The sequence below is a fragment of the Streptomyces sp. CC224B genome (genome assembly GCF_030010595.1).
Taxonomy (GTDB): domain Bacteria; phylum Actinomycetota; class Actinomycetes; order Streptomycetales; family Streptomycetaceae; genus Streptomyces; species Streptomyces longispororuber.
Genome location: NZ_JASCXL010000065.1, coordinates 1 through 54,905 on the forward strand (window position 1 = coordinate 1; position 54,905 = coordinate 54,905).

Below are 54,905 nucleotides of genomic sequence, written 5' to 3' on the forward strand. Positions count from 1 at the left end.
CCCCCCCCCCCCCCCCCCCCCCCCCCCCCCCCCCCCCCCCCCCCCCCCCCCCCCCCCCCCCGCCCCCCCCCCCCCGCGCCCCCCCCCCCCCCCCCCCCCCGGGGCCGGCGGGGGCGGCGCCCCCGGGGGCCCCCCCGGCGCCGGGGCGGCGGGCCGGGCGGACGGAGGTGCCCCACTCCCCTGCCCGCCGCCCGCCCCGCTCCTGTCCGAGGCCCGTGCCGCCGCGGTCCCAGAGAAGAGGAAGATCCCGTGTCCAGCCCGCTCCCGGTCCCCGCGGCCTCCCTTCCGGTCCCCGGGGCCTCCGCACCGACGGCGCACCGGGTGCGGGTGACCGTCACCGCCCCCGATCCGCTCAGCCGCGAGGGAGCCGTCAGCCTGTTGCGCCGGCGCCCGGAGGTCGAGCTGTACGAGGGCCCCGGGCCCGCCACGGTCGCCCTGCTCATCGAGGACGCGCTCGACGAGTCCGCGCTCGCCCGGCTCCGGCGCACCGTGCGCGGCGGGGACACACGGGTGGTGCTGGTCGTGGGCGCGGTCCGCGAGCACGAGCTCCTGGACGTCATCGAGTGCGGCGTCGGCGCCATCGTCTGGCGCCGCGAGGCCACCACGCACCGCCTGGTGCGGGCCGTCCTGACCGCCGCCGGGGGCGGCGGCGACCTGCCCGCCGACCTGCTGGGCCGGCTCCTCGGCCAGGTGGGCCGCCTGCACCGCGGCGGCGCCGGCCGCCCGGGGTTCCTGCCGGGGCTCACGCCGCGCGAGGTGGACGTGGTGCGGCTGGTGGCCGACGGGCTCGACACGTCGGAGATCGCCTGCAAGCTGTCGTACTCCGAACGCACCGTCAAGAACGTGATGCACGGCCTCACCACGCGTCTGCACCTGCGCAACCGGTCGCACGCGGTGGCCTACGCCCTGCGCGAGGGCTACATCTGACCGGCCGGAGTTCCGCGACGGCCCCTGGGCGCACAGCACGGAAGCTGCCTCCGCCCCGCTCCCGGTCCCCGTACGCCCTCGCCCAGCAGCCCAGAAGGACGGCGAACCCATGAGTCCCAGGCAAGGCCGATCCCTGGCCGCGCACAACTTCGGCCTCCAGATCGACGGCGTGCTGGTCGAGTACCTCTCCGAGGTCAGCGGCCTCACCATCGAGCAGGACGTCGTCGTCAGCCCGCGGAACACCGCCCAGGGCCGGATGGATCTCACCGTCCTGCCGGGTGTGCAGAGGAACGGGCAGTGCACCGTGGTACGCGGCGTGACGCAGTCGGCCTCGTTCACGCGGTGGATCAACGACTCCGTCAACGGCCGCACGGGCACGGCCCGCAAGCACGCCTCCATCGTCCTGATGGACCACGAGGACAACCCCGTGCGGTGGTACCACCTGCGCAACGCCTGGTGCAGCAGGATCGACGTCGGCACCCCGCAGGCCGGTGAGGGCGCCGTGCTCACCGAGACCGTGACCATCGTCTTCGAGGAACTCGTCATCGAGTGAGGCGCCGCGCGACCGCCCCGCGCGACCGCGTCCGGCGACCGCGTCGGGCGACCGCAGGCGCGTGCACGTCGACAGCCGCGGCCGCGTTCACGTCGGCGGCACCGGCCGTGTTCCCGGCGGCCACCACACCCTCGTCGACGGCCTCTACTGTGTTCCCGGCGGTGTCGGCCGCGGCTGTGCCCGCGCCGCCGGAAACACCTCGATCGGGTACGCCTGGTGACGCGAACGACCCCGACAGCTCCCGCCGGTTCGTGGGGGGCCGCGGGGCTTCGGGGCCGGGCGGAGCCACCGGGCGTACCTCGGCCGCGGGTCCCGGCAACCGGCCGGGCCCCGCGGCCTCCACGACCGTCGCGCGCACTCCCCCGGGCCCCGGCGCGGGCGTCCCCGAGCGGGCCCGTGCCGACCTCCGGCGGGTGTGCCGCCCCGGCGTCCGCCTCGCGGTGACCGAGCCGTGCATCGCGGCCGCGGGCCTCTTCGCCGGGGGTCCGCGGGCTGTTCGAGCCGGTGCCCGGGTGCGGGAACAAGCCGCGCCGGGCGGAGGACACGCGCGCCCTGGGTCAGCTCCGGGGCGCCCTCCCCGGCGCCGCGGTGCCCCTCCGCTTCGGCGTCCGCCGCGGAAGCCGAAGCGGAGGGGCACCGCACCGGCCAGGCCACTTCGGCCGGGAAGCCGGGCCGGGCGCGGCGCCGTGCCGAGGTCCGGGTTCGGGCACACGCGCGTCCCGGGGCGTGGCCGAGGACGGGAATCCGCTTTTCGGCAAAGGGAAAAACCGGCCACGCTCACAGCCGAGGCGTGGTTGACGTATCGTGATCGTTCCGTTGTCATGTCGACGGGACTTTGTCACTCGGGCGCCCCATCGCACGACTCGTCCGGAACACGGGCCGAACGCCGCGCTCTCGATGCCGCGGCAGTCGCACCGACGACAGCACCTCTTTCTCCGCTCCCTGAACCTGTGCCAAAGTCCTGTGCGGCACCACTCCGGAGTCGACCGCGAACCGGCGGGGTAATCAAATCCATTGCCGGTACAGGCGAGTTGTCGCTCTTTCTTTCCCGGAGCAGGCGAAAGCACGGGCACGTTGCAGCAATTCGCGCGTCAGCAGCGGGGCGGATCCGATCCATCCACGGCGGGTCCGCGCATGCGACGAACAGGAGCAGACGCAGGTGATCCCTCTTTTTTCGGTGCGGCGTGGTGCGTGGTTCACGGAATGGCGCGCGGACGACGGTGCCCGGTCCGGGCGGACGCTGGAGCTGCGCCTGGGCGGTGCGCCGGAGGCGGAGGCGCTGGCCTCGGCGGTCCGGGACGTCACGGGCGCCGAGGACGGCGACGGTGTTGGGGCGGTGCGCCGCGCGGCGGACGGCCACGCGGTGCGGCTCGCCGTCCCGCAGCCCGGCCACGGGCGCCTCGCCCCGCTGGTACGGGACCTGGAGGCCGCCTACGCCGGGCGGCTGCGGGGCGGGCGGACGCCGGGACACCCCGACGCGACCGAGCCGACGGGCCTCGCCGACGCGGCCGAGCCGACGCGCCTGCCCCACGCGGCCCTCGGCACGGTGGAGTTCGTCCTGGACCACGGCCTGCTGCGCGCGGTCGAGGAGGCCGCCCGGGCGTCCGACGTCACGGCTCCCGTGGTCCTGCGGGCGGCGTTCGCGGTGCTGTCGCGACGGCTCGGCGGCGGTGCGGGCCTGGCGCTGGGGCTGCCGGTCGCGGGGTGCCCCGCCGGGGCCAGGGAGTCCGGCGCGTCCGGGAAGCCCAGTGCGTCCGAGGAGCCCGGCGCGTCCCTCGTGCACCTGCTCTCCGGGGCCCCGGCGGTCCCGGCGGACCTGTGGCGGGGCGACCCGTCGTTCGCCGCCCTGGCGCGGTGGCTGTACGACCGGGAGGCGGACGCGGACGGCGGCGCCCTGCCGTTCGCGCTGTACGAGGCACGGGACGGGCTGGGCGGCGGCGGGGCCGTCGCGGTACTCCAGTACGACGGGACCGTGGGCGGGCACGGGGCGGCGACGTCCCTGGCGCGGCGGTTCGTGCGGGTGGTGCGCCAGGTCGCGGCCGAACCCGGGCGCCGGGTCGGCACGGTGGACGTGCCCCTGACGCCGGTGGAGCCGCACGACCTGGCGGCGTGGGAGCGGCGGTATCCGGGCCTCGCGGAGGTCTGGCCGCTCACGCCCCTGCAGGCGGGGCTGCTGTTCCACGCGCGGCTCGGCGATTCCTCGCGGGACGCCTATCTCATGCAGTTCGTCATTCATCTGCGCGGCCGCGTCGAAAGCGAACGCATGCGGGCGGCCGGCCAGGCCCTGCTCGACCGGTACGCGAATCTACGCGTGGCTTTCGCGGCGCGTTCCGACGGAGATCCGGCACAAGTCGTGGTGGCGGGCGCGAAGCTGCCCTGGCGCTCCGTCGACCTGGTGACGGAAAGCGCCGGAATGCCTGCCGACGAAGGTTTCCGGGCGCTGGCGGCCGCCGAATTGAGCACGCCTTTCGACGTGGAAGTCCCGCCGTTGCTGCGGATGCTGCTCGTACGGACGGAAAAAGAGCGGTACGAGCTGGTCGTGACGGCTCATCACGTCCTTTTCGACGGGCTTTCGCTGCCGTTTCTGGTCAAGGATCTCCAACGGTTCTACGGGGCGCGCGGTGACGGTTCCGCGGTGCCGAGGAGGCCCGCGTACCGGGATTTCCTGGTGTGGCTGGTGGGGCAGGACCGCGACGCCGCCGCCCGGCGGTGGGCCGAGGAACTGGCGGGGGTCACGGGGCCGACGCTCTTGGCCCCGGCCCTCGACACGGGGCCCGGAGCCCAGGCCCTCGACACGGAGCCCGAGGCCCCGTCAGGCCCCGGAACCCCCGCACCCGATCCCCCCGCCCCCGACCGCCCCGCCGCCCCGGTCGCGGACACCGGCGAAGCCGACGTCGCCCTGTCCGCCGCGACCGCGCGGGCCCTGGCCCGGCGGGCCGAGGAGCTCGGCGTCACCCTGGACACCGTGGTGCGGGGCGCCTGGGCGCTGCTCCTGGGCGGCCTGACCGGGCGACGCGACGTGGTCTTCGGCACGACCGTGCCCGGACGGCCCGAGGCGGTGCCCGGCGCGGCCGCTATGGCCGGGCTCTTCGTCAACACGCTCCCGGTACGGGTGCGCCTGGCGCCCACGGACACCGTGGGGGACGTGCTGCGCGGCCTGGAGGAGCGGCAGCGCGCCCTCCCCGGCCACGCCTGCGGCCTCGCCGACATCCAGCGGGCCACGGGTACGGGCCCGCTGTTCGACACCCTGGTGACGTCCGAGACGTACACCGTGGAGCCGGGGGGCGAGGGTGACGACGGTGTCGAGGTCACCGGGGTGCGGGCCGGTGCCGGGACGCACTACCCGCTGACGGTGGCCGTCACCCCCGGGCCGCGCCCGCGCGTGGTGCTCCAGTACCGGCGCCCTTACGTCGGCCGCCGCGCCGCCCGGGCCGTCGCCGACCGCCTCGCGCGCGTGCTCCGGCAGGTCGCCGACGACCCCGCGGCGACCGTCGCCCGCCTCGACCTGCTCACGCCCACCGAGCGGGCGGACCTCCTGACCGGGCACGACGACACCGATCCGGTCACACCGGACACCCTGCCCGGGCTCTTCGCGCGGCACGCCGCCGCGGCTCCCGACGCGGTGACACTCGAGTACGGCACCGAGTCCTGGACGTACGCGCGGGTGGAGGCGCGCGCCAACCGGATGGCGCGCGAGCTGCTCCGGCGCGGCGTGACGGCCGAGACGGTGGTGGCGGTGTCGCTGCGGCGCTCGCCCGACCTGGTGGTGACGCTGCTCGCCGTGATGAAGGCGGGCGGCACCTACCTGCCCGTCGACGCCACCTATCCCCCGGACCGGATCGCCTACCTGCTGGCGGACTCCGGCGCCCTGCTCGTGGTGGCGGACGAGGCGACGGCAGCGCGCCTGCCCGACGCGGGCGTGCCCGTGCTGCGGTGGGACGATCCGCGGACCGCCGCGGCGGTGGGGCGCCTCGACGACCGGCCGGTCACCGACGACGAGCGCGGCGGGCCGCTGTCCGTCGCGCACACCGCGTACGTCATCTACACCTCGGGATCGACCGGCCGGCCGAAGGGGGTGGCCGTCACGCACTCCGGCGTGGCCGCGCTCGTCGCCTCGCAGCGGCGGCGGCTCGGCCTCTCGGCCGCCTCACGCGTGCTGCAGTTCGCGTCGCCGAGCTTCGACGTCTCGGTCTACGAGGTGTGCATGGCGCTGCTCACCGACGCCACGCTGGTCCTCGTCCCGGAGGACGAACTGGCCCCCGGTCCCCCGCTGACCGGGACGGTCGCCGCGCACCGCGTCACGCACGTCTTCCTGCCACCCGCGGTGCTCGGCGCGCTGCCGGCGGACTCGCTGCCCGCGGTCGCCTCGCTGGCGGTCGGCGGCGACGCGGCCACGCCCGAGCTCGTGACCGCGTGGGCCGGGGGCCGGGACCTGGTCAACGCCTACGGGCCGACCGAGACCACCGCCATCGTGACCTTCAGCGACCCGCTCGTCCCCGACGGCCGCACCCCGCCCATCGGCCGCCCCGTCGCCTACACCCGCCTGTACGTGCTCGACGACGCGCTGCGCCCCGTGCCGCCAGGGGCGGTGGGCGAGCTGTACGTGGCGGGCGCGTCCCTGGCACGCGGCTACCTCGGCCGTCCGGGGCCGACCTCGGACCGCTTCGTCGCCTGTCCGTACGGCGCGCCCGGGGACCGCATGTACCGCACCGGGGACGTCGTCACCCGCCGCCGCGACGGCCAGCTCGTCTTCCACGGGCGGGCCGACGACCAGGTCCAGATCCGCGGCTTCCGCGTCGAACCCGGCGAGGTCCAGGCCGCGTTGAGCGCCCACCCGGGGGTGGCGCGGGCAGTGGTCGTCGCCGACGAGCGGGACGGCGACCGGCGCCTGGTGGCCTACGTGGTGCCTGCGGCGGGCTCGGCCGCGCCGCCCGCCGGGGAGCTGCGGGCCTTCGTGGCCGAGCGGCTGCCCGCGTACATGGTGCCGTCGGCGGTCGTCCCCCTCGCCGCGGTCCCGCTGAGCCCCAACGGGAAGCTGGACCGGCGCGCCCTGCCCGCGCCCGGCCGCGGCGGCGCGGCGGAGGGAGGGCGGGCGCCGCGCACGGCCCGGGAGCGGGCCCTGTGCGCGCTGTTCGCGGAGGTGCTCGGCGTCGAGCGCGTGGGCATCGACGACGGCTTCTTCGACCTCGGCGGGCACTCCCTGCTGGCCACCCGCCTGGTCAACCGGATCCGGGCCGACCTGGGCGTGGACGTCCCGATCCGGGAGGTGTTCACGACGCCGACGGTGGCGCGCCTCGCGCGGTACGTGGGCGCGCGGGCCCGGTCGTCGCGTCCCGCGCTGCGGCGGGCCGGCGCCCGGCCCGCGCGGGTGCCGCTGTCGTTCGCCCAGCACCGCCTGTGGTTCCTGCACCGCTACGAGGGCCCTTCGGCGACGTACAACCTGTCGTACGTCCTGCCGCTGAGCGGGGACCTGGACGTGTCCGCGCTCGCGGCGGCGGTGCGGGACGTGGTGGCCCGGCACGAGAGCCTGCGCACGCTGTTCGTCGCGGACGAGAGGGGCGTCGCCGCGCAGGTCGTCGTGGAGGAGGACGAGGTCGACCTGGAGGTGCCGGTGCGCGAGGTCGCGCCGGACGCGGTGGACGCCGCCGTGGCGGAGGAGGTCGCGTACCGGTTCGACCTGGCGGCGGAACTCCCGGTGCGAGCGTGCCTGTTGCGCCGCGGCCCGGACGAGCACGTGCTGGTCCTGCTGCTGCACCACATCGCCGCCGACGGCGAGTCCATGGGCCCCTTGGCCCGCGGCCTGGCCACCGCGTACACCGCCCGCCGGCAGGGCCACGCACCCCGGTGGCCCGAACCCGGCATCACGTACGCGGACTACACCCTCTGGCAACGCGAGCTGCTCGGCGACGAGGACGACCCCGACAGCCTCCTCACCAGGCAACTCGCGTATTGGCAGGCCGAGTTGGCCGGTGTCCCGCAGCCGCTGCGGCTGCCCGCCGACCGGCCGCGTCCGCCGGTGGCGAGCCACCGGGGCGACACCGTCGCGTTCGCCCTCGACGGCGACGTCCTGGCCGCCGTCGAGGAGGTCGCGCGAGCGCAGGGCGCCACCGTGCCGATGGTGCTCCAGTCGGCCCTCGCGGTGCTGCTGCACCTCATGGGCGGCGGCGACGACCTCACCCTCGGGGTGCCCATCGCGGGACGGACCGACGAGGGCCTCGCGGATCTGGTGGGGTTCCTCGTCAACACCTGGGTGCTGCGCGCGGACCTGTCGGGCGACCCGTCGTTCGAGGACGTGGTGCGCCAGGTACGGGACAAGGCCGTCACCGCGTACGACCACCAGGACCTGCCCTTCGAACGGCTCGTCGAGGCCCTGAACCCGCGCCGGTCCCCCGCCCACCACCCGCTGTTCCAGGTGATGTTCGCCTGGCGCACCACGGACCACGAGGTCTTCGACGTGCCGGGGCTGCGGTCGGCCTTCGCGCTGGCGCCCACCCGGACCGCGAAGTTCGACCTCACGTTCGCGCTCGACGCCACGCCGGGGCGCGGCGTCGCGGGCCGTCTGGAGTACGCCACCGACCTGTTCGACCGGTCCACCGCCGAGGCGCTGGCGGCCCGCTTCACGCGTCTCGTACGGCAGTTGGCGGCCGAGCCGCGCGTGCGGCTGCGGGCGGTGGACCCGCTGGGGCCCCGGGAGCGGGAGCGGCTGCTGCGTGCCTTCAACGACACGGACGTGCGCACGCCCGACCTGACGGTTCCCGCGCTCTTCGCGCGGCGGGTGGCCGCCGCGCCGGACGCCGTCGCGGTGGTGTGCGGCGACACCTCCCTGACCTACCGCGAGCTGGACGCGCGGGCCGGCCGCCTCGCACGCGAGCTGGTGCGGCGCGGGGCGGGCCCGGACACCCTGGTGGCCGTCGCGCTGCCGCGCTCGGCCGAGCTCGTCGTGGCACTGCTTGCCGTCGTGCGGGCGGGGGCGGCCTACGTACCGGTGGACCCCCGGTATCCGAGCGCCCGCCTGGGCCTGGTCCTCGCGGACGCGGACCCCCGCCTTGTGGTCACGGACGCGGCGACGCGGCACGTCCTACCCAACACCCTTGGTGCCCCCGGCGCCCCTGACGCTCCCGGCACCCCTGACGCCATGGGCGGGCTGCTGCTCCTGGACGAGCTGGACCTCGGCACCGGCCCCGGCGCGGAGCCTCCGGCCGCGCTGTCGCCGCAGCACCTGGCCTACGTGATGCACACCTCCGGCTCCACCGGCGTCCCGAAGGGCGTCGGCGTCACGCACCGCGGCGTGGTGCGGCTCGCCCTCGACCGCGTGTACGCGGGCACCGGCCACGAGCGCGTCCTGATGCACTCGACGCAGGCCTTCGACGCCGCCACGTACGAGCTGTGGGTGCCGCTCCTGACCGGCGGCACGGTCGTCGTGGCCCCCGCCGGACCCGTGGACCCGGCGGCGCTCGCGGCGGTGGTCGCCGAGCACCGGGTGACCGGGCTCCTGGTGACGGCGGGCCTGTTCCGGGTGGTGGCCGAGGAGCTGCCGGAGGCGTTCAGGGGCGTCCGCGAGGTGTGGGCCGGCGGCGACGTGGTGCCCCCGGCCGCGGTGGAGCGCGTCCTGGCCGCCTGCCCCGGCACCGCCGTCGTCGACGCCTACGGCCCGACGGAGGCCACCGTGGCCGCCTCGGTGCACAGGATGGAGACGGCGGCCGACGTCGGCGCCGTCGTCCCGATCGGGCGTCCGCTCGACAACACCCGCCTGTACGTCCTCGACGCGGCGCTGCGCCCGGTCCCGGCGGGCGCGCCCGGCGAGCTGTACATCGCGGGCGACCGGCTCGCGCGCGGCTACCTGGGCCGCGGCGCCCTGACCGCGGAGCGCTTCGTCGCCTGCCCGTTCGCCGGGCCCGGGGAGCGCATGTACCGCACCGGCGACCTCGTGACCTGGACGGCCGACGGCCGCCTCCTCTACCAGGGCCGCGGCGACAGCCAGGTGAAGGTGCGCGGCTTCCGGATCGAGCCGGGCGAGGTCGAGGCCGCGCTGACCGCGCACCCCGGCGTGGCGCAGGCCGTCGTGGTCGCCCTGGCGGGCCCGGACGGGGGCGGACGGCTCGCGGCGTACGTCGTCCGGGCCGGCGAGGGCGGCATCGCGGGCGTCGGCGACATCGACTTCCACGTCGGCGTGAGCGCGGCGGAGCTGCGCCGGTTCGTGGCGGACCGGCTGCCGGAGTTCATGGCCCCGGCGGCGTACGTGCTGCTCGACCGGCTGCCGCTGACGCCGAACGGCAAGCTGGACCGGGCGGCGCTGCCCGAGCCGGAGTTCACCGCCGGCGCGTACCGGGCGCCCGGGTCCCGGCGCGAGCGGATCCTCGCGGAGGTGTTCGCCGACGTGCTCGGTCTGGAGCGGGTCGGCGTCGACGACGACTTCTTCGCCGTCGGCGGGGACAGCATCCGTTCCATCCAGGTCGTCTCCCGCGCCCGGGCGCGGGGCGTGGAGGTCACCCCGCGCCAGGTCTTCCAGCACCGGACGGTGGCCGGCCTGGCCCGGCTCGCGCCCGCCGGGCCGGACGGCGGCGCGGGGCACGGGGCCTCCGGCGCGCTCGCCGAACTCGACGGCGGCGGGGTGGGGTTCGTGCCGCTGCCGCCCATCGCGCGGTACGTCCGCGCGCGCGGCGGCTCCCTGGACCGGTTCGCCATGTCGGTCCTGGTCGACCTGCCCGAGGGCATCGACCGGCCCGGGCTGCTCGCCACCCTGGACGCGGTGGTCGACCGGCACGACGTGCTGCGCTCGCGCCTGGTGACCGGCGGCGACGCGGGCGAGGGGCTGCTGGTGGGGCCGCCGGGCTCGGTGGACACCGGGGCGCTGCTGCACCGCGTGGACCGCGCCGGGCCCGCGGGCGCGGCGGACGCCGGGGCCGGGGAACCGGGTGCCGACGAGCGGTGGCGGCGCGTGGTAGCGGCGGAGCGGGAGGCGGCGGCGGACCTCCTCGATCCGGCGGCCGGGGTGATGGCGCGGTTCGTGTGGTTCGACCCGGGCCCCGCGGCGGGCGCGGGGCGGCTCCTGGTCGTGCTGCACCACCTGGTGGTGGACGGCGTGTCCTGGCGCGTGCTGCTGCCGGACCTCGCGGCGGCCTGGGCCGACGTGCGCGCGGGCCGGACGCCCGCGCTGCCCGCGGGAGGCACCTCGTACCGGCGGTGGGCGCACGCGCTCGTCGCGGAGGCGGACAGCGACCGCCGGGCGGCCGAGCTGCCCCGGTGGCTGGAGGCCGTGGACGGCCCCGACCCGGTGCTCGGCACCCGGCGGTTCGACCCGGCGGTGGACGTCAGGGCCACGGTGGACACGGTGCGCCTGCGGCTGCCCGCCGAGGTCACGCGCACGCTCCTGACCACGCTGCCCGCGGCCTTCCGCTGTGGGGTCAACGACGGTCTGCTCGCGGGGCTCGCCCTGGCGGTGGCCCGGCTGCGCCGGGCGCGGGGGGTCGACGAGCCCTCGCTCCTGCTGGCCCTGGAAGGCCACGGCCGCGAGGAAGCGGCGGTGCCGGGCGCCGACCTGTCGCGTACGGTCGGCTGGTTCACCAGCATGTTCCCCGTGCGCCTGGACGTGTCCGGGTGCGACGTCGACGAGGCCTTCGCGGGCGGCGCCGCGGCCGGCCGCGCGGTCAAGGCCGTCAAGGAGCAGCTCCTGGCCGTGCCCGACGGCGGCATCGGCTACGGGCTCCTGCGCGAGCTGAACCCGCGCACCGCCGCCGTGCTGCGCCCGCACCCCACCGGGCAGATCGGCTTCAACTACCTGGGCCGGTTCTCCGCCGCCGACATGCCGGAGCGGCTGCGCGGCCTCGGCTTCACCCAGGTCGCCGAGGGGGGCGGGCCGAGGGCCGCGATGGGCGCGGAGATGCCCGCGCTCGCCGCGGTGCAGATCAACTCGATGGTCGTCGACACGCCGCACGGCCCGTGCCTGGACGCGGAGTTCGAGTTCGCCGCGGGCGCGGTGGACCGGCCGCGGGTGGCGGAGCTCGCGGAGCTGTGGGCCGCCGCCCTCGGCGGGCTCGCCCGCCACGCCGAAGGGCCCGGCGCGGGCGGGCTCACGCCCTCGGACGTGCCGCTGACGCCGGTGTGCCAGCGGGACCTCGAGGCCTGGGAGCGCCGGTACCCGGGGCTCTCCGCGGTGTGGCCGCTGACCCCGCTCCAGTCGGGTCTGCTGTTCCACACGCTGTACGCCGACGGCGAGCCGGACGCCTACCACGTGCAGTTCGTGCTCCATCTGCGCGGGCCCGTGGAGGCCGCCCGGATGCGGGCGGCCGGGCAGGCGCTCCTCGACCGGCACCCGAACCTGCGGACGGCCTTCGTCGCGGGGACCGACGGCGACCCCGTCCAGGTGGTGGTGGACGGGGTGGAACTGCCCTGGCGGGAGGTGGACCTGACGCGTCCGGCCGCTTCGGCTTCGGCTTCGGCTTCGGCGGAGGACGGCGGCACGGCGGGGGCCGGGCCGGGTGCCGCCCCTGAAGACCCCCGGCAGGACGCCGTCTTCGAGGCCCTGCTGGCCGACGACGTGCGGACGCCCTTCGCCGTGGCGGAGCCCCCGCTGCTGCGGATGGCGCTGGTGCGCCGCGCCCCGGAGCGGTCCGAGCTGGTCCTGACCGCGCACCACCTGCTGTTCGACGGCTGGTCGCTGCCGGTCCTCACCCAGGACCTGCTGCGGCTCTACGGAGCGGGCGGCGACGGTTCCGCGCTGCGGCGCGCGCCGCGGTACCAGGACTTCCTGGCGTGGCTGGCCGGGCAGGACCGGCAGGCCGCGGTCCGGGCGTGGGCCGAGGAGCTGTCGGGGGTGACGGAGCCGACGCTGCTGGCCCCGGTGGCGGCGCACGCGGGGACGGCCGATCCCTCCGCCGAAGGGTTCGGCCAGGTCGAGGTGGACGTCCCCGTGGACCTGGCACGGGGCCTCGCCGCCCGCGCGGCCGAGGCCGGCGTGACCCTGAACACCGTGGTGCAGGGCGCCTGGGCGCTGCTCGTCGGCGGCCTGACGGGCCGGGACGACGTGGTGTTCGGCGCGACGGTGTCCGGCCGCCCCGGCGCGGTGCCCGGCGTCGACACGATGGCCGGGATGTTCATCAACACGCTGCCGGTACGGGTGCGGTGCGCGCCCGCCGACCGCCTCACCGACGTCCTCACCCGCCTCCAGGACCGGCAGGCGGCGCTGCTCGACCACCACCACTGCGGCCTCACCGAGATCCACCGGGCCACGGGGACCGGCGTCCTCTTCGACACCCTGGTCGCCTTCGAGTCGTACCCCGTGGACCGGGTCGGGTTCAGCGAGGCGAACGCGGCCGCGGGCATCGCGCTCACCGGCATCCGCCCGCTGTCCGGCTCCCACTACCCGCTGACCGTGATGGCCGCCGCCGACCCCTGGCTGCGGCTGACGCTCCAGCACCAGCGGAACGTCGTCGACCGCGACACCGCCCGGGGCCTCGCGGACCGCTTCCGGCACGTCCTCGCCCAGCTCGCCGCGCGGCCGGACCTGCCCGTCGGCAGGCTGGAGGTGCTGACGGCGGCGGAGCGGGAGCGGCTGCTGCGGACGCTCAACGACACGGCCGCGCCGCTGCCGGAGCGCACCGTCGTCGAGCTCTTCGCGGACCAGGTCCGGCTGCGGCCGGACGCCCCCGCGGTGGTCTGCGGCGACGCGTCCCTCACCTACGCCGGGCTCGACGCCCGTGCCGGCCGGATCGCACGGGCCTTCGTCGGGCACGGCGTGGCCGCGGAGACCGTCGTGGCCCTCGCGCTGCCGCGCACCCCGGACCTGATCGCGGCGGTCCTGGGCGTCCTCACGGCGGGCGGCGCGTTCCTGCCGCTCGACCCGAGGCACCCCGCCACCCGGCTCGGCCACATCCTGACCGACGTGGGCCCGGAGCTGGTCCTCACCGACGCCGCCACGCTCGGGAAGCTGCCCCGGACGGACACGCGGGCGGTCCTGCTCGACGACCTCGCCGGCCCGGGAGCGACGAAGCCGACCGGTCCGACCGCTCCGACCGCTCCGACCGGTCCGACCGGTCCGGCGGGCGGCAGCGTCCAGGTGCCCCCCGCCCCGCGCCCCGAGCACCTGGCGTACGTCATCGCCACGTCCGGGTCCACGGGGCGTCCCAAGGGCGTGGCCTTCACCCACGCCAACCTCGTCAACCCGTTCCCCGACCTGGCCGAGCAGCTCGGCGCGCCGGGCGGCCGGATGCTGACCGGCACCTCCATCGGCTTCGACATCGCCGCCTTCGAGATCCTCTGCACCCTCATCACCGGCGGCTGCGTCGAGCTCGTCCGCGACGTCCTCGCCCTCACCGAGCGCGACGCCTGGGACGTCGACGTCCTCAGCTCCGTGCCGTCGGCCTTCGCGGAGATCGTCGACCGGCTCGACGGGCGCGTGCGCCCCCGGGCGCTGATCCTCGCGGGCGAGCCGCTGCCGCCGCCCCTGGCCGCCCGCGTCCGCGACCCGTGGCCCGGGCTGCGGATCGTCAACGGCTACGGCCCCAGCGAGACGTACTACGCCACCAGCCACGTCCTGAGCCCCGGCCGTGACTACGCCCAGGGCGTGCCGATCGGCCGCCCGCTGCGCAACGTACGCGTCTACGTCCTCGGCCCCGGCCTGACCCCGGTGGCCCCCGGCGCCATCGGCGAGCTGTACGTCGCGGGCCCCGGCGTCACCCGGGGCTACCACCGGCGGGCCGCCCGCACCGCCGAGCGGTTCGTCGCCGACGCGTTCGGCCCGCCGGGCGGCCGCATGTACCGCACGGGCGACCTGGCCCGCTGGAACACCCGCGACGAACTGGAGTACGCGGGGCGCGCCGACTTCCAGGTGCAGATCCGCGGCCACCGCGTCGAACCGGGCGAGATCGAGGCGGCCCTCGCCACCCACCCCCGGGTGGACCGGGCGGCCGTCGTCGTCCGGGGCGCCGCCGCGGCAGCCCGGCTGGTCGCGTACGTCGTCCCCGCCGCCGGCGGCGGCCCGCTGCCGCCCGCCGAGCTGCGCGCCTTCCTCGCGGAGCTGCTGCCGGACTACATGGTGCCCGCCGCCTTCGTCGCCCTGGACCGGCTGCCCCTCTCCCCCCACGGCAAGCTCGACCGCGCGGCGCTGCCCGACCCCGACCCCGCCCGCACCGCCGCCTACCGGGCGCCGCGCACGCCCCGGGAGCGGACGCTGTGCGCGCTGTTCGCCGAGGTGCTCGGGGCGGAGAACGTCGGGACCGCGCCCGTGGGCATCGACGACAGCTTTTTCGACCTCGGCGGGCACTCCCTGCTGGCCACCCGGCTGACGAACCGGATGCGCGCCGCCCTGGGCGTGGACGTGCCGATCCGGGAGGTGTTCGCGTCGCCGACCGTGGCGCGCCTCGCGGAGTGCGTGGGCGCGCGGACGCGGTCCTCGCGTCCGGCGCTGCTGCCGGCCGAACCCCGGCCCGCGCGGGTGCCGCTGTCGTTCGCACAGGACCGCCTGCGGTTCCTCGACGAGCTGGAGCCCCTGCCGACGTACCACCTGCCGCTCGTGGCCCGGCTGCGCGGGGATCTGGACGTGCCCGCGCTCGCGGCGGCGGTGCGGGACGTGGTGGCCCGGCACGAGAGCCTGCGCACGCTGTTCGTCGCGGACGAGCGGGGCGTGGCGGCGCAGGTCGTCGTACCGGAGGCCGACGTCGTCCTCGACGTGCCCGTACGGGACGTCGCGCCGGACGCGGTGGCCACGGCGGTGTCCGCGGAAGTGGGCCGCGCCTTCGACCTGTCGGTGGAGATCCCGGTGCGGGCGTGCGTGCTGCGCTGCGCCCCGGACGAGCACGTGCTGGTCCTGCTGCTGCACCACATCGCCGCCGACGGCGAGTCCCTGGGCCCCCTGGGCCGCGACCTGGCCACCGCCTACGCCGCCCGCCGGCAGGGCCGCGCACCCCGGTATCCCGCACTCGGCGTGACGTACGCGGACTACACCCTTTGGCAACGCGACTTGCTCGGCGACGAGGACGACCCCAACAGCGTCCTGTCGCGGCAACTCGCCTACTGGCGCACCGAGTTGGCGGGGATTCCGCAGCCGCTGCGGCTGCCCGCCGACCGGCCGCGCCCGCCGGTGGCGAGCCACAAAGGTGACACCGTCGCCTTCCGGATCGCTCCCGAGGCGCGGGCAGGGCTCGACGACGTGGCCCGTGCGCACGGCGCGACCGTGCCGATGGTGCTCCAGTCGGCCCTCACGGTGCTGCTGCACCTCATGGGCGGCGGGGACGACCTGACCGTGGGCTCGTCCATCGCCGGGCGCACGGACGAGGGCCTGGCGGATCTGGTGGGCTTCTTCGTCAACACCTGGGTGCTGCGCGCGGACCTGTCGGGCGACCCGTCGTTCGAGGACGTGGTGCGCCAGGTGCGGGACAAGGCCGTCACCGCGTACGACCACCAGGACGTGCCCTTCGAACGGCTCGTCGAGGCGCTGAACCCGCGCCGGTCCCCCGCCCACCACCCGCTGTTCCAGGTGGCGTTCTCCTGGCAGCACGGCACGGGCGAGCTCGAACTCGCCGAGCTGAAGACCACCCCGGAACCGGTCGTGACGGGCACCGCGAAGTTCGACCTGCTCTTCCAGGTCGACGAGGCCTCCCAGGACGACCGGCCTGCCGGGCAGGGCCTCTCCGGGCTCGTCGAGTACGCCACCGACCTGTTCGACCGGTCCACCGCCGAGGCACTGGCCGACCGGTTCACCCGTCTCGTCGGCCGGCTGGTGGCGGACCCCGGGGTCCGCCTCGCCGCCCTGGACGCGCTGACGCCCGCCGAGCGGGACCTGCTGCGTGCCGTGAACGACACCGCCGCGCCCACCCCCGCGGTGACGGTTCCCGCGCTCTTCGCGCGGTGGGTCGCCGCCGCGCCCGACGCCGTCGCGGTGGAACGCGGCGACGACATCCTCACCTACCGGGAGCTCGACGCGCGGGCCGACCGGCTCGCCCGCCTCCTGGTGCGGCGCGGCGTGCGCCCGGAGTCGCCCGTGGCCGTCGCCGTGCCGAGGTCTCCGGAGTACGTGGTGGCGGTGCTGGCCGTCCTGAAGGCCGGAGCCGTGCACGTACCGCTGGCGCACGACCACCCGCCCGAGCGTCTGGAGTCGCTGCTGCGGGACGTCCGCCCGGCGCTCCTGCTCACCGCGTCGGGCGTGGCGGACGGGCTGCCCGAGGGCCCGTGGCCGCGGCTGGTCGTCGACGCTCCCGGCACGGTCGCCGCCCTGGCGGCCGAACCGGGCGAGGCCCTGCCGGACGCGGGGCTGCCCGACCGGCTGGCCTACGTCATCCACACCTCCGGGTCCACCGGTGCGCCCAAGGGCTCCGGGATCACCCACCGCGCCCTGGTGGACCTGGCGGTGGACCGGCTCTGGCCGGACGCCGCCCGGGAGCGGCTGCTGCTGCACCACGCGCCGACGTTCGACATGGCCGTGTTCGAGATGTGGGTGCCGCTCCTGGGCGGTGGCACGGTCGTCCTGGCCCCTCCGGGCAGGCTGGACGTCGACACGTACACGCGGGTGGTCACCGAGCGGCGGATCACCTCGCTCCTGTCCACCCCGGGCCTGCTGTCCCTGCTCGCCGACGCCTTCCCGCCGGGCCTCACCGGGCTGCGCGAGGTGTGGTCCGGCGGTGAGGCGCTGCCCCCGGAGACGGTGGCGCGGCTGCTCCGCGACCAGCCGCGGGCGGCGGTCGTCAACGGGTACGGGCCGACGGAGACCACGGTGTTCGCCACCCACCACCGGATCACCGCCGCCGACCGGATCGCCGCGGACGACCGGATCGGCGCGACGGTCCCGATCGGACGGCCGCGGGACAACGTGCGCGCACATGTGCTCGACGCCCTGCTGCGGCCCGTGCCGACGGGGGTGGAGGGCGAGCTGTACCTCGCCGGTTCCGGGCTGGCGCGCGGCTATGTGCGCCGCGCCGCGCTCACCGCGGAACGGTTCGTGGCCTGCCCGTTCGGCGGACCCGGCGAACGCATGTACCGGACCGGCGACGTGGTGGCGTGGACCCGGGACGGCGGGCTGCTGTTCCACGGCCGCGCCGACGACCAGGTGCAGATCCGCGGCTTCCGGGTGGAGCCCGGCGAGGTGGAGGCGGCCCTCATGACGCACCCGGGGGTGGAGGGGGCGGTCGTGGTCGCCCTGGAGAGCCCCGGCGGCGGCGGGAAGCGGCTGGTGGCCTACGTGGTGGGGGCGACGGGGTCCGGGGGGCCGGACGCGGGCGGCGGGGCCAGCGGGGTGGTCGGTGGTGGTGCGGGTGCCGCTGGCACCGCTGGCGGTGGGGATGACGGAGGCCGGGTTCCCGCCGGTGGTGGCGGAGTGCCCCACAGCCCGGTGTCCGCCAGGGTGCCCGGGCCTCGCACGGTCGAGAGCCTGCGCGGCCACCTCGCCCGGCGGCTGCCGCCGTACATGGTGCCCGCCGTGTTCGTCTCGCTCGACGCGTTCCCGCTGACCCCGCACGGCAAGGTGGACCGCCGGGCCCTGCCCGCTCCCCCGGAGCCCGGGGCCGGGCCGGGCACCGCCCCGGCGCGGCCGCGCACGCCCACCGAGCGGGCGGTGGCGGCGATCTGGGCGCAGCTCCTCGACCGGGACGAGGTCGGCGTGCACGAGAAGTTCTTCGAGGCCGGCGGGACCTCCCTCTCCCTCCTCACGCTGAGCCGCCGCCTGGCGGGGCTCGGCACGCACCCGGTGCCGTTGAGCGCCCTGTTCGAGCACACCACGGTCGAGGCGATGGCCCGCCTCGTCGACGGCGCCCCTCCCGGCGCACCCTCCGACGAAACGAGGTACGAGCTATGACGCACCCGAGCCCTGCCGGCCGGGAGGCCGTGGCGGTCATCGGGGTGGCCCTCGCCCTGCCCGACGCCGACGACCTGGACACCCTGCACCGCAACCTGCTCGACGGCCGGGTCAGCGTCCGGGCGCCGGGCCGGGACCGCGTCCACCACGCGGGGGCGCCCGCGGACACCGACTACGTACCGCTGGCCTACCTGGACCGGATCGACCTCTTCGACCACCGGTTCTTCGGACTGTCGCTGCGCGAGGCCGAGTTGATGGACCCGCACCAGCGGATGACCGCCCAGCTCACCCACCGGGCGCTGGAGAACGCCTGCTACGCGCCCCGGGCCCTGAAGGGCTCGCGGACCGCGGTGGTCCTCAGCACGCCCGAGCCGCACTACGCGAGCCTGTACCAGGACGACGACCCGCAGCAGCTCCTCGGCTCGCACCCGTCGGCCACGGCCGCGCGGATCTCGTACCTGTTCGACTTCGCCGGGCCCGCGCTCGTCGTGGACACCGCGTGCAGCAGCAGCCTGACCGCGCTCGCGGTCGCCGTGGACCAGCTCCGCGACGGGCGGGCGGACCTCGCGCTCGCGGGCGGGCTCAGCCTGTACCCGGTGCTGATCAGCGCGCGCGACTACGTGCCGATGCTCGGCATCGGGTCGGCCGAGGGCGCGTGCCGTCCCTTCGACGCCGCCGCGGACGGTTCCACCGGCGGCGAGGGCGGCGGACTCGTCGTGCTCAAGCGCCTGAGCGACGCGCTCGCCGACGGCGACCACATCCACGCCGTGGTGCGCGGTGTCGCCGTCAACCAGAACGGCTTCCGCGCCACGAGCATGAGCGCGCCCAGCGCCCGGGGCCAGTCCGACGCGATCGTGGAGGCCTGGCGGGAGGCGGGCGGGGCCCCGCCCGACTACGTGGAGTGCCACGGCTCGGGCACCCGGCTCGGCGACGTGATCGAGGCCGAGGGGCTGCGCCAGGCCTTCGCCGAGGTCGGGGTCGACACCCCGTGCGGCATCAGCAGCGTCAAGGGCAACATCGGTCACATCAACCACGCCGCGGGCATCGGGGGCCTGTTGAAGGTCCTCGCCGGGCTCCGGCACGGCACGCGGTACCCGAACCCGGGCTTCAGCACGCCCAACCCGCTGATCGACTTCAGCGGCCCGGTGCACGTCGACGCGGAGGCGACGCCCTGGGAGCCCGCGCCCGGCCGGACCCGCCGGGCCGGCGTCAGCTCCTTCGGCCTGACCGGCACCAACGTGCACGCCGTCGTCGAGGAGCCGCCCGCCGCGCCCGCGGCGCCCGCCGCGCCGGAACCGGGGGCCGAACTCGTCACCCTCTCCGCCCGGTCCCCGCGGGCCCTGGCCGCCTACGCGGAGCGCGTCGCCGGCTTCCTCGACACCACCGGGCACCGGCTGTCCGACGTCGCCCACGCGCTGAACCGGGGCCGCGACGACCACCCGTACCGCTGGGCCGGCGTCGCGCGCGGCCGCCGCGAGCTGGCCGCCGCGCTGCGCGCGGCACCCCTCGCCGAGCGGGAGCCCGCCGCGACGGCCCCCCTCGTGCTGCTCTTCTCCGGCGACGCCGACCTCGGTGACGAGACCTGGGCCCCGCTGCGCGCGGCCTTCCCCGGCCTCGACGACGAGGCCGGTGGCGCGGACGACACCGGGCCCGGCGCCCGCCTCGTCGCCCGGCAGCTCACGGCGTACCGGCTGGCACGCGCCCTCGGCCTGGCCGAGGCGCGCCTGGTCGGCTCGGGCGTCGGCAATCTCTCCGTACGGTCCGTGCAGGACCCGGCGGCGGCGGACGAGGCCCTCCGGAAGGCCGCGGACACGCCCCTCACCGGCCGGGTCGACGAGTCCGGCCTGCGGCGCGCGGCGCGCGGCCTCGTCGACGAGGGCGCCGTGGCGGTGGAGCTGGCCGCGGACGGCACCCTGGCACGGGAACTCGCCCGGGTCGCCCCGGAGCTGCCCGTCGTCCGCCTCTACGCCGACCCCACGCGCGACGGCGTGCTCGCCGCGCTCGGCAGGCTCTACGCGCTCGGCGCGGACCTCGACTGGGACGCGTACTACGCGGGTGCCGAGGTCCGCCGCGTCGAGGCGCCGACCTACCCGTTCGACGCCGACGAGGTGTCCTGCTGGTGCCTGCCGCCGGGCGGCCCGCTGCCGGTGCGGACCCCGGCGCCCGAGCCCGCGCCGGAGCGGGGTGCCGCGGCGCGCGACACCGGGACCGGGCCGAGCGACACCCGGGCCCGGCTGGCCGCGCTGTGGACGCGCGTCCTCAAGGCCGATGAGGTCGGCCCCGACTCCAACTACTTCGAGCTGGGCGGCACGTCCATCGCGGGCATCACCGTGCTGCGCGAGGCCGAGGAGCACTTCGGCGCCCGCCTGACCTTCGCCGACCTGCACCGCCACCCCACCCTGGGCGCGCTGGCCGCGCGCATCGACGCCGTGCGCGCGGCGGGCTCCGGACGGGACGACTGGACGATCACGCCGCTGCCGCGCCCCGGCCGCCTGCCGCTCTCCTACAACCAGGAACAGCTCTGGTACCTGGACCGGCTCAACCCGGGCAGCCCGCTGTACAGCATCCCCGCCAACACCCGCTACCTCGGCGACTTCGACCTCGGCGCGTTCCGCGGCGCCCTGCGCGACGTGGTGGACCGGCACGAGGTGCTGCGCACCCGCATCCTGGACGAGGACGGCAGGCCGTACGCCCTCGCCGACGTGACCGAGCCGCACGTGGAGTTCCTCGACCTCTCGGCGCTGCCGGAGGAGCGGCGCACCGAGGAGCTGGCGCGCGTGATCACGGCGGAGGCGCGACTGCCCTTCGACCTGGGCAGCGGTCCGCTGCTGCGCACCGTGGTCGTCAGGGCCGCCGAGCGGGACCACGTGGTCCTGCACACCGTGCACCACATCGCCTTCGACGGCTGGGCCCCCGCCGTGTTCTTCCGCGAGCTGTCCGCCTGCTACACCGCCCGGGTCACCGGAGGCGACGCCGGGCTTCCCGAACTCCGCGTGCAGTACGCGGACTTCGCGGCCTGGCAGCGGAACTGGCTGGACGCGGACCGCGTCGAGCGCGGCCTGCGGTACTGGCGGCGGCAGCTGGCCGACCTGGACTCCCCCGAGCTGCCGCTGGACCACCCGCGCCCGGCCGCGCAGTCGTACCGCGGCGACTACGTGAAGTTCTCGCTCGACGAGGACCTCGCCCGGCGGCTGCGCGCGTTCAGCGTCGGCGAGAGCACCACGAGCTTCGTCACCATGCTCGCCGTGGTCGACGTCCTGCTGCACCTGTGGGCGGGCCACCGGGACGTGGTCGTGGGCGCCGCGACGACCGGCAGGTACAACCCCGTGACGCACGACCTGATCGGCTACTTCAACAACCTGCTGCCGTTCCGTACGCGGGTCGACCCGGGGATCGGCTTCCGCGAGCTGGTCGGCCGGTGCGCGGCCACCGCCACCGGGGTCCTCGACCACGAGGAGATCCCGTTCGCGCGGATCGTCGCCGACGCCGACCACCGGGACCCGTCACGGCACCCGGTGTTCACGGTCTGCTACACCCACCAGAACACCGCGGCCGCCTCCTTCGACCTGGCCGGTCTGCGCCCGGTCGCCCTGGAGGGGGCGCTCGCCGGGGTCTCGGGCGTCGCCCCGGGCACCTCGAAGTTCGACCTCACCTTCGGCCTGTACGACCAGGACGACCGCCCCATGGAGGGGTACCTGGAGTACGCGGTCGACCTGTTCACCGACGCCACCGCGCACCGGCTGGTCGCGCTCTTCCAGAGCGTCGCCGAGGCCGTGATGAGCGACCCGGACCGGCCGCTGGCCGAACTGGCCGGTCTGGCCGGCGACACCGGCGGTGTCGGCGGTGTCCCCGCGCGTCCCGCCGCCGGGGCCTCGCCCCTCGCCGGTGAGCCCTCACCCCTCGCCGCCGGGACCTCCCTGCTCAGCGGCGGGCGTCGCGACCTCCCGGACACGCGCCTGGTCGCCGAGGTCTTCCAGGAGCACGCCGCGCGGCGCCCCGAGGAGGTGGCGGTGGTCGACGCCGCCGGGGAGCACACCTTCCAGGACATCGACCGGCGCGCGAACCGGCTGGCCCGGGAGCTCGCCGCCCACGGCGTCGGCCCGGACGACGTCGTCCCGGTGCTCGCCGCGCGCGGGGCCGACCTGGTGGTCGGCTGGCTCGGGGTGCTCAAGGCGGGGGCGGCCTTCGCCCCCCTCGACCCGACGGTGCCCGAGCAGCGCCTGCGGTCCCTGCTCGCCGGGGTCTCGGCCGCCGCCCTGGTCCTCGGCACGGGCATGACCGCCACGGGCCCGGACGGCGTCCCGGTCGTCGGGATCGCCGCCACCGCGGCGGACCCGGGCCCGGCCCCCGACGCGGAGGAGGGCGGCCCGCCACCGCTGCGCGCGGGCCTGCGCCACCTGGCCTACGTGGTCCACACCTCGGGCACCACCGGGCACCCGCAGGGCTGCGAGATCGAGCACGGCGGGATGCTCAACGCCCTGACGTGGTACGGCGACCGGGCCGGGATCGGGCCCGGGGACCGCAGCGCGCAACTGGCGGCCGCGGGCTTCGACATGGCCGTGCTCGAGGTCATGGCGGCCCTGTACCGCGGCGCCTCCGTCCACTTCGTCGCGGACCCGCTGCAGACCCCGGCCGCGCTCCTCGAAGAGCTGGCCGAACACCGCGTCACCGTGGCGTGCATACCGTCGCCGCTCGCCGAGACGGTCCTCGCGGAGCTGCCCGACGTGCCGGGCCTCGCCCTCCGCCTGGTGTACACGGGCGGCGACCGGCTGCGGGTGCGTCCGCCGCGGCGGACGCCGTTCGACCTGTTCAACCTCTACGGGCCGACCGAGTGCAGCTTCTTCGTGACCGGCAGCCGGGTGGCCGACGCCGAGGCCGCCCCGGACACCGCCCCCGACATCGGCCGGCCCCTGCCCAACGTCCGCGTGCACGTCCTGGACGACCGGCTGCGCCCCGTGGCACGCGGCGAGCGCGGCGAGGTCTACCTCGGGGGCACCCACGTCGGCCGCGGCTACCACGGCAGGCCGGGGGCGACCGCGGCCCGGTTCGTCGCCGACCCGTTCGCGGACGGGCCCGGCGCGCGGGTGTACCGCACCGGCGACCTGGCCCTGGTCCGCGCCGACGGCACGCTCGAGTTCCACGGCCGCGCCGACGACCAGCTCGAACTGCGGGGCCAGCGCGTGGAACCGGCCGAGGTCGAGCGGGCGCTGCTCGCGCACCCGCGCGTACGCGAAGCCCTCGTCCACGGCGCCGAGCAGCCCTCCGGCGCCCCGCTCCTGGTGGCGCACGTCGCGGGCGACGACGTGCCGGACGAGGCCGAGCTGACCCGGTGGGTGGCCCGCGCGCTGCCGGAGTACATGGTGCCGGGCCGCGTCCGGCGCCACGCCGCACTGCCCAGGACCCACCACGGAAAACTCGACCGCCGGATGATGAGGAAGAGGGACATGGCCGACCGCGACACGACGAACGAGCTGACGACGGTGGTCACGGCGGTGACGCCGGGCACGGTCCTCGACGACACCGGGCGCGAGGCCGAGCGGGTCCTCGCCGCGATCTGGACCGAGGCGCTGGGCGTCGCGCGGGTGGCGCCGGAGGACAACTTCTTCCGCATCGGCGGCGACTCGCTGCTGAGCGTGGGCATCGCCTCGCGGGCCACCCGGGCCGGGTTCCCGCTCACCCCGCACGACGTGCTGAGCCATCCGACGCTGCGCGACCTCGCCGCGGTCGCCGCGAAGGGCGCAACCCCCGACGCCGCGCCCCGGCCCGTGGCCACCGCCGTGCCCGCGCCCGCGCCGCGCGAGCCCGTGCCGCCCGCGCCCCTGGTACGGGCCCTGCTGGAAACGGCGCCCGACGGCGCCCGGGACTTCGTCACGCCCTTCCTCCTGGAGACGGCGGCGGGCATCGGCGCGGACGCGGTGCGCGCGGCCTTCGACCGCCTCGTCGAGGTCCAGGAGCCGCTGCGCTACCGGTTCCGGCACAACAGCCTGGGCTGGCGCATCGAGTGCGCCGAGTACGAGAGCGCCCGCGTCCTCGACCACCGCGTGCTGCCGCCGCTGGACGAGGAGCAGGTGGAGGCCCTTCTGGAGGCCGACCTCGACGAGCTGCTCGCGGACGTCGACCCGGGGCGCGGCCCGGTGCTGCGGGCCAGGTTCTACGACCGCGGCGCCGGCCGGCCGGGGGTGGTCGTCGTCGTGGTGCACCACTTCGTCTTCGACTCCACCTCGTACGTGCCGCTCCTCGAGGACCTGAACGCGGCCCTCGCGGGCGACGCCCCGACGGCACCGCGCCGGGCCGCCTGGCGCGAGTGGACGCACCTGCTGCGCGCCATGGCCGCGTCCGACGAGGTCGCCGGTGAACTCCCGTACTGGAAGGGCGTCCTGAGCGCGGGCGCGGGGGTGCGGCCGGTGCCCGAGAACGGCACCGCCGACGCGCCCCCCGGGCTCGTCCGCCGCAGGGTCGACGCCCACCCGGTCGCGGCGTCGCTCACCGAGAGCGGGCCCACCGGCCAGAGCGCCGCGCTCGCCGCGGTCGCCGTGGCCTGGTCCCGCTGGCGCGGCGAGCCCGACGCGTACCTGAGCACGGTGGGCATGGGCAGCGCGCCGAACGCGCTGTGGCACGGGGACCGGACCGACTCCGTCGGCTGGTTCACCCACCTGTTCCCGATGCACCTGCGCGTCCCGGCCGGCGCCCGGGTCGCGCAGACCCTGCCGGGCGCCGACCAGGTCCTGCGCTCCGTGCCCAACGACGGGATCGGCTACGGCGTCCTGCGCCACCTCAGCCCCGCGACCCCGGCGGTGGCGGGCGTACGGGCGCTGCCCGAGCCGCCGGTCCTGGTCGAGCACGTGGCCAACGGCAACGACGGCCTGACCAAGCTGGGCGGCCCCGCCGTGCGGCCCCGGCCGACGCCCCTGGTCAGGCTGGGCCGGTCGCTGCTCACCCAGGTGCCGGTCGTCGTCGAGACCCACGTCCTGGACGGTGCGCTGGAACTCGGCGTGATCCACCGCGGTTCCGTCGCCGCCGCCGACATGGAGGCCTTCGCCGACCACCTGGTCGAGGCGTTCACCGAGCTCGCCGCCGACGAGGGCCGCTGAGTGCCCCCGCTGACGGCGGTCAAGGCGGTCGCCTGCCACCAGCCGGACCAGGTGCTGCCGGTCGCGGAGCTGCCGGGGCTCGCGGAGCTCACGGAGGGCGAGCGGGAGACCTGCGCGCGGCTCGGGATCGACGAGGTGCGCGCGGACGCGTCGCTGACCGCGTTCGACCTGGCCCTGCGCGCGGCCCGGCAGGCCCTCGCGGAGGCGCGGCTCACCGCCGCCGAGCTCGGCGCGCTGGTGCTCATCGACGCGCGCGTACCGGAGACGCTGATGACCTCGGCGGCCACCCGGCTCCAGGCGGCGCTCGGGGCCGAGCGCGCGCTGACGTTCTCGGTGGGCGGTCTCGGCTGCGTCTCCCTCACCCCGGCGCTGCTCACGGCCCGGGGGCTGCTCGCCGCCGACGGGGACCTGGACAACGTCCTGGTCGTGCACGGCAGCAAGCCGCCCACCCCGCTGCGCTACCGCCACCCGGTGACGGTCAGCGGCGACGGCGGCGCCGCGGCGGTGCTCGGACGCCGCGGCCCGGTCCGCGTCCTCGACATCGTCCAGGAGACCAACGGCGACCACTGGGACCTGTTCCGCGTCGACTACCGGGACCGGCCCACCGCGCGGTGGCGTGAGGAGTGCCGCGACATCCCGCAGTACTCCTTCCGGCTGGCCGTGGAGTCCCGCATCCGGCTGCGCGAGCTGTACGAGCGCCTCCTCGCCCGCAACCACCTGACCGCCGAGGACATCTCCTGCCACCTCAGCCACAACCTCTCCGAGGGCACCTTCCGGTTCACCGAGGAGGCCCTCGGCGTCAAGATCAGCCCGACGTGCTCCGACAACCTCCGCCGGTACGGGCACCTCGGCCCGAACGACGTCCTGCTCAACCTGCGGACGGAGCTCGACCGGGGCGGCCTGGCGGAGGGGCAGCGCGCGGTGCTGCTGAGCGCGAGTCCGGTCGCCGCGTGGAGCCTGCTGCTCGTGGAGGCCGGTGACGGCGCCGCGACCCATTACCTGTGAGTCGCCCGTAAGTCGCCCGTAAGTCGCCCGTAAGCCGTCCGTGAGTTGTCTGTGAGTCGTCTGTGAGTCATCCGTGAGCGAAGTGAGCACCCCGAGCCGAGTGAGCCACCCGTGAACCGCCCCGTGAGCCACCCGCGAGAGAGAAGGGCCCGCATGGACACCCCGAACGGGACGGGCGCCGCCGACGCTGCGTCCGTGACCGAGGAACTGCACGCGTACCTGTCCGGCCACCTCGGCCGCGAACTGGGCCCGGACGAGGACTACTTCGCCCTCGGCCTGGTCAACTCCCTGTTCGCGATCGAGCTGGTGAACTTCGTCGAGCAGCGGTACGGCGTCGAGGTCACCGTCGACGACCTCGACCTGGACCACTTCCGCACCCTCGGGCGGCTGCGGGACTTCGTCCTGGTCAAGACCGCCGGCCGGGGCGCGGCGGCGTGAACGGCGCCACCGCGGTGGACCTCACGGCCCTGGGGGCCGCGTTCGCCGACGCGGTGCGCGGGGACGCCGCCGCCTGGGACGCGCGCGGCGAACTGCCCGCCGAGGTGCGCCGGGAGGCCGCCCGCGAGGGGCTGCTCGGCGCGGACCTGCCGCCCCGCCACGGCGGGCTCGGCGCCACGCCCGCCCAGCTCGGCGAGGTGTGCGCCCGGCTCGGCGGGGTGTGCGGCTCGCTGCGCGGCCTTGTCACCGTGCAGGGCATGGTCGGCGCGGCCCTGTTGCGCTGGGGCACCGCCGAGCAGCGCGAGCGGTGGCTGCCCGCGCTCGCCCGAGGCGAGCTGCTCGCCGCCTTCGCCGCGACGGAGACGGAGGCGGGCAGCGACCTCGCCGCCGTCACCACGGCGGTCGAGCCGCACGGCGACGCGTACACGGTGATCGGCGAGAAGCGCTGGATCACCTTCGGCGAGATCGCGGATGTGTACCTGGTCCTGGGCCGCACGGGTGGCGCGGGCGGCTCGGATGGCACGGACGGCACGGACGGCACGGACGGCACGGGCGGGCGGCCCGTCGTGGCGCTCGTCGAGGCGGACCGGCCCGGTGTCCGGCGCGAGCCGGTGCGCGGCCAGCTCGGGCTGCGCGCGGCCCAGGTGGCGCACGTGCGGTTCGACGGCGTGCGCGTACCGCGCGAGAACCTGGTCGCTCCGCCCGGGTTCGGCCTGTCGCACGTGGTGGGCACCGCGCTCGACCACGGGCGGTTCACGGTGGCCTGGGGCTGCGTCGGGATGGCCGAGGCGTGTCTGGGCGCGGCCGCCGAGCACGCCGTACGGCGTACGCAGGGCGGGGTGGCCCTCGCCGGGCACCAGCAGGTGCGCGCGCTTCTCGGGCGCGCGGTGGTGGACGGCCGGGCCGCCCGGGAGCTGTGCCTGCGGGCGGCCCGGCTGCGGGCGGCCCGCGACCCGGCCGCCGTGGTGGAGACGGTCGCCGCCAAGTACGCCGCCGCCCGCGCCGCCACCTCGGTGGCGGGCAGCGCGGTGCAGGTCATGGGCGCGGCCGGCTGCGCCCCCGACAGCCTGGTGGCCCGCTGCTACCGGGACGCCAAGGTCATGGAGATCATCGAGGGCTCGGCGCAGGTGTCCGAGCTGCACATCGCCGACCACCTGCTGCGGGCCCACGGACACGGGCCGGGCCGGTGGCGGCCGGAGCGAGAGGGGGAACCCCGGTGAACGCACAGACCCGCGGCCCGCGCGAGGGGACCGCGGCCGAGCCCGGGACGCCTCCCGCGCGGGCCCCGCAGCCCACGGTGAAGTGCCTGGTCTGGGACCTGGACGACACCCTGTGGGACGGCGTCGTGCTGGAGGGCGACGCGCCCGTGCCCTTCGCGGCCGCGGTGCGGACCCTGCACGCCCTCGACCGGCGCGGCATCCTGCACGCGGTGGCCAGCCGCGGCGAGTACGACGTCGCCGCGGGCCACCTGGCCGCGCACGGGCTCGACGCCCTCTTCACCGTCCTGGAGGTGGGCTGGGGCGCCAAGTCCCGGGCCGTCGAGCGGATCGCCGCCGAGCTGAACATCGGGCTCGACACGGTCGCGTTCGTCGACAACGACGCGGTGGAGCGGGCCGAGGTGGCCGCCGCGCTGCCGGACGTGCGCTGCTACCCCGCCCACGAGGCCGAACTCCTGCCTTCGTACGCGGAGTTCACGCCGGAGTTCCTGACGGACGAGTCGGCGCAGCGGCGCCGGCTCTACCGCACCGAGCGGCGGCGCAAGGCCGCCGAGGCCGGGCACACCGGCCCGCCCGCGGAGTTCCTGGCCTCGCTCGACCTGGTCCTCACGGTCCGGCGGGCCACCGGCACCGATCTGGCCCGCGCGCACGAACTGACCGTGCGCACGCACCAGCTCAACACCACCGGCCGCACCTTCGACCTGGACGAGCTGCGCCGGCTGTGCGAGGACCCCGGGCACGAGGTGCTCGTCGCCGGGCTCACGGACCGCTTCGGCTCCTACGGCACCATCGGGCTCGCGGTCACCGCGCTGCGGGACGACGCGACCGTGCTGGAGCTGCTGCTGATGTCCTGCCGGGTGATGTCCCGCGGCGTCGGCGCGGTGCTCATCGACCACATCGTGACGCGGTCCCTGGCCGCGGGCCGCCGCCCGGTCGCGGAGTTCGTCCCCACCGGCGTCAACCGGCAGATGCTGGTCACGCTCCGCTTCAGCGGGTTCGCGGTGGTGGAGGACGCCGGGGACCGGATGACCCTGGCCGTCGACCCGAACCACCCGCCGCCCGCCCGCAACCACCCGGTACGGGTGGTGACCGCGTGACCGGCGCCGCGAAGAGGGAGGCCCCCATGCACCAGGACGAAGCCGGGAACACCGGCACCCCCCATGCCTCGGAGAAGGGCGTCATCGGCGTGGTCGGCGCCGGGACGATGGGCGTGGGCATCGCCCAGTGCCTTGCCGAGGCCGGCCACCAGGTGGTGGCCGTCGACCCCGCGGAGAGCGCCCTCGCCACCGCCCCGGCGCGGCTCCGCGACGGCATCAGACTGGCCAGGATGGTCCGCAAGGCACCCGCGGCCGTCCCGATGGACCGGGCCCTGACGGCGGTCGCCTGGACGCCGCACCTGGAGGACCTGGCCGGTGCGCGGTTCGTCGTCGACTGCGCGCCGGAGCGCATCCCGCTGAAGGAGAGGCTCTTCCACGACCTGGACCAGGTGTGCCCGCCCGGCGCGGTGCTCGCGACGGGCACCTCGGCCATCCCGGTCGAGCGGCTCGCCGCGCGCACGAGGAGGCCGGAGCGGGTGCTCGGCCTGCACTTCATGAACCCGGCGCCGATGAAGGAGGCCGTGGAGGTGGTCCGCGGCCCCCGGACGTCCGACGCGACCCTGGAGGCGGCCCTCGCCCTGCTCGCGGACCTCGGCAAGCAGGGCATCGTGGTCGCCGACGGCCCCGGCTTCGTCTCCAACCGGGTCCTGATGCTCACGGTCAACGAGGCCGCCACCGTGGTCCAGCAGGGCACCGCCGACCCGGCGACGGTGGACCGGATCTTCGAGCAGTGCTTCGGCCACACCATGGGCCCCCTGGCCACCGGCGACCTGATCGGCCTCGACACCATCGTGGACACCCTGTACGTCCTCCTCGAATGCACCGGCGACGAGCGCTTCCACCCCTGCGAGGAACTACGCCGCCTGGTCACCGCAGGCCACCACGGCCGCAAGACGGGCCGGGGCTTCCACCGCTACGGGGGGCCGCGGTCGGGGGTGCCCCGGGGGAGGTGACGGAGCCGGGGCCGGCGGGCACGTCTACGCTGCGCCCATGTGGAGAAGGCTCGCAGGCGAGGTGTTTCCCGAGGCCGAGTTCGCCGCCCCGGTCGACTCGGCCGCGGTGGCCGCGGCGGAGCAACGGCTCGGCTGTCGTCTGCCGACGGTCCTGGCGAGCCTGCTGCAGGAGACCGACGGCGTGGTGGGGCACGACGGCGCGGACACGGTCTGGCCGCTCGCGCGGGTCGTCGAGGACAACCTCCGCTTCTGGTCGGACCCCGTCTTCGCCAGCCTGTACATGTCGTTCGACCCCCTGCTCTTCTTCGGTGACAACGGAGGCGGCGACCAGTTCGCCTTCGTCCGGTCACCGGCCCGGGACGACGTCTACGTGTGGGACCACGAGGACGACAGCCGCCGGTGGGTCGCCCGGGACCTGCGGGACTACCTCGGCCGGTCCCTCAGGGACGGCGGGGACGACTGGTACAGGTAGCGGAACGGGCAGCGCCCCGTCGCCGGCGCTGCCGCGAAGTCCGGGCCGGGGCCGCGCCGTTCACGGTGTACGTGGATCGTCGGCGCGGGCCCCGCCGTCGCGTCGGCGGGTCGCCGGTACGAGGGCGAGTCGCCGGGCGGACCGGCCGGTTCAGGGCAGGCGTCCCGCCATCCGGATCAGGTGGGCGAGGTGGGGGTGGAAGACGTCGTGGTGGGCGCCCTGGGGTGGGCCGCCCTCGCGGATGACCTCCGAGGCGTCGACGCTGACGTAACCGGTTTCGGGCAGCGCGCCCTCGGTGAGCGCGTCGGCGAGGGTGAGGGTGAGGCTGCCGTCGATCCCCTGGACGCCGTCGTAGCCGAGGGCTCCCCACATGCGGCCGGCGCCGGACAGGAGGGCGCCGTCGCCGATCCTGCGGCAGGCCAGCGGGAAGAACAGGCCGAGTTCCAGGTCGTGGTGCGAGTAGGTGCACACCACGGGCCCGGCGACCCGGCCGTCGAGCCCCGCCAGCGCTCCCCCGCCGCTGAGCTGGGGCATGTGGTCGGCGAAGGCGAAGTGCGAGATGGCCGCCTGGAACAGGCAGAGCGAGGCGATGGGCGGCTCCTCGGCGTCGAGGCCCCGCGCGGCGTACGCCACCAGGCGGGCGCCCGGGCCGTGGCCGACGAGGTGGAGCCGCGTGTCGGGCAGCTCCGCGCGCAGGTGCCGCAGCAGCGGGGCGAGGCCGTGCTCGCCGATCAGACCGGCGTGCCTGCGGACGGCGTACGACGTGACCTGGCACAGCATCTGGTGCGCGCCGTCCCACCTGCGTTCGAGCTCGTGCCCGTTCTCGGCGGCGCGCAGCGGACGCTCGCTGGGGGCGAGCGACTCGGGCCGTTCCAGGCACTCGGTGGGGTCGTCGGCGGGCCGCGGCCCCGGGGTGTCGGTCTCCGTGATCGTGCCGTGCTCCGACACGTCGGGAGCGCTGGAGGCGGCGTGCGGCTCCTCGAAGCGCTCCGGCTCGCGCTCCGCCACCCGGGCGGTCTCCTCACGGGCCCACTCCAGCGCCTCGGCGAAGCCCTCGCACACCTGGGCGGGGCTGTCGATGAGCATGGCCGGGTCGGTCTGCGGCAGGACGTCGGCGCCGAGGTCGGTGCCGTAGGCGTGCAGCGGGTCGTCCAGGGGCTGTTCGGACAGCCGGCGCAGGCCGATGCCGAGGTCGTCCAGGGCGCCGTTCTTCTGGGGCCGCGCGTCCAGCAGGTCGCGCAGCCCGGTCAGGACCTTGTCGCCGCCGGGGAAGACGTGCCGCAGTGCCGCGAGGTCGCCGTCCGTGACCCGGGGTTTCCGGTCGTCGTCGGCCGGTGCGAAGCACATGCCCGGCCAGCGCACCGCCACCAGGCCGACGCCCTCCCCGCAGCCCGCCTCCGCCAGCAGGGCGCGGCAGCGGTCGTGGACGCGGTCCGCCGTCTCCTCGTCGTTGTGGGCGGCGTGGGCGAGGACGATCAGGTGGCGGACCTCCGCCGCGCGCACCGCCCGCACCAGCCGGTCCGCCTGTTCCTCGTCCGGCGCGGCCGCCTCGGCGTCGAATCCGACGACCCACATGGGCAGCTCTCGCCCGCCCCTGTCCACTGCTTCCGGCATACGTCCCCCCAGCCGATTCGCGAAGCCGTGTGCGGGCGGAGGCTCCGGTCCCGCACCGCGACGCCGGACGCTGCGCCGGTCCGTCACCTCGTGGCGCTCGTGCGCGCGTCGCGTGGTTGCCGGGTGCCCGCGCCGTGCCGGGTTACGCGGGTTCGTCGGGGAGTTCGGAGAGTACGGTGCGCCACCGCCCCTCCGGGGGGGCGGCCGACGGCGGCGGACCGGGCCGGGGCCCGGCTCAACGGGTCGCGCGCGCCCCGCCGTTCACGTGCAGGACCTGGCCGGTGACGTGGCGGGCCGCCGGGGAGGCGAGGAAGGCCACGGCTCCGGCGACGTCGTCGGGGGTGCCCGGGCGGCCGGTGGCGGTGGCCGCCACGAGCTGGTCCCGCCGCCCGTCGGCGAGCTTGTCCCGGAAGAACTCCGTGTCGGCGATGTAGCCGGGGGCGACCACGTTGGCGGTGACGCCGCGCGCGCCCAGGTCCGCCGCCAGGCCGATGTTCCAGGTGGACAGGCCCGCCTTGGCCGCGCCGTAGGAGCCTCCCTGGTCGGCGGCGATGGAGCCGATGTGCACGACGGCGCCGCCCTCGGCCAGACGGTGGTGCACGGCCTTGGTGGTGAGCGCGGCGCTGAGCAGGTTGGCGTCGAGGTTGGCGCGGAAGGCACGGGCGTAGGACTCCAGGTCCGCCTTGCCGTCGGCGCCGGAGTCGGTGTCCGTGTCGCTGTCGAATTCGACGTTGCCGCCCGCGTTGTTGACCAGTACGTCGAGTCGCGGCGGGAGGTCGTCCAGGAGCCGGACGAGCTCCTCCGGCCGGGTGTGGTCGCAGAGCAGGGCGCGGACGCCCGCCTCCTCGGCCAGCCGCTCCAGCGGGCCGGGGCGGCGGCCGGTGACGATCACCTCGTCCCCCTGTCCGGCGAAGTGGAGCGCGACGGCCCGGCCGATGCCCGTGCCGCCACCGGTGACCAGGATGGTGCGTGCCATATGCTGAGCTCCCTACCAGGATCGTATAGGCCTAAATTTAGAGCTAAACGTAGTACGAGGGAGCTGCCGGTGACAAGGGACCCACAGGAGGAGCGGGGCGTCGGCGCGACCGCGGCGCGCGGGGGCGGCGGGGCGGGGACGCCAGCCCCCGACTCCGAGGACGCCTTCGCCCCGGGCGGCGCCTCCGCCCCTGAGGGCACCTCCGTCCCGCGGGGCGCGTCCGCCCCCGAGGACACCGCCAGGACCATCGCCGAGGCCTGGCAGCGCGAGCGCCCCGGGACGCCGGTCGACTCGATCGGGATCGTCACGCCGATCTGGCAGTTGGCCAAGCTCTTCGGGGACGACCGGCGCGCCGTCCTGTCCCGCGCCGGTGTCGACACCGCGACGCTGGACCTGCTGAGCGTGCTGCGCCGCAGCGGGCCGCCGTACACCCTGAACACCCGGGAGATCGGGCGCCGCTGCCTGGTGACGGCGGGCGCCGTGTCCCAGCGCCTCGCCCGGGCCGAGCGCGAGGGCCTGGTGACCCGCCGCCCGGCGGCGGACCGCTCCCGCGCGGTCCTGGTCACCCTGACGGAGGCCGGGCACGACCTCGTGGAGGCGACGGTGGACCAAGTGCTGCACCGGGACGCCGAGTTGATCGGCTCGCTGACCCCCGAGCAGCAGGCCCAGTTGGCCGGGTTGCTGCGCGTGCTGCTGGAGGACGTCCAGCGCCGCGTCGGCGACCACGGGCTCAGCCAGGTGGGCCACGTCTGACACCGGCCGCGGGACACCCGGCACGGCGCGGCCCGGGAGCGGTCGCCCGCCCCCGGGCCGCGCCCGGCGCCTCAGCTCGGCGCGCCCGCGGTCTCCTTGCGCGCGGGGGCGGTTATGTCTCCCTCCACGGGTGGCAGCGCGTCGTCGTCCGCCGCGACCGTCCCGTGCCGTTCGGCCCAGGTGGCGAGGGCCATGGCGCAGGCGTGGTCCAGGTGGCGCAGGCCCGACAGGTCGAGGTGGGTCCTGCGGTCGGACGGCAGCGCCTCCAACTGGTCGAGGAGCTTCGGCAGGCGCAGGAAGGTGGCGTTGCCGACCACCCGGACGCGGACCGTGCCGGTGCCTTCGAGGCCGTCGACCTCCAGGTGGACGTGGGAGGTCTCCCAGGCCGTCTTGACGACGGCGAGGCCGAGGCCGATGAGGACGCCCTCGAACATGTTGGTGCCCACGATCGCCAGGGCCGTGACGGCCAGGACCAGGGCCTCGCCGCGGTGTTCGCGCCACAGCGGCCCGAAGTCCTTGACGGGGATGAGCTTCCAGCCCGCGTGCACGAGGACCCCGGCGAGCGTCGCGACGGGTATGACGCCGAGGGCCGCCGGGAACGCCGCGGCGAACGCGAGCAGCCACACGCCGTGCAGCACGCGGGACGCCTTGGTCCTGGCGCCCGCCCGTACGTTGGCGGAGCTGCGGACGATCACCGCGGTCATCGGGAGCGCCCCGAGCGCCCCGCAGACGGCGTTGCCCGCGCCCTGGGCCATCAGCTCCTTGTCGTAGTCGGTGCGCGGGCCGTCGTGCATCCGGTCGACGGCGGCGGCGCTGAACAGCGACTCCGCGGACGCGATCAGGGTGAACGCGAGGATGGTGCCGAGCGCGCCCGCGAGGGCGCCGCCCTCCACCAGGGCGGAGAACGCGTCGCCGCCCGGCGGCTGCACCACGTCGATCAGGCCCTGCACCTCGACCTTGGCCACCGGCAGGTCCAGGGCGAAGACCGCGAGGGTGGCGAGGGCGACCGCCGCGAGCGGCGCGGGCAGGATGCGTGCCGCCCGGCGCCAGCGCGGCCACAGCACCAGGACGGCGATGGTGCCGGCGCCGACGGCGAACGCGGTCAGGGCGTCGCCCGACCCGGCCGTGTCGGCGGCGAGCCGGGGCAGTTCGGCGATCTTGTCGAGGCCGGAGGCGGGTGCCTCGGCGTCGACGAGCGCGTAGAGCTGCCCGGCGATGAGGACGAGGCCGATGCCGGCGAGCATGCCCTGGACCACCGCGACGGAGATGGCGCGGAACCAGCGACCCAGTTTCAGGGCGCCCATGGCCAGTTGCAGGAGCCCGGCGATGAGCACCAGGGCGCCGAGCGCCTTGAGCCCGTACTCCTGCACGGCCTCGTACACCAGGACGGTCAGCCCGGCGGCGGGGCCGCTGACCTGGAGGCTCGAGCCGGGCAGCAGACCGGTCAGGAGGCCGCCGACGATGCCGGTGACCAGGCCGAGTTCGGCCGGGACGCCGGAGGCGACGGCCACTCCGACGCACAGGGGGACGGCGACGAGGAAGACCACGACGGACGCGGTGAAGTCCGCGCGCAGTGTGGAGAGATCACGCACTGAGGGCCTTTTCATGGTCGGTACGTCAGCTTTCATGGAAGTCACGGGTCCCGTGGGGTCACAGCGGAAGGAACAGGTCGGACTCGGGGTGGTACGCCGCCACCAGGCCGGTGTGGACCTCGTAGTACCAGCCGTGCAGGCGCACCTCCCCGGCGTCGAGGCGCTCTTGGACGCAGGGGTAGGAGCGCAGCCGTCCGAGCTGTTCGCGTACGTGGCGCTGGACGGCGCCGGCGACCGCGGGCCCGTCGTCGGCGGGGAGTCCGCCGGGGAGCTGGCGGTCGAGCCAGTCCCGTACGGCGGGCAGGGCGGCGAGGTCCTCGCCGCGGGCCTTGGCGCCGACGGCGCCGCAGTGCGAGTGGCCGCAGACCACGATGTCGGCGACGCGCAGCACGCACATCGCGTACTCGATGGTGGCGGCCTCGGCGCACGCCGGGCGGCCCTCCTCGTACGGCGGCACGGCGTTGCCCGCGGTGCGCAGCTCGAACAGGTCGCCGGGGCGGGCCCCGGTGATCAGGGAGGGGACGACGCGGGAGTCGGAGCAGGTGATGAACAGGGCGAGCGGGGACTGGCCGGCGGCGAGCCGTCCGAACGTCTCCTGCTCCTCGCGCCGCGCGGAGATCCGGGCGTGCAGGCCGCGGGCGTGGTTGATGAAGGTCTCCATGACGAAGACGCCTCCTGTGGTGTCGGTGTGGGGTGGTGCGTCGCGCGGGGCCGAGCCGCCCGTCAGGAGCGCGCCACGCAGTACAGGAGGAGCAGTTGGACGCCGGTTCTCAGGGCCCGTTCGGGGCCCGCCGGTCCGGGGGCGGTGTCCGTGCCGGTGCGGGCGTGCGAAGCCGGGGGGTGCGCCCGGTCCCGGCCGCGCCTGCCGTACGCCGATGAGGTACGGGAGTCGTGGGCGCGGGCGAAGTGGCACGGGGGGTGGTGCACCTCGCCGTCCCTGGCCGTGCGTTCCCGGGTGTCCGCGGTCGGCGGGGGTGCTTCCGCCGGTCCGAGTGCGGGGGTGACGGGCGTGACGGGGCCGGCGGGGGCCGCCGCCGGGCCGGGCGCGGCGGCGACGGCCGGGGCCATGCCGCCGCACAGCAGCGAGAGCAGGACGAGCAGGGTGGTCACGGCCCGGTGGCGCGCCCTGGGCGCGGGGCCGGGGCAGCGGCCGGCGCGGCCCGGCCGCCGGTCCGGTCGGTGGGTGGTGGGGGGCTTCATCGTCGTCAGGTGGTCTCGGGGCCGCGGCGGCGCGCGGGGCGGACGGTCACGAGCAGGACGGGCAGGACGGCGAGGGCGAGCACGCCCCCGCCGAGCGCGAGCACCGGGAAGCCGCCGGACGCGGTGACCACGCCCGACGCCATGCCTCCGGTGGCACCGGCGACGGCGATGCCCACGTCGACCAGGCCCTGCGTGGCGGCCCGGGTGGCGGGCGGCGCGGCGGCGGTGACCAGGGCGGTGCCGCTGAGCAGCCCCAGGTTCCAGCCGAGGCCGAGCAGGACGAGGGCGAGGGCCAGTCCTGGGGTGGAGTGCGCGGGGGTGAGCGCGGCGGTCGCCCCGGCGGCCAGCAGGGTGAGGCCGGAGGCCGCGGCGACCGGGTGCGGGCCGAGGCGGTCGACGAGCCGCCCGGTCAGGGGCGAGGGCAGGAACATGGCGCCCACGTGCAGGGCGATGACGAGACCCGTCGCCTGGGTGCCGTGGCCGTGGGCGCGCATATGGACGGGCGTCATGGTCATGATGGCGATCATCACGAGCTGGGTGAGCACCATGACGGTGGCGCCGGTGACCAGGGCCCGGCCGTCCGCCGCGGTGGCTTCCGCCGGGGGTGCCTGTGCCGGGGATGCCTGCGCCGGGGGTGCTGGTGGGCGGCCTTGCGCCGGGGTGGTTTCCGGTGCGGCCGTGTCCACCGTGGGCGGGTCCGCCGCGCGGGCACGGGCCAGGAGCAGCGGGTCGGGCCGCAGGAAGCAGGCCAGGACCACGGCGGCCGCGGCGAAGGCCGCCACCGCGAGCAGGAACGGGCCGGCGAGCCGGGGCAGGCCCCAGTCGTGGGCGACCGCGCCGGACAGCGTCACCAGGTTCGGGCCGGCCACGGCTCCGAGGGTGGTGGCGAGCAGGACGGTGCTGACGGCCCGGCCGCGCCGCTCGGGCCTTGCCAGGTCGGCGCCCGCGTACCGCGCGAGCAGGTTGGTCGACGTACCGGCGCCGTAGACGACGAGGGAGACGAAGAGCAGGGGGGCGCTGTCCGTGGCGGCGGCCACGACCACGCCGAGGCTGCCGAGCGCGCCCACAGCGTAGCCGGTGGCGAGGCCGGGGCGGCGGCCCCGGCGCTGGCACAGCCGGCCCACGCCCGCCGCGCCGACGGCGGCGCCTCCGGTGAACAGGGCGGCGGGCAGCCCGGCCAGCGACGTCGAACCGAGCATCTCCTCGGCGAGCAGCGCGCCGACGGTGATCCCGGCGGCGAGCCCGGCGCCGCCGAGCACCTGGGACAGGACCAGGACGGTCAGGACGCGGCGCTGCTCGGGCGGGTCGGTGTCGCTGGCCCGGGCGGGCACGGGAGGGGTGGCCGGGCCGTCGTACGTCTGCGGGTCCGCGGCGGCGGGAGACGGGTGGTCATGGGTCCACGATCGCGCGGGGGCGGGAGACGGGGCGTCATGCGCGCGCGGACGCTCGGGGGCGGGAGACAGGGCGTCGTGCGGCCGCGGACGCGCGGCGGAGCGGCCGGGGCCGGCGCTCGTGTCGTCGTGCGTGTACCCGGTCACGTTCCCCCCGCACCCTGGGGCGTCGCCGCGGGCGGCAGCGCGCTGATCTCGGCCAGGGACATGTCGAGCCGCTCGTGCAGGAAGCGCACGATGGTCCAGTGCGGCAGCGCGCCCTCGTCGAAGGGGCCGAACGCCCGCACGTACAGGGGTATCCAGCGCAGCGCCTGCTCGACGGCGCGCTCCCGGCCCGGTTCGCGCTGGTACTCGTCGTAGGCGATGCTGCGGTGCTCGACGAAGAAGCCGCCGGGCAGCCGGTGTTCGCACAGGTCGCGGTACTCGCGGGTCTGGAGGATCAGGTAGTGCCAGATCTCGTCGATCTCCTGCTCGACGGGCAGGAAGAGTCCGCCGAGCCGGTCGGGGTGGAGGGAGACGAGGTAGAGGTAGCGCAGACACTCGGTGACCTGGCGCTCGACGTACTCACGGGGCGCGCCGGTCGTGGTGGTGAAGTGCTCCACCACCTCGGTGTGCAGGGCGTCGCCGAGCAGGGAGGCGGGGTCGGCGGCGGTCGCGGGCGTCGCGGGCACACGGTCGGCGACGGGCCCTCGGTCGGCGGCGGACCCGCGGTCGTGGGCGCGCACCGCGTCGTCGGCGGACACGGTCGGCTGCGTGCTCATGATGCTCCCGGAAGGCGTGAGGGCGTGGGCGCGTGGTGCGCGGCGCGGCGGGGGGTCAGGCGTCCTGGGCGAGCCAGGCGTACTTGCCCGACGCACCGATGGGGATGTGCCGTTGGTGCTCCACGTCGCTGTGGCGCGCGGTCAGACGGGCGAGTCCGCGGCGCAGCGCGTCGGCCTCGGCCGGCGCGAGCGGGGCGCCGTCGAAGGTGGTGTAGCGCAGCAGGGCGCGGGACGGGTCGCGGGCGTCGAGCTGGTGGACGAAGACACGGGGCGAGGCGGCGGCGATCACGTCGTCGAGGTCGCCCTGCGCGACGGGCCCGTGGCCGGTCCTCAGGAGCTCCTTCTCGCGGCCGCAGAAGCGGGAGATGCGGGCCGGGTCGGCGGAACCGTCCTCGGTGCGCACGCAGTCCCCCGAGCGGTAGCGGACCAGGGGCATGTGGGGGTTGCGGAGGCTGGTCACGATGAGGCCGTACAGGGGGTGGTCGCCCGGCTCGACGGGGATCAGCTCGACGCTCATCCGGTCCAGGTACGGGTGGTAGCGGCCGGTGCGGTCGCTGTAGAAGAGGTAGCCCAGCTCGGTGCTGCCGAACAGGTCGACGACCGGGCAGGCGAAGTGGTGCCGTAGGTAGCGCCGCACGTTCAGCGGCGTGTACTCGTAGGCGTGCACGATGCTGGCGGGCTGCGGGAAGGTGGCCCACAGCCCCCAGTCGACGGCCTTGCGCACCAGGTGGGCCAGGTGCGGTCCCGAGCAGTCCAGGTGGTACGCGCCGTGCGGGTGGGCGCCCTGCGCGGCGCGGATCTCGTCGATCATCCGCTCGACGTCCGCGCGGTCCCACAGCGCCGGGTCGCGCCGGAGGTTGACGTAGAACGTCCGCTCGTCCAGGCGCCGTTGCTCCAGGTCGGGCAGCGGGTCGGGCTCCGCATGGGGGCCGCCCCGCTTGCGGGCGTTGACCCGGGCGACGTGCTCGGTGGCGAGGACGGTGGTGAGGGAGACCCGCCGGCACCCCTCGTGCCAGGTGTGGGCGATGTCGGGGTGCTCGCTCCACAGCCGGTAGTAGGAGGTGAGCAGGAAGTACGGGGGGCGGATGATCTGCATCCGCGCGTGGTTGGTGCCCGTCGAGAGCACGAACTCCGCCTCGCCGGAGTCGAGGGCGGCCGCCAGGGCCGGGGTCATCCAGTTGTCGGGGAAGCCGCGGGCGATCTCCGGCTTCTCCAGGATGGGGAAGTGGCCGCGCTCGACGGAGGTCCGGTACAGGGGGATGTCCTTGACCTGGGCGACGACGTCGGCACTGGGCTGTCCGTTCATGACCACCCTTCGGGCTCTTGACGCGTGTGGGGGGCGCCGGTCCGGCACGCCGCGCGGCGAGCCGGACCGGGCGTAGCAAGGGCAACGAACAGGCGTGCGGGAGTTCAGGTGATGGTCAGGTGACGGTCAGGAGATACAGCCGGACTTCGCCGACGCGCTGATGCACCCCGACTTGTCGGCGCTCACACAGCCGTCCTTGCCGGACGCCGCGGGGGAGTTCAGGGCCGCCCACTGGTTCCAGACCTCGTCCTCGACCATCTTCGCGATCAGCTTCTCCACGGGTACCTCCAGGGAAGAGTGAGGGGCACGGCGGGGGGTGCCGTACGTGTTCACCGCCGCAATCGAAGGTAAAAGCGAAACCAAGTGGAAGTCAAAGGCGAGCAATGCACAGTGGCTCAAAAGCCGCCCGGCGCGCCGTCTTTGGCTTGATCCCCAGCGGCGCGCGAAGCGCGATTCACCACCCCTTCACGCGCCTGCCATGACACATGCACGGGCGTGCGCCGGGGCCGCTCCACCCCACCGCGGACAGACGAACGCCACCGCACGCCCCACCGCACGGCGGGCGAACACGTGGTGGACCTACGCGGGCCGCACGCGGTGGACCTACGCTGGCCGCCTGCCCGGCAGGTACGGGCTCCGCGGACCGGCTGCGGCCCTCCGCCGCCCGGCCGCGGGCTCGGCCTCGTGCGCGAGGCCCTCGCCGCGTCCCCCAGGGGGCACGTGCAGAGCCGTCCGCCGCGCCGGCCGTTCAGCGCTCCCCGTCCCGGCCGGGAGCCGGGCGCCAGAGGAACACCTCCGTGCTCGGCTGGTGCGCGGCGAAGCAGCCCGAGGGCGAGGCGGTCCGCAGCAGCGCGCGCAGGTCGGCCTCGAACGCGTTCCGGCGCGGGCCGAACAGGTGCGGCGCCGAGTACGACTTGGAGAACACGTCCGCGACGACGTCGTCCCAGGTGCGCCGCAGCACCTGCCCGCCGGGGACCACGAGGCGCTCCGGGCCGGTGAAGCCCGCCCGGGCGAACACCTCGGCCTCACCCGAGGGCGTCCCCCGCGGCAGCACCCCCCGGCCCGCGCGCCGGACGGGCCCGAGATACCGCCGCACCAGCTCGTCCAACGCGGCGTGGGGCACCGCCGGGTGCGGCAGCTCCTCGACGGGCCAGGGCTCCGCCTTGGCGTCGGCGACGTGGGCCAGCGTCCCGCCCGGCCGCAGCATGCCGCGTACGGTCCTGGCCACCAGGTCGCGGTCCATCCAGTGGAAGGACTGGCCGAAGACGGCCACCGTGAACGTGCCGAGGCCCGCGGGCAGTTCCTCGGCCCGGGCCCGCAGCCACGTGGCCTTCGCGGCGACACCGGCCGCCACCGCCGCACTCCGGGCCTCGGCGATCATCCCGCCGTCCGGGTCCACCCCCACGACCTCGCCGAACCAGCGCGCCAGCGGCAGCGCGAGGGTGCCCGGCCCGCACCCCACGTCGAGCAGGCGCCCCCGCCCGTCGAGCCCCAGCGCCTCGGCGAGGGCGTCCGCCAGGCCGGGGGCGTAGGGCAGCCGTCCGCGCGCGTAGTAGGGGGCCGTGCCCGCGAACAAGGTGTCGTCCCACTCCCAGCCGTCCACGTCGGCGCACCTTCCTCCCGGAGACCCGTCCCGCCAGGCGCCGATGATGTCAGGCCGCCCCGGTCGCGGCACCCGCCACGGGGCCGTGCGCGCCCCCCGCTCCCGGACACCGCGACCTGCGAAACCTTCGACTTGAAGGCACCCACCGGCCCCCAGCCATGATTCATGAACAGTTCCAGGCCGATCACATGCCATCCGTAAGTTCCGGTCATTGAGGGGCGGCAACCCGCCATCCCTGTACGGAGCCGCCCCCTCCGGCGCTGCGCCGGTGCCAGAGTCCCGGGTGCGGCGCCCAGCAGGGCGCCGTTGGGTGAACCACCTGACTCCAAGGAGTTCCTTCGTGGGGAAGAAGACCGTCACGCTTCTCGCGACCGCCGCGCTAGCCTCTCTCACCCTGATCGGCCAGGCGAACGCCACCCCCGCACACGACACCGCTCCGGCCGCCGCCCGCGCGACCGAGCCGGGCATCCTCGCGGACCAGATCCGGTACGCGCCCTTCACCCTCAACCACAACGAGTCCCTGCGCTCCGACACCGCCACCCTCGTCATGCAGTCCGACGGCAACCTCGTGGTCTACGACGAGTTCAACCGGGCCCGCTGGGCCTCCCGCACCGTCAACCAGGGCTGGACCACGCGCTTCCAGGAGGACGGAAACCTCGTGGTCTACACCCGCAGCGGCCGCCCGGTCTGGGCGTCCGGGACCGCTGGCCACCCCGGCTCCCGCCTCGTCGTCCAGGACGACGGCAACGTCGTCATCTACGACGGCAGCCGCGCCGTCTGGGCCACCGGCACGGACCACTGACGCCGACCGCTCCTCGCGCACGTACGTGACCGGCCGGGTTCCTCGGAACCCGGCCGGTTCTCCGCGGCCTCCGGCGCGGCGGCCCTCACGGGCGGGTATGTCGGCGGCTCACGACTCCCACGGGCGGGCGTCCCGGCGGCTCACGACTCCCACGGGCGGGCGTTCCGGCGGCTCACGGCTCCACGAGCGAGCGAGCCGACAGCTCACGGCTCCCGCGCGGCGCGGTCGTCACGGGTGGCATGCCGCCCCGGTGGCCGAGGGGCGACCGGCCGGCGAACGTGGCGCGTACACCGCCCGCACTCTGCGAAACCCCTACAACCACCGCTCCCGCCCCGCGTGTCGAACGGGGTGCCGGTCCCCCGGCGCCACCGACCTCGACACCCACGGAGTCCACGTGCACACGCGTTCCCGCTTCCCCGTCGCCTTCCCCGTCGCCCGCCTGGCCGCCGTCGCCGCGCTCGCCCTCGCCACCCTCGGGGTCGGCGTCCCGGCCGCCCACGGCACGGACAACTCCCCCGCGCCCGGTGACCCGCCGCCGGCGCCGTTCGCCGTGACCCTCTCCACCGACACCCCCACGACCGACTACCGACACCGCACGGTCGACCTCGGCGGCACCGTGACGCGCGCCGACGGCACCCCGCTGGCGGGCGCGCCGGTCACGCTGATGAAGAGCGTCATGTACACCACCTGGAACCCGTGGGGCGACCCCATCGACCCCGTCGAGCGCGAGACGCTCCGCCTCGGCACCGTACGGACGGACGCCGAGGGGCGGTTCTCCCTCTCGGACGTGCCCGCCGACCGCTGGCCGGACGAGCCGAGCACCTTCCTCTTCCCCCGCCACGAGGTGCAGTTCCAGGCCTCGTACGACCCGGGCGACCCCGACGACAACGAGATCTACTTCGCCGACGCCACCGTCGCCGCCGAGCCGGTCACCAGCACCATCAGCTACAAGGTCAACAAGACGAAGGTGCGCGCCGGTGACACCCTCGTCGTCACCGGCAAGGTCTCCTGGCCCTCCGGGCACCGGCCGGTCGCGGGCACCCGGGTGCTGCTGCGGACGTACTACGAGTCCGCGTACAACGCGAAGACCACCACCGACGCACGCGGCAACTTCACCGTCCGCGCGAAGATCCGCGACTACGACAACGCGTTCGTGGTCTTCTCCGCGCCGAAGGACTACTACATCGCGGGCGCGAGCAAGAACCTGCCGGTCAAGAACGTGACCCCGTGACACCGAGACGCCCGTGACACCGCGACGCCCGTGACTCCTCGGTGCCCCTGGCACCGCGACCCCTCCGACGCGTCCCGGTTGACGCACCTCACATGATCCGCACGGGTGGATTCCGATTGCCGGCGACCACGAGGAGCAGGAGAAAGAGGGAGAAGGGACGAGGAGAGACCCGACCGGGACAGTGAACCGGGAGCGGGTGCGGACGGCCGCGCCGCCGTGCCCGCCCCATGAACGTACGGAGGCCCCATGACCCGCGCCATCGCCGTCGGAGTGGACGGATCCGCCGAGAGCCTGGCCGCAGCGGACTGGGCGGCGGGGGAAGCCGCGCTGCGCGGCGCTCCGCTGCGCATCGTGCACGCCTGGCACCTGGAGTCCGCCGACGCCACCGTCGCCCAGGACCGGGAGGAGCAGGCCCGCGCCGCCGACGCCGTGCTGCGGGAGGCCGAGACGCGCGTGTCCGGGCGCCGTCCGGACCTGCGGGTCAGCGCCGAGGTCGTCGGGGACGCGCCCGTCGCCGCGCTCCTGCGGGAGGCCGGGCGCGCCGAGATGCTCGTGCTCGGCTCGCGCGGGCACGGCGCCGTCGTCGGCTTCCTGCTCGGCTCGTACGGCCAGCAGGTGATCGCCGAGGCGGAGCGGCCCGTGGTCTCGGTGCGCGCGGGCACCGGGACGGGGGCGGAGGTGCCGGGCGCCGGCGACAGCGCGGGCGAGATCGTCGTGGGCCAGCACGGGGAGCCGGAGGACGGCGCGGCCGTGCTGCGGTTCGCCTTCGAGGCGGCGGCCGCCCGGGGCGCGGCGGTGCGCGCGGTGCGGGCGTGGACGCTGCCGCCGCTGTACGCCTACAACACCGGCGTGCTGGACATGGCGGACCAGGCGGGCGGCCTGGAGCCGATGGAGCGGCAGGCGCTGGCGCGGGCGGTCGCCCCCTGGCGCGAGCGGTTCCCCGACGTACCGGTGACCGAGCACGTCGAGATCGGCAGCGCCGGTCAGGTCCTGCTTGCGGCCTCGGCGGACGCGCGGCTGCTGGTGGTCGGCCGCAGGGCGCACCGCTCCCCCATCGGTACGCGCATCGGGTCGGTGGCGCACGCCGCGCTGCACCACGCGAACTGCCCGGTCGCGGTCGTCCCTCCCGCCTGAGTCGGCGGCACCCGCGCGCGGGCCCGGTGAGCAGGGAGCGGCCACCCGGGCCCGCGCCCCGGGCCCCCCCCCCCCCCCGGGAAAAAAACCCATGTGTGAAAGAGGCGATTGGGGGCAACGGGGGGCGGGCCCCGCGGACGCCGGGGGGGGGGGCCCCCGGCCCCCCCCCCCCGCGGGCTGTGCGCGCTCCCGCCCCGGGCGCCGGCCCTGTCCCGCGCGTCCCGCCCGCAACCCCTCGCGCGTCCCGCCCGTCACCCGCCCGGCCCCACTCCCGCGCGCGTCCGACCGGCGCGTCCGCACCGTGGATAGGAAGGACACGTGCGTGAGCACCGCGGACGACGAGCGGACAGGCGACGGGACCGACATGACAGACGACCGCACCCCACCCCCCGGGCCCCCGGCGGGCGACTCCCTGACGTGCCTGGTGACCGGCGCCACCGGTTACATCGGCGGCCGCCTGGTCCCGGAGCTGCTCGCCGCGGGCCACCGGGTGCGCTGCCTGGCCCGCACCCCGGACAAGCTGCGGGACCACCCCTGGGTCGGCCGCGTCGAGATCGTCCGCGGCGACGTCACGGACCCCGCCTCGGTCGCCCGGGCCATGAGCGGCGTGGACGTGGCCTACTACCTCGTGCACGCTCTCGGCACCGGCCGCGGCTTCGAGGCCGTCGACCGCGACGCGGCCCACGTCTTCGGCGAGCAGGCGCGGCGCGCCCGGGCGGGCCGGATCGTCTACCTCGGCGGACTGACCCCCGACTCGGTGCCCGAACGCGACCTCTCCCCGCACCTGCGCTCCCGCGCCGAGGTCGGCCGGATCCTGCTCGCCTCGGGCGTACCGACGGCCGTGCTGCGCGCCGCCGTGATCATCGGCTCCGGGTCGGCCAGCTTCGAGATGCTGCGCTACCTCACCGAGCGGCTGCCGGTGATGGTCTCCCCGCGCTGGGTGCGCACCCGGGTCCAGCCGATCGCCGTGCGCGACGTGCTGCGCCTGCTCACCGGCTGCGCCCGGCTGCCCCGCGAGGTCAGCAGGACCTTCGACATCGGCGGCCCGGACGTGCTGACGTACCTCGACATGATGCGGCGCTACGCGGCGGTGGCGCGCCTGCCCGCCCGCCTCATCCTGCCCGTGCCCCTCCTCACCCCGCGCCTGTCCAGCCACTGGGTGGGCCTGGTGACCCCCGTCCCGGCCGGGATCGCCCGGCCCCTGACGGAGTCCCTGCGGCACGAGGTGGTGTGCCACGACAACGACATCGAGCGGTACGTGCCCAATCCGCCGGGCCACCCCATCGGCTTCGACCGCGCCGTCACCCTCGCCCTGCAACGCGTCCGCGAGGCGCAGGTCGTCACCCGCTGGTCGTCGGCCGCGGTCCCCGGCGCGCCCAGCGACCCGCTGCCCACCGACCCCGACTGGGCGGGCGGCAGCCTCTACACCGACGAGCGCGAACGCCGCACCCACGTCTCGCCGGCGGCGCTGTGGGACGTCATCGAGGGCATCGGCGGCGAGAACGGCTGGTACTCCTTCCCCCTCGCCTGGGCGGTGCGCGGCTGGCTGGACCGGCTGGCCGGCGGCGTCGGGCTGCGCCGCGGCCGGCGCGACGCCCGGCGGCTCAGGGTGGGCGACTCGCTCGACTTCTGGCGGGTGGAGGAGATCGAACGCGGCCGGCTGCTGCGGCTGCGCGCCGAGATGCGCCTGCCGGGCCTGGCGTGGCTGGAGATGCGGGTGGGCGACGACGAGCCCGGGGGCGCGCGCTACCGGCAGCGGGCCGTGTTCCACCCGCACGGCCTCCTGGGCCACCTGTACTGGTGGAGCGTCTCGCCCTTCCACGCGGTGGTCTTCGGCGGCATGGCCCGCAACATCGTCCACGCCGCCGAACGCGCGACGGCCCGCGACCCGGCCACGGCCCCACCACCGCCGCAGCCGTGACACGGGCCCGTGCCCGACAGCACAACCGCCCCCGCGACACCGACCCGTGCCCGACGGCACCGCCGCTCGCGTGACACCGGCCCGTGTCCGGCACTGACGCCGCGCGCGTGCCACCGGCCCGTGCCCGGCGCTGCCGCCGCGCGCGTGCCACCGGCCCGTGCCCGGCGCTGCCGCCGCTCGCGTGCCACCGGTCCGTGTCCGGCGCTGCCGCCGCTCGCGTGCCACCGGTCCGTGTCCGGCGCTGCCGCTGCTCCCGTGACCGACCCGTACGGCACTGCCGCCTCCGTGACACCGGCCCGCGCACCGCCCCACGCCCCGCCGCCACCCACGCGTACCGCCCCGCCCCCGCCCCCGCGCACCGACCCGCCCCCGGTATCAACCCCCGCACGGACCGACCCCGGCCGCAGACCCGGCCCCCGTACCACCGCCCCACCCCGACCCGCCCCACCCCGCGCCCGCACCGGAAGAAGCCCCCGCCCATGCGCGTCTCCCTCGTCCTGTTCACGTCCGACCTGCGCCTGCACGACCACCCGCCGCTGCGGGCCGCCCTCGCTTCGGCGGACGCCGTCGTCCCGCTGTTCGTACGGGACCGCGCCGTCGAGGCGGCCGGTTTCGCCACGCCCAACCGCACGGCCTTCCTCGCCGACTGCCTGGCCGACCTCGACGCCGCGCTGCGCGACCGCGGCGGCCGGCTCGTGGTGCGCTCCGGCGACGTGGTGCGGGAGGTGTGCCGGGTGGCGGCCGAGGCGGACGCCCGCGAGGTGCACCTGGCGGACGGGTACGGCGGGTACGCCGCGCACCGCGAGGAGCGGCTGCGGGCCGCGCTGGAGGCGGAGGGCCGCCGCCTGGTCGTGCACGACGCGGTCACGGTCGCCGTACCGCCCGGCGAGGTGACCCCCGCCGCCTCCGACCACTTCGCCGTCTTCACCCCGTACCACCGCAAGTGGGAGCGGGTACCGCTGCGCCCGGCCGTCGGCGCGCCGCGCCGGGTGCCCGTGCCCGACGCGGTGGGCGGCGAGGACCTCCCCGGGCGCGGCGCGGGCGCCGACGTGTCCGCCGGGCTGCCCGCGGGCGGGGAGCGCGCGGCGCGCGCCCGGCTGGCCGCCTACTGGCGCGGCGGCCTGGCCGCCTACGACGACACCCACGACGACCTGGCCGCCGACGCCACCTCGCGCTTCTCCGCGCACCTGCACTTCGGCACCCTCTCGCCGGTGGAGCTCGTGCACCGCGCCCGCCGCCACGGCGGCCCGGGCGCCGAGGCGTTCGTCCGGCAGCTCGCCTGGCGCGACTTCCACCGGCAGGTCCTCGCCGCCCGCCCCGCCGCCGCCCGTACCGACTACCGCACCAAACACGACCGCTGGCGCACCGAGCGCACCGCGGCCGACGACGTCGACGCCTGGCGCGAGGGCCGCACCGGCTACCCGGTCGTCGACGCGGCCATGCGCCAGCTCCGCCACGAGGGTTGGATGCACAACCGCGCCCGGCTGCTCACCGCGAGCTTCCTCGCCAAGACCCTGTACGTCGACTGGCGCGTCGGCGCCGCCCACTTCCTGCGCTGGCTGGTCGACGGCGACCTGGCCAACAACCAGCTCAACTGGCAGTGGGTGGCCGGCACCGGCACCGACAGCCGCCCCAACCGGGTCCTCAACCCGGTCACCCAGGGCAAGAGGTACGACCCCGACGGCGCCTACGTCCGCCGCTGGGTCCCCGAGCTCTCCGGTCTCGTCGGGCCGGCGGCGCACGAGCCGTGGAAGCTCCCCGCCCGGGACCGCGCCGCCCTCGGCTACCCGGACCGGATCGTCGACCTCGCCGAGGGCCTCGACCGCTTCCGCCGGGCCCGCGGCAAGCAGCCTTGACCGAGCGAGGAAGGCGGTCGGCGGCCTGCCGACGGGACATCCTGGTCGCCGTAACCGCCGCAGGCCCCCTCGGCTCGCAGAGGATGCGGCCAAGGGGGCGCGGGGGAACCGCTGTCAGGCCCCGATGTTGTTGTCGACAGCGCTCAGGATGTTGAGCAGGTTGAGCACGGTCACGTCTCCCGGATCCTCATTCGCGGCGTGAGCGGCCGTCGCCCCCGTGAGGACCAGCACGCAGGTGAGCAGAGCCGTCGTTCCCAAGGTGCGTATACGCATTTGTTGCTCCTTTACCGTGGGTTGGGACACAGCCATCACACCGGACCCCGCCGCCACGCGCCTGCTCTGTTGCTCCAGTCAGGGCATGCCCCCACCGGCGACGAGGGCCTACGGCACCAGCTCGACCGAGCGACCGCCACCCCCGGGACGTCGCGCGAGCGCCCGCGCACCCGCCCAGGACCCCCCTCAGGCACCACCGCCCGTGCGACGGTGGACGTCCGGCCCTGGCCGTCACGTGTCGCCATGGCTGCATTCGGACGCGCCGTGCTCGCCGAGAGGCTGTGCTGCCCTCTCCACGGCCGGACGAAGGCGGCGTTGCAGTTGCACCCGGGGCAGGGCGGACCTGGACCCCGGCCTAACGGCGCGTCAGCGGCGGCCGGGACAGCAGCAGCAGGGTGTGCGGGCCGACCGGTACCTCGCTGTCCGCCTTGTGCTCGGTCTCGTCGGCGAGGCCGAGCGGGTCGGAGCTGTCGATCCGCGTGGTCCAGCGCTCGCCGTACGCGGTGCCCGGCAGCCGGAAGACGACCGGCTCCCGGTGGCTGTTCACCAGGAGCAGGAAGGAGTCGTCCACCACGGGCCTGCCCTGGGTGTCCGGCTCGGTGATCGCGTCGCCGTTGAAGAAGACGCCGACGGCGTGGGCGTCGGCCCGCTGCCAGTCCTCGTCCGCCATCTCGTGCGCGTCGGGCCGCAGCCACACCAGGTCGGGCAGCGGCTGCCCCTCGTGCGTGAGGGTGTCGCCGCGGAAGAAGCGGCGGCGCCGGAACACCGGGTGGGCGGCGCGCAGGGCGATGGCCCGCCGGGTGAAGCCGGTCAGCGCGCGCCGGTCCTCGTCGAGGTCCCAGTCGACCCAGGAGATCTCGTTGTCCTGGCAGTAGGCGTTGTTGTTGCCCCGCTGCGTGCGGCCCAGCTCGTCGCCGTGGGCGAGCATCGGGATGCCCTGCGAGAGCAGCAGCGTGGCCAGGAAGTTGCGCTGCTGGCGCGCCCGGAGCTCCAGGACCGCCGGGTCGGTGGTGGGGCCCTCCACGCCGCAGTTCCAGGACCGGTTGTCGTTCTCGCCGTCCTGGTTGCCCTCACCGTTGGCCTCGTTGTGCTTCTCGTCGTACGACACCAGGTCGCGCAGGGTGAAGCCGTCGTGCGCCGTGACGAAGTTGACGCTCGCCCGCGGGCGGCGGCGGTCGTGCTGGTAGAGGTCGGAGGACCCGGTCAGGCGGGAGGCGAACTCGGCGAGCGCGTGGTCCGCGCCGCGCCAGAAGTCCCGTACGGAGTCCCGGTACTTGCCGTTCCACTCCGACCACAGCGGCGGGAAGTTGCCGACCTGGTAGCCCCCTTCGCCCACGTCCCACGGCTCGGCGATGAGCTTGACCCGGCTGACGACGGGGTCCTGCTGCACCAGGTCGAAGAAGGCCGAGAGCCGGTCCACGTCGTGGAACTGCCGGGCGAGGGTGGCGGCGAGGTCGAACCGGAACCCGTCGACGTGCATCTCGGTGACCCAGTAGCGTAGCGAGTCCATGACCAGTTGCAGCACGTTGGGGTGGCGCATCAGCAGGCTGTTGCCGGTGCCGGTGGTGTCGAAGTAGCGCGCCGGGTCGTCCTCCACGAGGCGGTAGTACGAGGCGTTGTCGATGCCGCGGAAGGCGAGGGTGGGGCCGTTCTCGTTGCCCTCCGCTGTGTGGTTGTAGACCACGTCGAGGATGACCTCGAGACCGGCCGCGTGCAGCTTCTTGACCATGGCCTTGAACTCGTCGACCTGCTCGCCGCGGGAGCCGTGCGCCGCGTAGGCGTTGTGCGGGGCGAAGAAGCCGATGGAGGTGTAGCCCCAGTAGTTGGACAGGCCGCGGTCGCGCAGGAAGCCGTCCTGGACGAACTGGTGCACCGGCATCAGCTCGACCGCGGTCACGCCCAGGGAGACGAGGTGCTCGACCACCGCGTCCGACGCCAGTCCCGCGTACGTCCCGCGCAGCTCCGCGGGCACGCCGGGGTGGCGCAGGGACAGGCCGCGCACGTGCGCCTCGTAGATCACGGACTCGGCGTACGGGTGCCGCGGCGGCCGGTCGCCCGCCCAGTCGAACGACGGGTCGGTGACGACGGAGAGCAGGGTGTGCCCGGCGCTGTCGGCCGGTTCGGGGCCGTCCGCCGCGCGCTCGAACAGCGAGGGGTGGTGGTCCACCTGGCCCTCGAACGCCCGCGCGTAGGGGTCGAGGAGCAGCTTGGCGGGGTTGCACCGGTGGCCCGCGGCGGGCTCCCACGGGCCGTGCACCCGGTATCCGTAGCGCTGCCCCGGGCCCACTCCGGGCAGGTAGCAGTGCCAGACGAAGCCGTCGACCTCGGGCAGGACGGCGGTGTCGTGCGAGCCGTCCTCGTGGACGAGGACGAGGTCCACACGGTCGGCGACCGCGCTGAAGAGGGCGAAGTTGGTGCCTTCACCGTCATAGGTGGCCCCCAGCGGGAAGGGGCGTCCGGTCCAGGTGCGCACGCTGCTGCCTTTCTACGGGAGGACGTGGCCGGGCGGCCGCCCGGCGCCGGCGGACGCGGACGCGGCGGCGGCGAGGCACGGGTGCGGGTCCGCCGCCCCCGTGAGGACGGCGACCGGGACGGTGCGCGGCTCCGGGCGCGCCTCGCGCAGGGTGGGCGCGGGCGTGACGGGCCTCAGCCGGGCGCCCACGTGCGAGCGGGCGCGGTGCGAGAACCAGATGATCTTTCCGTGGGTCGCGGGGTAGTTGCCCCAGCCGTCGCTCAGCGCGGCGATCTGCGCCAGGCACCCCTGCGGGCCGTAGTGCGGGTCGGGCAGGTCGGGCTCGTTGTCCGAGACGGCGGTGATGAGGTGCTGCCCGGTCCACCACATCTCGATGCCGGTGTTCTTGTCCGAGCCGTTCTCCTCGACCGCGCGCAGCAGCACGCCGACGCAGTGGCAGACGCGGTCGGCGAGGGTTTCCAGGCCCCAGTGCCGGAGGTGCGCGGCCAGAATGCGGCTGACCTGCTCGATCCGCTCCGGGCTCACCTCCACGTCGAGGTGGTAGTAGCAGGGAAGTGCGGTCTTCATCGCTCTTGGCTCCTCTCAGCGACCCCGTTGGTCCGACGGCCGCGCCGGACGGTTACCGGATACGGAGCGTGACCATTGATCGCTTGTGAGTTGTTCTCAATGTGACCGCACTGCTCCATTCGTGCAACGCGAGACGGGAGTGCCGGGCGTTCGAAGATCCAACAGGACGCTGCGTGGCCGGGCGTGCACCATGGGTAGGAAATTCGACCGACACATCCGCGACATCCCCCCGTGCGCCGCGGCACGGCTTCGGCAAGGTGGCCCCGCGCGCACGACGGCCCGACAAGAAGGTGACGAGCGTGACGCTGTTGCCTGCCAGAGCTGAAGTCGCGCGGTCCCTGGACCGGTACCGGGCCTGGGAGCGCCTCACGCTCACCTACCCGGCCGACCGCACCGCGCGGGCGCACTTCGAGAGCGCCGCGTACACCTTGTGCGTGCTGATGGGGGAGTGCACGGCACGCGTCGCCGCCGACGCGGCGGAGCGCTACGTCGGGCGGCGGCCGCCCGGTGCTCCGCCGGGCGGCGGCCGGACGGCCCGAGCGCCGCGCCGCCGGGGAGAGGCCCTGCCAGGACGAGTGGTGAAGGAGAGAACGATGCGTCCAGCTCCGGCGACACCCTCGCCCGCGCCGCCGCCCGTCCCCGGGCTTCCGGCCGCCGGTGCCGCCCTGGGCGCGGCCCCCCGCGGCCGGGCGGCCACACGACCGTCCGCCGCCCCGCCGTCCGCCGTTCGGCCCACCGCGGACACGTATCCGGGCACGGACACGTATGCGGGCACGGACACATATGCGGGCACGGACACGGACGCGGGCGCCGAGTGCGTGACCGTGACCGTGCCCGTCCTGGACGTCCAGCCGGTCCTCGACGGCGGCCGGCGCCCGGTCAAGGCGGTCCCCGGCGAGACCTTCCAGGTCACCGCCACGATCTTCGGCGAGGGGCACGAGTCGGTGGGTGCCAACGTCGTCCTGACCGGCCCCGGCGGCCGGAGCGGCCCCTGGACCCCGATGCGCGAACTCTCCCCGGGCACCGACCGCTGGGGCGCGGACGTGACGCCGGACGCCGAGGGGCGCTGGACGTACGCCGTGGAGGCCTGGTCCGACCCCGTCGCGCGGTGGCGCCGCGCGGCCACGGCGAAGATCCCGGCCGGCATCGACACCGACGTGACGCTCGAAGAGGGCGCGCTGCTGCACAAGCGCGCCGCCGGGGGAGTCCCGCCGGGCGCCGGGCGCCGGGTGCTGCTCGCCGCCGCCGAGGCGCTCCAGGACCGGCTCCGGCCGCCCGCCGCCCGCCTGGAGGCGGCGCTCGCCCCGGAGGTGGACGCCGCGCTCGCCCGCCACCCCCTGCGGGAGCGGGTCTCCCGCTCCGAGGCCCTGCCGCTGCTCGTCGAGCGGGAGAGGGCCCTGTTCGGCGCGTGGTACGAGTTCTTCCCGCGTTCGGAGGGCGCGGTGCTCCGTCCGGGGGAACCGCCCGTCTCCGGCACCTTCCGCACGGCGGCCGAGCGGCTGCCGGCGATCGCGGACATGGGCTTCGACGTGGTCTACCTGCCGCCCGTCCACCCGATCGGCAGCACCTTCCGCAAAGGACCCGACAACTCCCTGTCGGCCGGGCCGCACGACGTGGGGGTGCCCTGGGCGATCGGCTCCCCGGAGGGCGGGCACGACGCGGTCCACCCCGACCTGGGCACCCTGGACGACTTCGACGCCTTCGTCGGCCGGGCCGGTGAACTCGGGCTCGAGGTCGCCCTGGACTTCGCCTTCCAGTGCTCACCGGACCACCCGTGGGTCACCCGGCATCCCGAGTGGTTCACGCACCGCATCGACGGCACCGTCGCGTACGCGGAGAACCCGCCGAAGAAGTACCAGGACATCTACCCGATCGCCTTCGACAAGGACCTGCCCGGACTGGTCGCGGAGGCCACCCGGCTGCTGCGCTTCTGGATGGGGCACGGGGTGCGGATCTTCCGCGTGGACAACCCGCACACCAAGCCCCTGGTGTTCTGGGAGCGGGTGCTCGCGGACATCAACGGCACCGACCCGGACGTCGTCTTCCTCGCCGAGGCGTTCACCCGCCCCGCGGTCGTGCGGGCGCTGGCCCGCGTCGGCTTCCAGCAGTCGTACACGTACTTCACCTGGCGCGACACCAAGGCCGAACTGACCGATTACCTGCGGGAGCTGGCCACCGAGACGGCCCACTACCTGCGGCCCAACCTGTTCGTGAACACCCCCGACATCCTGTCCCGGTACCTCCAGGAGGGCGGCCGCCCGGCGTTCGCCGCGCGCGCCGTGCTCGCCGCGACGCTCTCCCCGAGCTGGGGCGTGTACAGCGGCTTCGAGCTGTGCGAGAACACCCCCGCGGGACCGGGCAGCGAGGAGTACCTGCACTCGGAGAAGTACGAGCTGCGCCCACGCGACTGGGCGGCCGCCGAGCGCGCGGGCCGCTCCCTGGCCCCCCTGCTCACCACGCTCAACCGCGTCCGGCGGCGCCACCCGGCGCTGCGCCTGCTCCGCAACCTCGTCTTCCACCAGGCCGACAACGACGCGCTGCTCGTCTACAGCAAGTGCGCGGGCCCGGACGTGGTCGTGGTCGTCGTCAACCTGGACCCCCACCACACCCACGAGGCCACGGTCACGCTGGACCTGCCGCGGCTCGGCCTCGACCCGGGCGCCTCCCTGCCGGTGCGCGACGAGCTGACCGGCGACACCTACCACTGGGGGAGCTCCAACTACGTGCGGCTCGCACCGGGCGGCGCCCACGTCCTGACGGCGACGGGTGCCCCGGCCGCGACGAGGGCCCGGGACGTCGGCGAGGTGAGTGAGCCGGCCACGTCCCGCGACCTTCCCCGCCGCTGATCGGAGGGTCACCCACATGATCGTCAATGAGCCCGTCCAGGACACCTTCGAGGACACCCCCGCCAAGGAC

31 protein-coding genes and 1 pseudogene are annotated in these 54,905 nt (G+C 75.8%); 19 read left to right on the top strand and 13 right to left on the bottom strand.

Features of this window, described 5'->3' with window-relative positions; genetic code table 11:
- The first annotated feature begins 321 nt into the window (after nucleotides 1–321).
- The 11 genes from QK440_RS24810 (at nucleotide 322) to QK440_RS24860 (ending at nucleotide 30,536) form a co-directional block, all read left to right on the top strand.
- Nucleotides 322–927: a response regulator transcription factor gene (locus QK440_RS24810; RefSeq protein WP_282795437.1), complete on the top strand. Its 606-nt coding sequence runs from the start codon at nucleotides 322–324 to the stop codon at nucleotides 925–927.
- Nucleotides 928–1,036: 109 nt separating this feature from the next.
- Nucleotides 1,037–1,480: a phage tail protein gene (locus tag QK440_RS24815; RefSeq protein ID WP_282795412.1), complete on the top strand. Its 444-nt coding sequence runs from the start codon at nucleotides 1,037–1,039 to the stop codon at nucleotides 1,478–1,480.
- A gap of 61 nt (nucleotides 1,481–1,541) precedes the next feature.
- Nucleotides 1,542–1,700 (top strand): hypothetical protein, encoded by a 159-nt coding sequence (locus QK440_RS24820; protein WP_282795413.1) that lies wholly within the window; start codon nucleotides 1,542–1,544, stop codon nucleotides 1,698–1,700.
- A 939-nt stretch (nucleotides 1,701–2,639) separates the two neighbouring features.
- Nucleotides 2,640–18,263 carry a non-ribosomal peptide synthetase gene (locus tag QK440_RS24825; protein WP_282795414.1) on the top strand — a complete coding sequence of 5,208 codons (15,624 nt, stop codon included), beginning with the start codon at nucleotides 2,640–2,642 and terminating at the stop codon, nucleotides 18,261–18,263.
- Nucleotides 18,260–25,354 carry a non-ribosomal peptide synthetase gene (locus QK440_RS24830; RefSeq protein ID WP_282795415.1) on the top strand — a complete coding sequence of 2,365 codons (7,095 nt, stop codon included), beginning with the start codon at nucleotides 18,260–18,262 and terminating at the stop codon, nucleotides 25,352–25,354. The genes QK440_RS24825 and QK440_RS24830 overlap by 4 nt, the downstream gene beginning before the upstream one ends.
- Nucleotides 25,355–26,359, top strand: a complete 1,005-nt coding sequence (locus QK440_RS24835) for a 3-oxoacyl-[acyl-carrier-protein] synthase III C-terminal domain-containing protein (RefSeq protein ID WP_349239319.1) — start codon at nucleotides 25,355–25,357, stop codon at nucleotides 26,357–26,359.
- A gap of 153 nt (nucleotides 26,360–26,512) precedes the next feature.
- A complete protein-coding gene (locus tag QK440_RS24840; RefSeq protein ID WP_282795416.1) occupies nucleotides 26,513–26,797 on the top strand; it encodes an acyl carrier protein in 285 nt (94 codons plus the stop codon).
- Nucleotides 26,794–28,017, top strand: coding sequence for an acyl-CoA dehydrogenase family protein (locus QK440_RS24845; protein ID WP_282795417.1), 1,224 nt, complete (start codon nucleotides 26,794–26,796; stop codon nucleotides 28,015–28,017). Before QK440_RS24840 ends, QK440_RS24845 begins: the two co-directional genes overlap by 4 nt.
- Nucleotides 28,014–29,111, top strand: a complete 1,098-nt coding sequence (locus tag QK440_RS24850) for an HAD-IIIC family phosphatase (protein WP_282795418.1) — start codon at nucleotides 28,014–28,016, stop codon at nucleotides 29,109–29,111. Before QK440_RS24845 ends, QK440_RS24850 begins: the two co-directional genes overlap by 4 nt.
- A gap of 26 nt (nucleotides 29,112–29,137) precedes the next feature.
- On the top strand, nucleotides 29,138–30,064 hold the full coding sequence (locus tag QK440_RS24855) for a 3-hydroxyacyl-CoA dehydrogenase family protein (protein ID WP_282795419.1): 927 nt from the start codon (nucleotides 29,138–29,140) through the stop codon (nucleotides 30,062–30,064).
- Nucleotides 30,065–30,101: 37 nt separating this feature from the next.
- On the top strand, nucleotides 30,102–30,536 hold the full coding sequence (locus QK440_RS24860; RefSeq protein WP_282795420.1) for an SMI1/KNR4 family protein: 435 nt from the start codon (nucleotides 30,102–30,104) through the stop codon (nucleotides 30,534–30,536).
- A 150-nt stretch (nucleotides 30,537–30,686) separates the two neighbouring features.
- Here QK440_RS24860 and QK440_RS24865 read toward each other — a convergent pair whose 3' ends face one another.
- Entirely contained in the window at nucleotides 30,687–32,111 is a 1,425-nt protein-coding gene (locus QK440_RS24865) for a hypothetical protein (RefSeq protein WP_282795421.1), read from the bottom strand.
- Between the two features lie 274 nt (nucleotides 32,112–32,385).
- Entirely contained in the window at nucleotides 32,386–33,126 is a 741-nt protein-coding gene (locus QK440_RS24870) for an SDR family oxidoreductase (protein WP_282795422.1), read from the bottom strand.
- Nucleotides 33,127–33,372: 246 nt separating this feature from the next.
- On the opposite strand from QK440_RS24870, the gene QK440_RS24875 reads away from it, so the two are divergent.
- Entirely contained in the window at nucleotides 33,373–33,879 is a 507-nt protein-coding gene (locus QK440_RS24875) for a MarR family transcriptional regulator (RefSeq protein ID WP_282795439.1), read from the top strand.
- A gap of 71 nt (nucleotides 33,880–33,950) precedes the next feature.
- On the opposite strand, the gene QK440_RS24880 is transcribed toward QK440_RS24875, so the two are convergent.
- The 8 genes from QK440_RS24880 to QK440_RS24915 all read right to left on the bottom strand — a co-directional run bounded on the left by QK440_RS24880 (nucleotide 33,951) and on the right by QK440_RS24915 (nucleotide 41,732).
- Complete coding sequence (locus QK440_RS24880; RefSeq protein WP_282795423.1) at nucleotides 33,951–35,471, bottom strand: SulP family inorganic anion transporter; 1,521 nt, start codon at nucleotides 35,469–35,471, stop codon at nucleotides 33,951–33,953.
- Nucleotides 35,472–35,529: 58 nt separating this feature from the next.
- Nucleotides 35,530–36,132: a carbonic anhydrase gene (locus tag QK440_RS24885; protein WP_282795424.1), complete on the bottom strand. Its 603-nt coding sequence runs from the start codon at nucleotides 36,130–36,132 to the stop codon at nucleotides 35,530–35,532.
- A gap of 62 nt (nucleotides 36,133–36,194) precedes the next feature.
- The gene (locus tag QK440_RS24890; protein ID WP_282795425.1) at nucleotides 36,195–36,581 is read right to left on the bottom strand and encodes a hypothetical protein; all 387 of its coding nucleotides are present in this window, start codon (nucleotides 36,579–36,581) and stop codon (nucleotides 36,195–36,197) included.
- A gap of 95 nt (nucleotides 36,582–36,676) precedes the next feature.
- Nucleotides 36,677–38,002 carry an MFS transporter gene (locus QK440_RS24895; protein WP_282795440.1) on the bottom strand — a complete coding sequence of 442 codons (1,326 nt, stop codon included), beginning with the start codon at nucleotides 38,000–38,002 and terminating at the stop codon, nucleotides 36,677–36,679.
- Nucleotides 38,003–38,205: 203 nt separating this feature from the next.
- Nucleotides 38,206–38,823, bottom strand: coding sequence for a hypothetical protein (locus QK440_RS24900; RefSeq protein ID WP_282795426.1), 618 nt, complete (start codon nucleotides 38,821–38,823; stop codon nucleotides 38,206–38,208).
- A 55-nt stretch (nucleotides 38,824–38,878) separates the two neighbouring features.
- A complete protein-coding gene (locus tag QK440_RS24905) occupies nucleotides 38,879–40,129 on the bottom strand; it encodes a hypothetical protein (protein WP_282795427.1) in 1,251 nt (416 codons plus the stop codon).
- Nucleotides 40,130–40,255: 126 nt separating this feature from the next.
- Complete coding sequence (locus QK440_RS24910) at nucleotides 40,256–40,408, bottom strand: hypothetical protein (RefSeq protein ID WP_282795428.1); 153 nt, start codon at nucleotides 40,406–40,408, stop codon at nucleotides 40,256–40,258.
- A 469-nt stretch (nucleotides 40,409–40,877) separates the two neighbouring features.
- Nucleotides 40,878–41,732, bottom strand: a complete 855-nt coding sequence (locus QK440_RS24915; RefSeq protein WP_282795429.1) for a class I SAM-dependent methyltransferase — start codon at nucleotides 41,730–41,732, stop codon at nucleotides 40,878–40,880.
- 340 nt (nucleotides 41,733–42,072) lie between these two features.
- On the opposite strand from QK440_RS24915, the gene QK440_RS24920 reads away from it, so the two are divergent.
- From QK440_RS24920 to QK440_RS24940, 5 genes are all read left to right on the top strand, one after another.
- Entirely contained in the window at nucleotides 42,073–42,534 is a 462-nt protein-coding gene (locus tag QK440_RS24920; RefSeq protein ID WP_282795430.1) for a hypothetical protein, read from the top strand.
- Between the two features lie 394 nt (nucleotides 42,535–42,928).
- Nucleotides 42,929–43,765: an acyl carrier protein gene (locus QK440_RS24925; RefSeq protein WP_282795431.1), complete on the top strand. Its 837-nt coding sequence runs from the start codon at nucleotides 42,929–42,931 to the stop codon at nucleotides 43,763–43,765.
- 246 nt (nucleotides 43,766–44,011) lie between these two features.
- Nucleotides 44,012–44,899: a universal stress protein gene (locus QK440_RS24930; RefSeq protein ID WP_282795432.1), complete on the top strand. Its 888-nt coding sequence runs from the start codon at nucleotides 44,012–44,014 to the stop codon at nucleotides 44,897–44,899.
- A gap of 364 nt (nucleotides 44,900–45,263) precedes the next feature.
- The gene (locus QK440_RS24935) at nucleotides 45,264–46,820 is read left to right on the top strand and encodes an SDR family oxidoreductase (protein WP_282795441.1); all 1,557 of its coding nucleotides are present in this window, start codon (nucleotides 45,264–45,266) and stop codon (nucleotides 46,818–46,820) included.
- 479 nt (nucleotides 46,821–47,299) lie between these two features.
- Nucleotides 47,300–48,676 carry a deoxyribodipyrimidine photo-lyase gene (locus QK440_RS24940; protein WP_282795433.1) on the top strand — a complete coding sequence of 459 codons (1,377 nt, stop codon included), beginning with the start codon at nucleotides 47,300–47,302 and terminating at the stop codon, nucleotides 48,674–48,676.
- Between the two features lie 114 nt (nucleotides 48,677–48,790).
- On the opposite strand, the gene QK440_RS24945 is transcribed toward QK440_RS24940, so the two are convergent.
- The 3 genes from QK440_RS24945 to QK440_RS24955 all read right to left on the bottom strand — a co-directional run bounded on the left by QK440_RS24945 (nucleotide 48,791) and on the right by QK440_RS24955 (nucleotide 51,989).
- Nucleotides 48,791–48,949 (bottom strand): hypothetical protein, encoded by a 159-nt coding sequence (locus QK440_RS24945; RefSeq protein ID WP_282795434.1) that lies wholly within the window; start codon nucleotides 48,947–48,949, stop codon nucleotides 48,791–48,793.
- Nucleotides 48,950–49,304: 355 nt separating this feature from the next.
- Nucleotides 49,305–51,422 carry a glycogen debranching protein GlgX gene (glgX, locus tag QK440_RS24950; protein WP_282795435.1) on the bottom strand — a complete coding sequence of 706 codons (2,118 nt, stop codon included), beginning with the start codon at nucleotides 51,420–51,422 and terminating at the stop codon, nucleotides 49,305–49,307.
- Between the two features lie 12 nt (nucleotides 51,423–51,434).
- Complete coding sequence (locus QK440_RS24955; RefSeq protein ID WP_282795436.1) at nucleotides 51,435–51,989, bottom strand: pep a2; 555 nt, start codon at nucleotides 51,987–51,989, stop codon at nucleotides 51,435–51,437.
- 299 nt (nucleotides 51,990–52,288) lie between these two features.
- Here QK440_RS24955 and QK440_RS24960 point away from each other — a divergent pair.
- Both QK440_RS24960 and QK440_RS24965 read left to right on the top strand, forming a co-directional pair.
- Nucleotides 52,289–52,474, top strand: a pseudogene (locus tag QK440_RS24960) (DUF5133 domain-containing protein); the annotation flags it as partial.
- A gap of 333 nt (nucleotides 52,475–52,807) precedes the next feature.
- Nucleotides 52,808–54,835 carry an alpha-1,4-glucan--maltose-1-phosphate maltosyltransferase gene (locus tag QK440_RS24965; protein WP_282795442.1) on the top strand — a complete coding sequence of 676 codons (2,028 nt, stop codon included), beginning with the start codon at nucleotides 52,808–52,810 and terminating at the stop codon, nucleotides 54,833–54,835.
- Nucleotides 54,836–54,905: the final 70 nt, after the last annotated feature.

Bases quoted from the DNA above. Each gene is read 5' to 3' on its own strand.
- QK440_RS24815 (WP_282795412.1), top strand. From the start codon at position 1,037: ATGAGTCCCAGGCAAGGCCGATCCCTGGCCGCGCACAACTTCGGCCTC.
- QK440_RS24830 (WP_282795415.1), top strand. From the start codon at position 18,260: ATGACGCACCCGAGCCCTGCCGGCCGGGAGGCCGTGGCGGTCATCGGG.
- QK440_RS24840 (WP_282795416.1), top strand. From the start codon at position 26,513: ATGGACACCCCGAACGGGACGGGCGCCGCCGACGCTGCGTCCGTGACC.
- QK440_RS24855 (WP_282795419.1), top strand. From the start codon at position 29,138: ATGCACCAGGACGAAGCCGGGAACACCGGCACCCCCCATGCCTCGGAG.
- QK440_RS24860 (WP_282795420.1), top strand. From the start codon at position 30,102: ATGTGGAGAAGGCTCGCAGGCGAGGTGTTTCCCGAGGCCGAGTTCGCC.
- QK440_RS24865 (WP_282795421.1), bottom strand. From the start codon at position 32,111: ATGTGGGTCGTCGGATTCGACGCCGAGGCGGCCGCGCCGGACGAGGAA.
- QK440_RS24870 (WP_282795422.1), bottom strand. From the start codon at position 33,126: ATGGCACGCACCATCCTGGTCACCGGTGGCGGCACGGGCATCGGCCGG.
- QK440_RS24885 (WP_282795424.1), bottom strand. From the start codon at position 36,132: ATGGAGACCTTCATCAACCACGCCCGCGGCCTGCACGCCCGGATCTCC.
- QK440_RS24900 (WP_282795426.1), bottom strand. From the start codon at position 38,823: ATGAGCACGCAGCCGACCGTGTCCGCCGACGACGCGGTGCGCGCCCAC.
- QK440_RS24905 (WP_282795427.1), bottom strand. From the start codon at position 40,129: ATGAACGGACAGCCCAGTGCCGACGTCGTCGCCCAGGTCAAGGACATC.
- QK440_RS24930 (WP_282795432.1), top strand. From the start codon at position 44,012: ATGACCCGCGCCATCGCCGTCGGAGTGGACGGATCCGCCGAGAGCCTG.
- QK440_RS24935 (WP_282795441.1), top strand. From the start codon at position 45,264: ATGACAGACGACCGCACCCCACCCCCCGGGCCCCCGGCGGGCGACTCC.
- QK440_RS24940 (WP_282795433.1), top strand. From the start codon at position 47,300: ATGCGCGTCTCCCTCGTCCTGTTCACGTCCGACCTGCGCCTGCACGAC.
- QK440_RS24945 (WP_282795434.1), bottom strand. From the start codon at position 48,949: ATGCGTATACGCACCTTGGGAACGACGGCTCTGCTCACCTGCGTGCTG.
- QK440_RS24955 (WP_282795436.1), bottom strand. From the start codon at position 51,989: ATGAAGACCGCACTTCCCTGCTACTACCACCTCGACGTGGAGGTGAGC.